Origin of the sequence: Streptomyces sp. NPDC001339, from assembly GCF_042895955.1 — a bacterium.
In the GTDB taxonomy this organism is placed as follows: domain Bacteria; phylum Actinomycetota; class Actinomycetes; order Streptomycetales; family Streptomycetaceae; genus Streptomyces.
Genome location: NZ_JBIAWT010000003.1, coordinates 619,110 through 676,091 on the forward strand (window position 1 = coordinate 619,110; position 56,982 = coordinate 676,091).

Consider the following 56,982-nt stretch of genomic DNA (forward strand, 5'->3'; position numbering starts at 1 on the left):
TTCCTGACCCAACTCGTGAACGGCATCTCACGAGCCGGCCAGTGAGTGTCATGGGCCGGCCGGTGAGTGTCATGGGCGGACCGGTGAGTGCCGTCACGCGAACACCGGCCCGTGCCCCCGCTCGGCGAACGCACCGCCGGCGCAACCGCCGTCACCACTGCGCGCCGCCGCAACCGCCGAGTGGCGCGTAACAGCCGCGGCTGACCGGTAGCCGTACCCCGGCTCCAGGGCCGCCCTCACCACTTGCCGGAAACCAGAAGGCACCACCTCATCCGGGAGACGTATGGCCGCCGCACCGCAACGCCGACGCCGATCCGCCCGTACCCGCCACTCCGCCAGGAGGCCCCGTACCCGCCACCCCGCCAGGAGGCCCCGGCCCCGCACCGTCCGGCGCCGTACACATCGGTCCGCCACCGGCCGCCTCGTCGCCGCAGCCATCATCCTGGTAACTGTCGTCGCGGTCTTCCAGGAATACCCCGTCACCAGCAGCGTGCTGGCCACCCTCGCCGTGGCCGCGGCCGTGCTCCTTCTCGTCATCCGCACCGGTCGCCTCCACCTGCCCGGGCTCCGCACCGCTGCCCAGGCGGACTTCACCCACAGCATCGCCGCCTACCAGCACATGACGGGCACCCAGTTCGAGCACGCCATCGCCGACCTCGCGCGCCGCGACCCCGCCGTCCGCGCTGCCACCGTCTCCGGCGGTGCCAACGACCGCGCCCTCGACGTCCTGCTCCATCTCATCGACGGCCGCCGCATCGCCATCCAGTGCAAGCGCTACGCGCCATCGAACCGGGTCGGGGCTCCGGTCATCTATGCCGTCAACGGCACCTATCGTGCCTACCACCGTTGCGACCAGGCTGTCATCGTCACCACCAGCACTTTCACCCCGGACGCGCAACGCGCCAACGCCGAACTCGACCACCCCCTCCGCCTGGTCGACGGCCGCGCCCTCGGCCGATGGATCGCCGGCGGCCGCCCACCCTGGAGACCGTGACACAGCGGTACGGCATGCCGTGGACTGGCTGCGTCGGGCGCCCCCCTGAGCGCTTCCTCGGCGGGCCGAAGGCGGCTGAGCGGAGGGTGCGGCGGGGCTGACGGGTGGATCGCGTGGTCCGTGCTCGGGGCCGGTCTTGTGGGCGGCGGTCATGATCCGGCCTCTTCCGGCTCCCATGCCAGCTGCTTCAGCGCCATACGGGCAGCCGGTGCCCGGCCCGGGATGCTTGCCCAGTAGGGGTGTGTGGTGATCCGTACGGATAGCCGTTGCAGCGTGCGCCGCAGAACCGTGGTCTGGGCGGGATTCTCGGTCAGCGCGAGCTGCTGGTACGCGGTGTACCAGTCGCGCTGGGCCTGCAGGAGGTCGTCGGGGAAGGCGTAAGGCATCACGCAGGTATTGCATCACGTGTTCGAATTATCGTGCAGCCACACGCAAGAGTGAATCTGACGTCCGCTGTAGCTGAGCACTTCACTTGACGAATGGCTCAGCTCCACCGGACTTCCGGCCGAGATCGCCAAGTACACGACGAAGAAGGCCAGGGACAGCGCCGGCGGGCCCTGTGCACGTGCGGTGCCGGATCGGGCCGGATCGGGCCGGGCCGGTGTGCGCGCCGGGGGTCACTTCACGAGGTCGGCGTAGAAGATGATGTTGGCCGAGCGGTGGCCGTCGACGATCTCGCCGCCGCAGGTGAGCAGGCGCAGTTCCGGGCGGTCGGTGTCGCCGTAGACCTTCTGGGTGGGGAAGGCGTCCTTCTCGACCTGTTGGCGTTCGCGGATCTTGAAGGTCGCGGTGGAGCCGTCCTCACGCAGCACCTTGATCACATCGCCGACCTTGATGTTCTTGACGTTCTTCATCAGGGCCGGGCCGTTCTTGGTGTCGTAGTGGGCGACGATGATCGAGGCGCCCTTCTCACCGGGGGTGGGGCTCTTGGTCCACCAGCCGGGCTGTTCGGCCTTGCTCACCGGCGGCACGCCGAGTTCTCCGCCGCTGTCCACCTCCAGCGGCACGAACGGGCCGGCGTCCACGTCCGCGGAGGGGATCTGCAGACGCTTGGGCTGGGAGGCCGTCATGGGCGGCGCGGTCTCCTTGGCCGGGGCGGTCGCCGCGTTCTTGATGTCGACGTCGGGGCCGGGAGTGTCGCCGCTGCCGCAGGCCGTCAGCCCGCCGGCGACAGCGAGGGCGAGCGCGGCACAGGTCGCGAGACGGCCGAGACGGGGCGTGCGGGTGGTGATCACGGCGACTCCAGGTGCGTGGCGGGTAGCGGTGGCAGGGAAGAGAGCAGGGGCGACGGGCCGGCCGGGGCACCGGTACGTACGCACGAGGGCCGGGGCCGGGGCCAGGGCGGGGGCGGGGGCCGAAGTGGGGCGGTCCGCTCCGGTGAGGGATGAGCGGACCGCCTCAACTCCTGGGTGTCACAAGGGGGATCAGGCGTTGTCGCCGGAGTCGCCGGCCCTGCGGCGGCGCAGCACGGTGAAGCCGAGACCCGCGGCGGCGGTGGCGGCACCACCGCCGGCGAGCAGCATGGTGTTGTCGCCGCTCGTCTCGACGCCTTCAGCGCCGGCCTTGACGCCGCCCTTGGGGGTGACCTTGCCCTGCCCCTTGGTGCCGTCGCCGGGCACGGCCTTGTGCTGGTCCTGCTTCTTGTTCTTGTTGTCCTTGCTGTCCTTGGAGTGGGACTTCTTGTCGCCGCCCTCTGTCCAGGAGGACATGGTGCCGTCGGGCTGCAGGACGAAGTGGGCGCCGTTGTGCTGGCCGTAGGCGGGCTTGCCGCCCTTGGTCTCCAGTGTGTCGTACTTGACGAGCTTGCCGGTGTCGGGGGCCTTGGCGTACATGTCGGCCTGGTAGTGGTTCTGGCCGAGCTTGTAGACCTTGGCGGTGAAGCCACCGGCCAGGCTCTGGCTGCGGATGAACTTGCGCTCCCCGCTGCCGTCCTTCTTGTCCTTGCTCTGCTTCTGGTCGTCTTCCTTCTTCTGGTTGCCCTTCTCCTGGCTGTCCTTCTGCTGGTTGTTCTTGTCCTGGTCGCTCTTCTGCTGGTCCTGGCCCTGGTTGCCGTCCTGCTTCTTGTCCTGCTCGGCGGTCGGGCTCGCCGAGTCGGAGGAGGGGGCCGGGCTGTCGGCGAACGCGGCGGCGGCCGGCAGCAGCAGCGCCGAGCCGGCGACGGCGGCGATCGCGGACGTACGGACGAGGTTGCGGCGGGTGGCCGTGCGGCGGGAGGAAGCCATGGAGAGTTCCTTTGCGAGTCCGAGTCGAACGTCGTCAACCGCTCCGTTCGGCGGCGACACCAGGGAAGTTATTCATCACACATCACGGCAATTCTTCGGCTTTGTAACAGCAAGCCGGAGACACGAGCACGGTGACGCAACTGCGGCCCCCTGCGGGACTTTGGTCCCGGAACTGGCACGAAACGCCTCGGCCGAAAGGCGGAGAGGCGCCTACCGGACATCCGCCCTTCGGCCTTGCGGCCGGCCTCTCGTCCTTTCGGTCACGTGCCGGCGGGCGACGGCGTACGACCGCCCATCGAGCCGCGGGCACCCTTCTATCGGGCACCCTTCTATGCTGAGGCCATGACGGCACCGAACACCTTCGTGCATCCACGGTGGGGTCTTCGGTTCCATTGGTGGGCCGTGGACCCGGCGGGTCGTGTCGGACTCTTCCACTCGGCCTTCGGACCTGTCCCCGCCGCGGCCGATGCCCACGTGGAGGTCATGGACGAGGCGACAGCACAGGCCAGGGAACGGCACCCCGAGTGGTTCGGTACACAGCACTGCGGTGACGGCGAATGCCCCGGGACGCACTGCCCTGTCGAGCTGAACCGGGGGCCCTACCTGTTCACATGGGACGAGGAGTACGACGACCGCTACACGCGCTACGGCGTGCCGAACGCACCGGTGCTCGTTTCCGACCTGCCGGGCTCCCTGGCAGCGGCCGCCCGGCTCGTACCGGCCGACTTCCTCTTCGCACGGGCCGGACGGATCGACCTGAGCCGTCCCGGGGGCAGGGAGCTGTTGTCAGGCAGAGCCGCGCCACAGGCTGCCGGTCCCACCCACGTGCCCGAGGGATCTGACGCGGCCCGGAGGGTGCGGCCGGGGGTGTCAGGTGTGGGCGAGATCGTCGGGTTCGTGGGCGGATGCGGTGGGGGAGGGGGAGGGGGAGTCGGCGGGGGCGGTGGCCGCTGCTCGTGCGGTCTCCTTGCCGTAGCGTGCGATCGCGGCTGTGGCGAGGGCCATGGGGACCGCGACCAGGGCCGCCACTCGGCCGATCGGCATCGTGGCCGTCAGCCAGCCCACCACGGGCGGTCCGACGATGCCGCCGGATTTGCTGCAGGCGGCGGAGAGCCCGCTGCCCAGGCCGCGGAAGGCGGTCGGATAGACCTGTGCGGTGTACGGGCCGAGCACCGCGACCACGCCGCTGGCACCGGTGAGCAGACCGATCAGCGCCGGTACGAGAAAGACGGCGCGGTGCAGGGGCACCACGGCGAGTGCGGCCAGTGACACGGCCGTGACCGCACCGTAGAGGGCCATCGTCTTCCGCGAGGACCAACGGCTGTAGAGCCACGCTCCGACAGCGGTGCCGGGCACCGACATGAGGGAGGCGGCGAACAGGAGTTGTGCGGGGGACGTCCCCAGGCCGGCCCGGCCGAGGACGGTCGGCAGGAAGGTGACGAAGCCCCAGTAGATGATGCCCCAGGCCAGGCCGAAGCCGCAGATGATCAGCGTCTGGCGGCGGTGGACCGTGCCGAACAGAGCACGTGCGCCACGCCCGCTCCGGGGCTCCGCGGGGGTGTCGGCCAGGCCGAACAGCAGCGTCATACGGTGCGCTTCGGCCGTGTTCCCGCGGGCGGCCAGGAAGCTGGGGGACTCCGGGATCCAGCGGTTGAGCGCCAACAGGGAAACAGACAACTTCCCCACACAGACGAGAGCGAGCGCATGTCCGCATCGCAGAACGTACTCAAAGACCTGGCGACGTCCGCCGATGAGACCGACCGCATGCTGACCGGTCTCTCCGACGACCAGTGGGCCCGGCCCACCCCCGCGCCCGGCTGGACCATCACCCATCAAGTCGCCCATATCTCCTTCATCTTCCGGCTCGCCGGTACGGCCGCCGCCGATCCGGCGGCCTTCCGGGCCATGACCGAACACGCCAAGGGCGACTTCGACGGCGCCGTCAACGCCGCCCTCGCCGACTACCTGCCCGCCCCGCCGCAGACCGTACTGGAGCGGTGGCGAGCCGAACGCGCGGCGGCGATCGAAGCGCTCGCCGCCGTCCCCGCGGGCCAGTTGGTGCCCTGGCTGGTCAACCCGCTTCCGCCCGCCGTGCTCGCCAGTGCCGGGATCATGGAGACCTTCGCCCACGGCCAGGACATCGCCGACGCCCTGGGCATCCGCCGGGAGCCCACCGAGTGGCTGCGCCACCTCGTCGGATTCGCCTACCTCACCCGGGACTTCGGCTACCAGTCGCGGGGCCTGACCCAGCCCGTCGAGCCGTTCCGCTGGGAACTCGACGCACCATCAGGCGAGTTGTGGACCCACGGCCCGCTCGACGCCACACAGAAGATCACCGGCCCCGCCCATGACCTCTGCCTGCTCGTCACCCGCCGCCGGCACCGCGACGACCTGGCCCTCACCGCCACCGGAAGGCAGGCCGACCACTGGCTGGACATCGCCCAGGCCTACCGCGGCCCCGCCGGACCGGGCCGCGCACCGGGCCAGTTCGCGCACCTGCGGGCGTGACCGTGGGGCAGGACGGGGCAACGCCCGCCAGGCTGAGGGCCTTGGCGGATCTGGCGACACCGATGGCGGTGCGTGTGGCGGCCACCCTGCGGGTGGCCGACCACATCGCCGCCGGGCGACGCAGCGCCGAGGAGATCGCCGACGCCGCCGGTGCGCACGCACAGGCGCTGGACCGCCTGCTGCGCCACCTGGTCACCGTCGGCCTGCTGACCCGCGACGCCGCCGGCACCTACACCATGACGGAAGCCGGCGAAGAACTGCGCGACGACCACCCGGCGGGCAAGCGGAAGTGGCTTGACATCAACGGCGCGGTCGGCAGGGGAGACCTCGGCTTCGTCGAGCTCGCCCACACCATACGGACCGGAGAACCGGCCTACCCGGTGCGCTACGGCACGTCGTTCTGGGCCGACCTCGGCGCCGATCCCGCGCTCTCGGCGTCCTTCGACACGCTGATGGGACACCACATCGAGCTCGACGCCTCCGCTGTCGCCGATGCCTACGACTGGGCCGCTCTCGGGCATGTCGTCGACGTCGGTGGTGGCAGCGGCGGCCTGCTCGGCATGGTGCTGACGGCACACCGGGGACTGCGGGGAACCCTCGTCGACCTGGCAGGCCCGGCAGCGGCAGCCCGTCGGATGCTGCGCGACAAGGGACTGTCCGACCGCGCGGAAGCCGTGACGGGCAGCTTCTTCGACCCGCTGCCGGGCGGAGCGGGCGGCTATGTACTGTCCGCGGTCCTCCACGACTGGAGTGACGAGCCCGCCGTCGCCATTCTGCGCAGATGCGCGGAGGCCGCCGGCGACACGGGTGTTGTCCTGGTCATCGAGGCGGTCGGGGCCGACGGCGAATCGCCGAGCACCGCGATGGACCTGCGCATGCTCACCTACTGCGGTGGCAGGGAGCGTGGGCTCACCGAGATGCGTGAACTCGCGGCGCGGGCGAGGCTCGCGGTGCGTTCGGTGTCTCCGTTCGGCTATATGTCGATCATCGAGCTGGCCCGGGCCTGACCGCCGCGGTGCCCTGCCCGCGACCGGCTCCGCGCAGCACCGCGACCGGGCACCGCACCCCAGGAGATGCCTGGTGACGGCCTGTGGAGCGACGATGCGAAGAGACCCACAGCGAATTCCCGAGGACTTCCAGAAAACCTCCCGAGAACTTCCCGAGTACTTCCGGAGAACGGAGAAATCATGACCGCCGCCTTCTCAGCCTCGATATCCGGGACACCCGACCAGGACAAGTCGGCCGTGGCCGACGTCCCCCAGCGCATGATGGCGGCCTGGGCCGCCCATGACGCGTCCGCCCTCGCAGGCCTGTTCACCGAGGACGGGACCATGGTCCTGCCCGGCGACATCTTCAAGAAGGGCCGTGGGGACATCGAGGAGTTCATGGCACAGGGCTATGCCGGGCCGTTCAAGGGCACTTCGGTGTTCGGCACGCCCCTCGACGTCAGGTTCCTCGGCGCCGGCACGGCAGTGCTGGTCACTCAGGGCGGTGTCCTCGCGCCCGGCGAGTCCACGGTCGCGCCCGAGCGGGAGATCCGGGCAACGTGGGTCCTCACGGAGCAGGCCGGCGGCTGGTACATCGCGGCCTACCACAACAGCCCGGTCCGTCCGGCCTGACGGCGGCTCTTCCGACCTGGCCACGCGTCAGGTACGGGGCCGGGCCGGGCAGGGCACGGCTGTCGGAGGGGAGCTGCGGAGCGCGTCGTCAGCCGGTGCGCTCCTGGCAGTCGACGCAGCAACGGGCGTACGGCAGGATCTCCAGGCGCTCGGTGGGGATCGGCCTGCCGCACGCCTGGCACGTTCCGTACGCGTCGGAGGCAAGCCGGGACTGCGCGGCCTCGATCTCGGCCAGTACCCGGCGTATCGCGTTCATCTGGACGGCGAGCTGGGTGTCGGTGCCGGTCGGTGCGCTGTCCTTGAGCGCGGCGAGCTGCGCGAGGCGCGAGGTGCGCTCGTGCTGCAGACGCTGATGGACCTCGTGTGCGAGGGGCCGGAGGTGGTGGGAGGCGGGGCGGAGCATGTCGGACGGCATGGGGGAGCAGGTTCCTTTCCGTACGCCCAGGGGGCGCGAGTCGGCCGCGATGCGGCTCTGCCGGCGCCACTGGCCGGCACATTGCGTCACTCGCTCCCACCATGGCCCCTCGCCGATGCGTCGGCCATGGGGGCTGACACCCATTTCCGGGCCGTCGATGCTGTAACTCTCCCGTGGGGGTGGGCCGGTGCCGCGGAGAGGATGGGGTGCGCCCCCGATCGACGTGCCGGTGGATGTCGAAGAGGCTGGGATTCCCCCTCTCGGACCGGACCCGCATCCGCACCCGCACCCGCGGTCGGATCCGGTTCCGGACCTGCCCGGCAACGCATCCCGTGCGGATGGGAGAGTGAAGCCAAGGAGGATTTGCGAACTGTGTCTTTGTTCTGGCGGATTTTCGGGCTCAATGCGGTGGTGCTCTGCGCGGCCACGGCGCTCCTGCTCTGGGCCCCGGTGACCGTTTCCGTACCCGTGGTCCTGACCGAGGCCGTCGTCCTGGTGGGCGGCCTGGTGGTCATGCTCATCGCCAACGCCGCACTGCTGCGCGTCGGCCTGGCCCCGCTGGACCGGCTGACCCAGCGGATGACCACGGTCGACCTGCTCCAACCGGGCCGGCGGCTGCCGGTCGGCGGCCACGGCGGCGTGGCAGAACTGCTGCGCACCTTCAACGAGATGCTCGGCCGGCTGGAGGCCGAGCGCGCGAGCAGCAGCGCCCGGGCGCTGTCCGCGCAGGAGTCGGAGCGCCGCCGGATCGCCCAGGAGCTGCACGACGAGGTGGGGCAGAGCATGACCGCGGTACTGCTGGAGCTGAAGCGGGCTGCGGACCGGGCCCCCGAGCCACTGCGCACGGATCTCCAGCAGGCGCAGGAGACCACCCGCGAGAGCCTGGGCGAGGTGCGCAGGCTCGCCCGCCGCCTGCGCCCCGGCGTCCTGGACGACCTGGGCCTCATCAGCGCCTTGACCTCACTGGCCAACGACTTCACCACCCACACCGACCTCACGGTCCGGCGCCGCTTCGACCCGGGTCTGCCGGCCCTGGAACCGGAGACGGAGCTGGTGCTCTACCGCGTCGCCCAGGAAGGGCTGACGAACGCGGCCCGGCACGCCGAGGCCCGGAGCGTTCGCCTGACGCTGCGCCATACCCCGGCGACGGTCGTGCTGGAGGTCTCGGACGACGGGCACGGTATCGGCCACGCTCACGAAGGCGCCGGGATCCGCGGTATGCGGGAGCGCGCCGTGCTCATCGGCGCCGCCCTGGACATCGGCCCGGGCCCGTCCGGCGGCGCCCGGATACGCCTGACCGTGCCGCGGGACGGAGACGCGGCATGACGACCCGTATTCTCCTCGCCGACGACCACGCCCTCGTACGGCGCGGGGTCCGGCTGATCCTCGACGCCGAACCGGGCCTGAAGGTCGTGGCCGAGGCCGGGGACGGCGCCGAGGCGCTCGAGCTGGCCCGTACCTGCGAGCCCGGGCTGGCGATCCTCGACGTGGCGATGCCGCGGATGACCGGCCTGCAGGCGGCCCGCGAACTCTCCGCCCGCCACCCCGGACTGCGCATCCTGATCCTGACCATGTACGACAACGAGCAGTACTTCTTCGAAGCGCTCAAGGCCGGCGCCTGCGGTTATGTACTGAAGTCGGTCGCCGACCGGGATCTGGTCGAGGCGTGCCGGGCCGCGATGCGCGGCGAGCCGTTCCTCTACCCGGGTGCGGTGACCGCGTTGATCCGGCACTACCTCGACCGCGTCCGGCACGGAGACGCGGTCTCCGACCGGCTGCTGACCTCCCGTGAGGAAGAGGTCCTCAAGCTGATCGCGGAGGGCCATTCGTCGAAGGCGATCGCGGAGATCCTGGTGATCAGTGTGAAGACGGTGGAGCGGCACCGGGCGAACCTGCTGCACAAGCTCGGGATGCGCGACCGGCTGGAGCTGACGCGTTACGCGATCCGGGTGGGCCTGATCGAACCGTGAGGTCGGGTGGCCACGGGGTCCGGGGCGGGCGGGGGCTGCCGCCGCGGGTCCTCCTGATTGTCCTGGCCCTCCTGTCCGTCAGTGCCCTCGCTGTCGCGGGCCTGTTGCCGACCGCGTCGGTCTCCGCCCCCGTCCACGCGTACGGAGCCGCCTGCACGGGCCGGGCCACCGCGCCGATCCCTCCCGGCTCGCACGCGGACCCGCACTCGGATTCGGACCCGCACTCGGATTCGGACCCGCACTCGGATTCGGACCCGCACTCGGATTCGGACCCGCACTCGGATTCGGACCCGCACTCGGATCCGGGCTCGCACTCGGATCCGGACTCGCACCACGCCACTGCCCACCCGCTCCGCGCCGCCGCCCAGCAGCTCAGGAACCTGCCTCTCCCGCCGCTCCTCCCGCCCGCGGACCTGTCCGGCCGACCGGGTGAGGTACGCCTGGACCCCGGGCTCCGCCCGCTCCCGCGCGTCCCGCCCACCGACAGCCTTGCGTATCCGGGGCGCTGTCTGGACCGTGCGCCGCCGTACTCCCTCAGGTAATCGACCGATCGACGCCGACCGTCACCGTCCGCCGCGGCCGCTTCGCGCGGCCCGCGTATACCTGTGGGAAACCCCTTGACCCGTGCTGCCAGAGTGCGGGCGCTGCTCGCGCTCGCCGTCCTCGCCCTGTCCGCCTACCTCGCGCTGACCCAGCCCCTACGGCTCGGTCTCGATCTGCGCGGCGGTACCCAGATCGTCCTCGAGACCCGGGATTCACCGACCACGAAGGCCGACCGGGACGCCACCGACCGTACGTTGGAGGTGCTGCGCCGCCGGGTGGACGCGCTGGGTGTCGCCGAGCCGGGCATCGCCCGCTCCGGGGAGCATCGCATCGTCGTGGAACTCCCTGGCCTGCAAGCCCCGGAGGAAGCCGCCAAGGTACTGGGCCGCACCGCCCAGCTGACCATCCACCCGGTTCTTCCCGGCCCGGCCGATGCCACCCACACGACCCTTCCCGATGCCTCGGGCACGCCGCTGCCCCTCGGTCCGCCCTCCCTCACCGGTGCCGAAGTGGCCCGTGCCGAGGCCCAGTTCGACGGGCAGGACGGTACCGGCTGGTTCGTCGCGCTCGACCTGCACGGCCGTGGCGAGCGGGCCTGGGCCGCGCTGACCGGCGAGGCGGCGTGTGCCCAGCCCGGTGATCCGGCTCGCCGGGCGGCCATTGTCCTCGACGGCAGGATCATCTCCTCACCCCAGGTCGATACGTCCGTGCCGTGCGGCACCGGCATCACCGGCGGTTCGACCCGTATCACCGGTGCCTTCAGCCACGAGGAGGCGCGCGAGCTGGCCCTGCTCGTCAACGGCGGCGCACTGCCCGTACCGGTGGAGACCGTCGAACAGCGCACCGTCGGCCCGGCCCTGGGGGCGGCCGCCATCACCGCCAGTGCCCAGGCGGCACTCGTCGGCCTCGCGCTGACGGCTGTCTTCATCACCGTCGTCTACCGCCTGCTCGGCGCGCTCGCCACCCTCGCCCTGGCCTGCTACGCCCTCATCTCCTACGCCGCCCTGCTCGCCCTCGGCGCCACCCTCACCCTCCCCGGCCTGGCCGGCTTCGTCCTCGCCATCGGTATGGCTGTCGACGCCAACGTCCTGGTCTTCGAACGCGCGCGTGAGGAGTACCACGCCCCACGCCCCACCGGCGGCCGCCCCCGGACCCTCCGTACCGCCCTGGCCGGCGGTTTCCGCCGTGCCTTCAGCGCTGTCGCGGACTCCAACGTCACCACCCTCCTCGCCGCCGCCCTGCTGTTCTTCTTCGCCTCGGGCCCGGTACGCGGTTTCGGCGTCACCCTGGCCGTCGGCGTCCTGGCATCGATGATCAGCGCGCTCCTCATCACCAGAGTCCTCGCCGAATTCGCCTTCTCCCGGAAGGCCGTCCAGCGCCGCCCCCGCCTCACCGGCCTGGCCGGCGCGGGCCGTGTCCGTACCTGGCTGATGGGCCGCCGCCCGGATCTGATGCGCCACCGACGGCGCTGGCTGGCGCTCTCCGCCGCGGCCCTGGTCCTCGCCGTGTCCGGTATCGCCGTACGCGGCCTCGACTACGGCATCGAATTCACCGGCGGCCGTCTCATCGAGTACACCACCCGCACCCCCGTCGACCCCGACCGCGTACGTACCGCCCTGCGGGACGTCGGCCTGCCCGGCACCCAGGTAAACACCTCCGGCACAAGCGAACTGACCCTCCGCACGCCCCAGCTCTCCCCGGCCCGGGCCGCCACCGTGACCACGCTCGTCGAACGCCTCGGCCACGGGGCGGAGAAGCAACGCGACGAGCACATCGGCCCGACTCTCGGCGCCGAACTCCGCCGCGGCGCCCTGATCGCCCTCGCCGTGGCCCTCGCCGCCCAACTGGCCTATCTTTCCCTCCGCTTCCGCTGGACCTTCGCCTTTGCCGCGGTCGCCGCCCTGGCCCACGATGTCCTCGTCCTCACGGGCGTCTTCGCCTGGCTCGGGAAACCCATCGACGGCATCTTCCTCGCCGCGCTCCTCACCGTGATCGGCTACTCCGTCAACGACTGCGTCGTCGTCTTCGACCGCGTCCGCGAACTGCGGACCACTGCCGGCCGCCGCACCGCTTTCCCGGCGATCGCCAACACCGCCCTGCTCCAGACCGTCCCCCGCACCCTCAACACCGGACTCGGCGCCGCCTTCATCCTGACCGCGCTGGCCGCCCTGGGCGGTGACACCCTCACCGACTTCGCCCTGGCCCTCCTCGTCGGCATCACCGTCGGCACGTACTCCTCCCTGTTCACCGCGACCCCGCTGGCCCTCGCATGCGAGGGCCGCGGCTGACCGATGAGCCGGCCCCTCCGCAGAGGGGCCGACATGTGCGCCCGCGTCCGGTTCCGTCCCGGATCCGAACCCGATCACCTCCCGGCGGGTCGGCTGCCCACGGACGGCCGGGAGCCGGGCGAGGCCGGCGCCGGCACGGCCCGGCGCTCTCCGGTGGCGGCGGCGTGGGAGGTGGCGGTGCCGGAGAGCCGGTCCGGGCCCCGGTGGACGCATTCGACGAGGTAGTCGCCGGTGTCCGGGTCGAGGGTGACGCCGTGGGTCTCGCTGTGGAAGCCGGGAAAGCGCCGGTCGAAGGATTCCAGGGCGGTCAGATAGCGCAGCAGCGGACCGTCGGGGGCGCCGGTGTTCTCGCCGGGCATCAGGACGGGGATGCCGGGCGGGGTGACGGTGACCATGGCGGCGGCCACCCGGTCGGCCGCGTCGGCCAGCCGAACCCGTTCGGTGCCGCCGCGGATGAGGCGCTGGTAGCAGTGCTGGGGCGGGGTCACCGGTTCGGGCAGGTCCTGGAAGGCGGTGTCGAGCAGCTCGACGAGACGGGCCTCGCGCAGGTGGTCGTGCATCTCCTGGCACAGCCCACGCAGGGTCCGGCCGGTATAGCGCTGGGGATGGGCGGCGACCAGATCGGGCAGCAGCTGCTCCAGCGGCGCGTCCTGGTCGTAGAGCGCCTTGAAGTCCATCAGGGCGTCCATGAGGGTTCCCCACTTGCCCTTGGTGATCCCCATGGAGAACAGGATGAGTGTGGTGTAGCTGTCGGTCTTCTCCACCACGATGTTCCTGGTGGCCAGATAGGCGGTGAGGACGCGTGCGGGGATCCCCCAGTCGGCCATCCGCCCGCTCGCGTCGATGCCGGGGCAGGTGAGGGTGACCTTGATGGGGTCCAGCAGGCAGTAGCCCTCGGCCAGGCCGGTGAAGCCGTGCCAGTCGGCTCCCGGCTCCAGCTGCCAGCAGGACGGTTCGGTGCGCAGCAGCTCGGCCGGGGCGTCGGCGAAGGGCAGCCGCTCGCCGGAGGCGGGGTCGATCACGGTCTCCGGCTGCCAGACGCCGAAGAACCAGCCGGGCCGGTCGCCGGCGTCCGCGACGCGCCGCCCGATGCGTACGACGGTCTGGCGGAAGCGGATCGCCTCGGCCACCGCCTCGTCGATCAGCCAGCGTCCCTGGGGCCCGTCCATCATCCCGGCGGCCACGTCCAGGGAGGCGATCATCGGGTACAGCGGTGAGGTGGTGCCGTGCATCATGAATGCCTCGTTGAACCGGTCGTGCTCCACCGGTGCCCGGGGCGCGGGCTTGACGTGCACCATGGCGCTCTGCGACAGCGCGGCCAGCAGCTTGTGGGTCGACTGGGTGGAGAAGACGGTCGGGCGGTCGGGGCCGGGGAAGGTGTCGGGGCCCACCGCCATGCCGTAGCGCCCGGCATAGAGGGGGTGGAAGCGGGCGTACGCGAACCAGGCCTCGTCGAAGTGCAGCCGCGGTGTGCTGGGGGCGAGGGCCCGGGCGACCTGGAGGGCGTCGTAACACAGGCCGTCATAGGTGGAGTTGGTGAGGACCGCGTACTGCGCCTCGGGAGAGACGGCGCCCTGGGCGAGCGGGTGACGGTCGATCCTGGCGGCGACCGACTGCGCCTGGATCTCGGAGGGCGGCAGGGGGCCCGCCAGTCCGTAGCCGTTGCGGGTGGGAACCAGATAGACCGGCCGCGCTCCGGAGAGGACCAGACCGTGCAGGACCGACTTGTGGCAGTTGCGGTCCACCAGTGCGATCTCGTCATGGGTGACGCTGAAGTGACCGACCATACGGTCGCAGGTCGAGTCGCCGTGGAGGACGAAGTAGGTGCGGTCGGCGCCGAAGATACGGGCCGCATTGCGCTCCGCCGCGCCGACGGGGCCGGTGTGCTCGAACAGCGAGCCGAGCTCCTCGACCGAGATGGACAGGTCGCTGCGGAGCAGCCGTTCCCCGAAGTAGTCGTGGAAGGCCCGGCCGACGGGGGACTTGAGGAAGGCGACACCACCGGAGTGGGCAGGGGTGTGCCAGGAGTACTCGTGCGCGTCGTCGAAGCGGCGCAGTGCCGCGAAGAACGGCGGCAGCAGCTCTTCCTGGTAGCCACGGGCGGCACTGGCGATCCGTCCGGCGATGAAGCCCGCGGTGTCCTCCAGCGGCCAGATGTAGCCGACGACGGACTCCGCCACCCACAGCGGCAGGTGTTCGAGGTCCTCGCCGGCCGTGACCAGGAAGACCGGGAGGTTCTGGAAGCGCCGGCCGACCTGGCGCAGCACCTGGGCGCCGCCGGGTTCGCCGACGGCCTTGCCGCCCTCCGGGAGACCCCAGTCCACCACCGCGGCGGCCAGGCCCGCCTCGGTACGCAGTACCGCCTGCGCGTCCTCGCACGTGGGCGCCCAGCGCACCTCGAAACCGAGGGTCTCCAACTCCTTGCCGATTCTGCGCAGTTGCTCGGACCCGGCCCCTCCGCTCTCCGGGAACTCCGGTACCGCGAACAGAACTGTCCCGTCTGCCATGGTGCCCCTCCGGGGGTATCGGCGGATGGCCTGCTCGTACGCACAATGCGCGGCCTCCCGAAGTGAACGGCGAAGACCACCGGCCGCGCACCAGGGCCGGGCCGAAACCACCCCGACGAGCGAAATCGTGACGCCACGGGCCGTGACGCCATGGGCATCGTCGTACCTCGTCGACACCATGGCCGCTGTGGTCCGCGTGATCGCGGCGAGCGGGTGTCATCGCTGATGGCCCGTCAATCAACAGGGCCCTGCGCACACTTCACAGTGTGCCCGGCGAAATTATCCCACGTACTGACCCGTCCGGCAGCGGTATGGCGAAGGTCTGCCCGTCTCAGTGACAACCTTGCGGAGTGGCAACTCCCATGTGCACATGCCGATACCCTCCCGCAGGTAGTCAGTAGTCATACGATCTTCTATTCCCTGGTTGAGGATGCGCATGGTCCGGAAGAGAGCGCTGCCCAGGCTGCCTTCTACAGCGGTATACGCGTGGCTCATACCCGTGGTGGCATCCGCGGTGGTGGTAGGTCTGGTTTCCCCTTCCGGTCCCGCCGCGGCCGTCTGGATCGGGGGGACGGCCGTGGTCGCCGTTGTCGTCACGGCAAGGGTGGCCGCGCGGGGGAGCCGGCGGGCCGTGGCGTCGCAGGAGGCCGCCGCGGCGCAGACGAGCACGGTGGCGCGACAGCAGGACGCGACCGCGCGGCTGGCCGACAAGCTGGTACCGGACATGCTGACGCGGCTGCGCCTGGACAGCGCTCCCGAGGAGGTCCTCAACTGGCTGACGGCGCGGTGGGCGGACTCCTACCGGGGTCTGCCTCCGGAGTTCCAGGCGGCCCACTGGTCGGTCCTGCGGACAGTGATCGATGCCGTGGACGCGGAGGAGGCGCTGAGGGATTCCGCTCAGCGGTCTCTGGTGAACCTGTCCCGGCGCGTGCAGGCGATCGTGCATCAACAGGCCCAGGAACTCCGGGAGATGGAAGACCGCCACGGTCAGTTCCCCGCAGTGTTCGGTGACTTGCTGCGGATCGACCACAACACCGCGCTCATCGGCAGACTCGCCGACTCCATCGCCGTCCTCGGTGGTGCCCGGCCCGGCCGCCAGTGGAACCGGCCGGTGCCGCTGTACAGCGTGCTGCGTGGCGCGATGTCCCGGATCGTCGGCTACGAGCGGGTCGACCTGAGTGCCGCCATGGATGTCGCCGTCGTCGGCCCCGGGGTCGAACCGCTCATCCACGCGGTGGCGGAGCTGCTGGACAACGCCACCCGCTATTCGCCGCCGCACACCCGCGTCCATCTGACCGCGGCGGAGGTGCAGTCGGGTATCGCGGTGGAGATCGAAGACGGCGGTGTGGGGATGAGCGAGCCGGCCCGCCGGCGCGCCGAACGGATGCTGGAGCAGGCGCAGCACGGTATCGACCTGGGTGACCTGGGCGAGTCCCCTCGGCTCGGGCTGGCGGTGGTGGGCCGGCTCGCCCAGGCCTACGGCTTCCAGGTGTCGCTCCGCAAGTCGGCCTACGGCGGCGTGCGGGCCGTGCTCGTCGTCCCCCAGCAGTTGATCACCACCGCGGCGGAGGCGTCCGGTGTGGCGCACGGAATCGGCACCTTCTCGGGCCCCCGGGTGGCCGCCGAATCGCGGCCGGTCATCCCCCGCCAGGCCTCGGCGCCGCAGGCCGCACCGTACGACGCCGACGACCGGCCGGTGGGGCGCACGGCGAACGGTCTGCCGCAGCGACGCCGCAGGATCCGCGCGGCCAACGCCGACGACGCCCCCGTCGGCCGCCCACGCCACGGGGAGCCCGGAGCGCAACGCACTCCGGGGGAATGGCTGGTCGCGTTCAAGGACGGTCTGACCGGCGGCGGCAACGGCGAGGGCGACGATGCCGCCGCGTCGAGAGGAGAACAGTGATTCAGCAGCGGGCCAGCATGGACTGGATGCTCAAGGATCTGGCGGAGAGCGTGCCGCAGACCCGCCATGTCGTGGTGTTGTCCGCGGACGGACTGCGTATGGGCCAGCACGGAGGGGACACCGACACGGCCGACCGGCTGGCCGCGGCCTGTTCGGGACTGCAGAGCCTCGCGGCCGCGGTCGGGTCCGAACTCCCGCATCAGGCAGGCGGAATGAGGGTGGTGGTCATCGAAATGGAAGGCGGATTCTTCTATCTGATGGCGGCCGGTTCGGGGGCGTACCTCGCGGTACTCGCGGATGACGGCGTGGACGCCGGCTTGATGGGACAGAGCATGCGGGACCTCATCATCCGGCTCGGGGACCACATCACGAGTCCGCCCCGCAGCGACGGGCAGGAGAGGTGAACGACGCGGACCAGGAGGGAACGGAGGACGGCCCGGAGCGTCTCTACGTCATCACGGGTGGTCGCTCCTCCGCCTCCAACACCCTTGACCTGGTCACGCTGATCGTGGCCAGGAACGGCCCCACCGCCGGGATGCCGCCCGAACACGCGGCGATCCTGCAGTTATGCCAATCGCCTCTCTCGGTGGCGGAGATATCCGCTTACACCGGTCTGCCGGTGAGCGTGGTCAGCGTACTGATCAGCGATCTCCTGGACGAGCAGCGGGTGCTCACCCGCGCACCGGTGCCGGCCGCCGAGCTCCCCGACCGCGCACTTATCGAGGCAGTGATCGATGGACTTCAAAGACTGTGAGCCCGCCCTCATGGAGCCGCTCAGCGAGGAACGGCTGCCGCATACGGCTTCCGCCGCGGTCAAGATCGTGGTGGTGGGCGGCTTCGGGGTCGGCAAGACCACCCTGGTCGGCTCGGTGAGTGAGATCCGCCCGCTCACCACCGAGGAGACGATGACGCAGGCCGGGGTCGGCGTCGACGACCGCGCGTGGGTGGAGCGCAAGACGGCGACCACGGTCGCGATGGACTTCGGCCGGATCAGCATCAGCGACGAGCTGGTCCTGTACCTGTTCGGCACCCCCGGCCAGCAGCGGTTCTGGTTCCTGTGGAACGGGCTGTTCGAAGGCGCTCTGGGCGCCGTGGTGCTGGTGGACACCCGTCGCCTGGAGGTCAGTTTCGATGTGATGGGCCGTCTCGAGGAACGTGGTGTCCCCTTCGTCGTCGCGGTCAACGCCTTCCCGGGGGCGCCGGTGTACGCGCTGCAGGAACTGCGTACCGCTCTCGACCTTCCCAAGGCGGTGCCCCTGCTGTCCTGCGACGCCCGGCGCCGTGATTCCAGCCGTGACGTCCTGATGACCCTCATGCACTATCTGCACTCGCTCGTTGTTACGGAGACCTCATGAACATGCCTTCCCCGCCACCGCAGTGCCCGGCCCACGGCCTGGGCCCCGACAGCCTGCAGCGCCTCCACGGCCCGGACGCCCAGCGCGACCCCATGGCCCTGTACGAGAAACTGCGCGCGGAACACGGCGCGGTGGCCCCCGTGCTCGTGCACGGAGATCTGCCGGCCTGGCTGGTCCTCGGCCACAACGAGAACCTGGAGGTGGCCCGTAACCCCGGACGCTTCGCCCGCGACCCCCGCACGTGGCGTGCCGCGCAGGAGGGGACGGTCATCCCCGCCGACCATCCGCTGGGACCGATGGTGACCTGGTGGCCTGTGATCAACTTCAACGACGGGCCGGTCTTCGAGCGACTGCGCGGCGCGGTGCTGGACTCCCTGCAGCGCTTCGACCGGCGCGGGGTACGCCGCTACGTCACGCGCTTCGCCCACCAGCTGATCGACGACTTCGTGGCGCACGGTCGAGCCGATCTCGTAGCGGAATTCTCCAGTCAGTTGCCGATGCTGGTGGCGACCCAGCTTGTCGGGGCACCGGAGGAGCACGGTCCCAAGCTCGTCCAGGCGGTCCGTGACATGCTGCAGGGCACGGAGAGCGCGCTCGCCAGCGACGAGTACGTCACCACCACGCTGTACCAGCTCGTGGAGAACAAGAAGGCCGCTCGTGGCCATGACCTGACGTCCTGGCTGCTCGACCACCATGCCGACCTGACGGACGTCGAGGTCCTGGCGCATATCCGGGTCGTCCTGGTCGCGGCCTATGAGACCACTGCCAACCTGATCGCGAACACGCTGCGGATGGTGCTCACCGACGACCGGTTCCGCGCGAGTCTCTCGGGTGGCCGTATGACGCTGCCCGACGCACTGGAACAGGTCCTGTGGGATCAGCCGCCCCTCAACACGATCCTCGGCCGCTGGGCGACGGCCGACACGGTGCTGGGCGGTCAGCAGATCAAGGGCGGCGACATGCTGCTGCTCGGCCTGGCCGCGGGCAATGTCGACCCGGAGATCCGGCCGGACCTGGCCCAGCCGGTCCACGGCAACCGCTCGCATCTGGCGTTCAGTGCCGGGCCGCACGAGTGCCCGGGCCAGGACATCGGCCGTGCCATCGCCGACACCGGCATCGAGGCGCTGCTGTCCCGTCTGCCGGATATCGAGCTGTCCGTCGACGACTCCGCGCTCAAGCGCCGGGGCACCCTGATGTCCCAGCACCTCGAGGAACTCCCGGTGACCTTCACCCCCCAGCGCCCCGGCGGCGGCACTCCCGCCGGGCATCCCGGGCCCGGTCCGGAGCAGCCCCCCGTCACGTCGCACTCTCCGGACGGTGTTCCAGCGGCATCCCGTTCCCAGTCACCTGCCGGTCTCCGGAATCTGTGGCCGTGGCTGGGCCGCCTGTTCCGCCGTCGCTGACCGCTCGGCAGGCGCCCGCGCCGCGCCCAGGACGCCGACCGTGAGGAAGAATCCTGGCACGTGCGGCGCGGGTTCTCGATCCGAGCCTCGTCACATGCGGCGCTGGAACCGCAGCAGGCGCACCTCGATGGCGACAGCCGCGTCGACCAGGCGTCCGGACACCCCGTCAGACCGTGAAAACACCACCGTGTTCGAGGGCCCGTTCGGGCGGGTTGGTGTAGCGAGGCGTTTGGTGGTGATAGTCGAAGTTTGCTCGGACGTAGCGGAGATAGTCATCGGTGGTGCGCAGCGCATCGGCGCGGGCTTGCCCGGTGATCCGGGCGGCGTCCAGCTCGGCCGGCAGCCGCTGTTGGGCCGCGCACATGCGGTGGATGCAGGCGGTGAGCATGTCGTTGACGATGCGCATCGCTTGCCGGCGCGGGTGCTGATGGTGATGTTCGAGGAGCAGGACCGCGTTGTAGAGGTAGCCGACGGCCTCATCGCTGGGAAGAGAGTAGATGTCGTTGTAGAGCCCCATATGCTCCTCAGCGGCATCGCGTAGGTCGCGCACGGCGGGCAGGTGCCGAACCTCCGGCGCAAGGTCAAGGCCGGACGCGATCTCACTGATGTCCATGAACATGTACAGCCCCACCCCCTCCCGCCGGTGCGCCCGATACTCCTCCAGTTGCGGCAGCTGCCCGGTGCTCGATCCAACGGCCTCCCGGTAGTAGGTGCACCACCAGGCCCGGACGTCGGCACGGAACGCTTGGCACCACCCGGCCGAACGACCGGCCGACAGCCGCTGCCACAGGTCGGCGAAAGCTTCCACCAGTGGACCGGAAGGCTGACCGGATATGTGACCTGGCCCGTCGAACACAGCGTCCAGCGCGGTGATGACGTCCCGGCAACGGTGCGGGTCGGGGGCGTGGATGTCGAATTGGTCGTCGACGATGAAGGCCCACGCCAGGTACTGAGTCAGCAGGGACAACACTTCCGGCGCGGCCTGCGGACACCACCGCGCGTACATCGAAGCGGGGCGGGTCCGCTCAACCCGGTGTCGGTCCGCTGGTGTAGGCAGTAACCCGTTCGACTCCAGCCATGCCCACATCGCCGCCTCGGCCTCACCGGCAGCTGGGTTGAGACCTTGGTCTCGGAAAGGCATGTAGAACGTGGGCAGCTCAAGCATGTCCTGGGTCCTCCTCACCTCGCCAAGGCGTGACGTGGGCACGCTAGGAGTCGAGACGGTCGGCGGATAGCCATCGTCGAATTCTTGGCCGGAATACGTGTTCTCGACAGCGGCCGCCGCGCCGTGTAGGAGGGGGGCGCTGGAGACGCCGGCCTGCAAGAACGGCTTCGTCAGTGACCTGCGCGCCGAGAAGCCGACCGGCGTCCAGCCCTGAGCGTGCTCTCACCTCCTCGCAGCGATACTGGGGGCATGGAGCTGCGTGGGGAGAAGGTCGTGCTGCGGCCGGTGGTAGCCGGTGACGGGGAGGTCCTTGACAGGATCGTGCGAGAACCGGAGGTCGCGGCGTGGTGGTCGCCCCCGGATGGCTTCGATGGCATGCTCGCCGTCGTCCTCGGGGGCGAGGTCATCGGAGCGGTCCAGTTCGAGGAGGAGACCGACCCCGAGTTCCGCCGCGCCGGCATCGACATCTTCCTGACGGCACGCCGGCACGGGAAGGGACTCGGCACTGACGCCGTACGCACCCTGGCCCGGTGGCTGGTGCAGGAACGTGGTCATCACCGGCTGACCATCGATCCCGCCGCGGCCAACACCGCCGCGATCCGCAGCTATCGCAAGGTCGGGTTCCGGCCCGTAGGCATCATGCGGGCCTACTGCCGCGATCAGCGGACGGGTACCTGGCAGGACGGACTGCTCATGGACCTGCTCGGCGAGGAACTGGCCTGACCTGCCGGGTACACCGGGCGGGACGTGACGCAGGCCGCACGTCTTCCTCGGGGCGAAGGAGACAGCGGGCCCGCGCGGCGCGGTTATTCGGCGGCGTCGGGCTGGGTGCCGGTCTGGGACGTGGTGGCGGGCTCGGGCGGGGTGGGGGCGGTGTAGAAGACCGAGGCGCCCTGCTTGGTGCGCTGCGCCTGGTTCCTGGCGACGAGGTTTTCGATCGTGGTGCGCACGACGGTGGTCTTGACGCGGCGGTCGGGGTGCGCCTTGCCGAGGGCGACGGCGATGTCTGCCGCGGACCGCGGTTCGCTGTGTTCGGCCAGGCTACGGCGGATCAGTTCGATCAGGGTGGGCTGAGCCGTCTTCGTGCCTGCTGTGGCCGCGGGAGGCTTCTTGGCGGACCGCTTCCCTGCGGCCGGGCGGTCCTGTGCTCCCGTGGTCGTCCTCGCCCGCGTCCCCTTGCGTGTGCCGGTCTCGGCAGCCGGCCTCTTCCGGGGAGCGGGCACAGTGGCGCTGACGCCCGTGTCCGCAGACTCAGCGGTGGAGGCCGCAGCCGCCAGCGCCTGCTGCATGTTCACCAGGACGGTGTGGTCGTGTCGGAGCATGGCCAACTGCTCCTGCAGCGCGGTGATTTCCGCGCTGATGCGCTCCTGTTCCTTGATATTGCGTTCGAGGTCGCCGGTCACCTGGGTGATGTACTGCGATGTCAGTTCGGTGGCGGGGACTGTGGTGTCGGGCATGACATTGACCTTTCCTCGGTTCGTGGCCGTGGCGAGGGGCTTGTGGCGGCCGTGGAGTGCCGTGCCACCGTGCCCTGGGCGGATGCTGCGGCGTGGCAGCTTGCCGCACCTGCTCAGGCCTTGGCGTAGAGATAGTACGGACAAGCGGAGCCGACTGCTCCTCGCGGAGAAGGATGTCCTCGGCTCCACCGCACCACCGAGGGGTCGACAGGGTGCTCTCCGGGGCGCGCGCTCCCACTTCACCGGAGAGGAGGGCCTCCTGGACCGGGGCGACAGCCGTGGGGCGTCTGGGGCCCGCGCCTGCCGGCCCGCCTGCCGGCCCACTTACTGCACGCCGTCGCCGAACTGGTCACCCGCCCCGAGGCATGCACCGCACCACTTTCCGGGTAGGACGCCTGGGCAGCCTCTGCCCTCCGCTGCGGCACCGCAGCCGACCGCCTCATCCCCTTGCGTCCGCCATCTCAACTCCCTGCGTCCGCCGCGTCATCCCCCTGCGTCCGCCGCCTCATCTCCCTGCGTCCGCCGAATCCCCACGAGAGGAAGCCCGTTGGTAGCCACGTCCCCGCACCGACCGCACCACCCCCGTCTGCGTCTTGCAGTCATGGCGGTGTCCACCGCCCTGCTCGGCGCCGCCGCGACCGCGCCGGCACCCGCCGTCACCCCTGCGTCGGCCCCCGCGTCCGTGTCCGTCTCCCAGCCGCCGTCGGCCGTACTCGGTGATCCGTACGTGGAGACCAGCCTCATCTTCGGCACCGCCCATCCCGACGGTTCCCCTCCTGTCACCGACCGGCAGTTCCGGGGATTCGTGGATGCCTTCGTCACGCCCCGCTTTCCGGAGGGGCTGACCGTCCAGCAGGGGCAAGGCCAGTACCGGGACGCGCACGGGACCATCGAGCGTGAGCGCTCCTACGAGCTGATCCTGTTGTATCCCGTGAGCCGGAAAGGGCCCAGCGGCCGCAAGATCGAGGAAATCCGCTCTGCCTACACACAGCGCTTCGGCCAGGAATCCGTGGCCCGCGTCGACCATCGCACCAGCGTCGACTTCTGACCTCCCACCGGACCTTTGACCTCCCACCGGACCTCTGATCTCCCGCCGCACGACGGATCTCCCGCCGCACGAACGGATCTCCCGCTTGACCACGAGCTCTTCCCTGGTTGACCACGAGCTCTTCCCCGGCCCGGGCCGGGGAAGTTCACCGTCCCGGGGTGTCGCCGTCGCCGTGGTCGCTCTCCCCGCGGCGCGTTCCGGCCGCGCGGCGGAGCCGCAGCAGACGGGGGTGCCGGGGGCGGCCGTGTTCGGTGACCGCTTCGCCGACCATGGCCGTCACGGCGTCCCGCAGTCCGTGCAGGGCGTGCCGTGGGGGACCGGCGCCCGGGTCCTCGCGCAGCTCGGTGAGCAGCGACCAGCACAGCGCCAGCATCACCAGCGCGAAGGGCAGCGCCACCAGGATCGTCGCCGTCTGCAGTGAAGTGAGCCCGCCCGCGATCAGCAGTACGGCCGCGACCGCGGCCATCAGCACACCCCACACGACGACCAGCCAGGTGCGGGGGTGCAGCGCGCCCCGGCTGGTCAGCGAGCCCATGACGAGGGAGGCCGAGTCGGCGCTCGTCACGAAGTACGTCATCACCAGCGCCATCGCCACCCACGAGGTGAGCGTGCCCAGCGGCAGGCTGTCCAGCAGCGCGAAGAGCGACGCCTCCGGACCCTTGGCGACCGTCCCCGCGAGGTTCGCCTGCCCGGTGGCGTCCCTGCGGATCGCGCTGCCGCCCATGACGGCGAACCAGACCATGGTGGCGCCGCTGGGGACCAGCAGCACACCGATGAGGAACTCGCGGATGGTCCGGCCGTGCGAGATGCGGGCGAGGAACGTGCCGACGAACGGTGCCCAGGACAGCCACCATGCCCAGTAGAAGATCGTCCACTTGCCCAGCCACACGGGGTCGGTGAAGGCGCCGGTCTGGGAGGCCATCGGCAGCAGCTGGCTGAGGTAGCGGCCCAGGCCGGCCGGGATCGTCTCCAGCAGGTACACGGTCGGGCCGGCCACGAAGACGAACAGCATCAGCACCGCCGCCAGCAGGATGTTGATCGTGCTCAGCCACTTCACGCCCCGGTGCAGCCCGGAGAAGGCCGAGGCCACGAAGGCCGCCGACAGGGAGATGATGATGATCATCTCCAGCGTCCGGGACTGCGGCGTCTCCGCCGTGAGTTCGAGGCCCCGGGCGACCTGGAGCGTGCCGAGGCCGAGGCTGGTGGCAGTGCCGAAGACGGTCGCGAAGACCGCCAGCAGATCGATCGCCTTGCCCGGCCCGCCGTTGGCCCGCCGCTCGCCGATGAGCGGTACGAAGGCCGAGCTCAGCCGGTTGCCGCGAGCCTTGCGGAAGCCCGCGTACGCCAGGGCGAGCCCGGCGATGCCGTAGATGGCCCATGGGGTGAGGGTCCAGTGGAAGAAGGAGTACTCCAGGGCTGTACGGGCCGCGCCCGCGGTCTGCGGCCGCACCCCCGAACCGGGCGGCGGCGACACGTAATGCTGCAGCGGTTCGCCCACGCCGTAGAACATCAGGCCGATGCCCATTCCGGCGCTGAACATCATGGCGATCCACGCGATATTGGTGAATTCCGGTTCCGCGTCGTCCCGGCCGAGGCGGATCATTCCGAAACGGCTGAACGCGAGTACCACGCACAGCACCAGGAAGAAATCGGCGGCCACGACGAAAAGCCAGCTGAAATTGCTCAGCACCCAGTGCAGAGCGGTGTCCGACACACCGGCGAAGTTGTCCTTCCCGAGGGACGCCCACCCCACGACCAGCAGTACCACCACCACCACACCGATGGTCACGATCGTCGGGTCCGGGGGCTCCTCATGCGGCTTCTGTCCGGGGGCGGTCGGGTACGTGGGCTCCGTGCTCATGGCGCCCCACTATGGTGCGATATCACGGGATTTCGGGGCTGGCGCGCCGACGGGACGATCACCGGCAGGTCGCACACCGGCGCTCGCCTCACCCCCGGCGCGCAGAAGTGATCGGGTCTCAGGCACACTTCATGTGCAGATGCAGATATTCCACCTTTCATGAGGCTTGTACATGATTACGCTCACCAAGGAAGACGGCCCGGCGGACCTGGACGGGGTGACCCATATGTCCATCGGGGTCTCCTGGGATCCCACCGCGGGCAGCAAGGGCGGCCTGATAGGCAAGCTCAAGCGGAAGACCGGCACCGACCTGGATCTGATCGCGATCGCGCTGCAGGGGGAGGACCCGGTCCGCCTCGCGGGTCTCGACTCCCTGGACCCGATGGGCAACGGCTCGCTGCTGCACAGCGGTGACAACCAGACGGGGCACGGCGACGGCGACGACGAGACGGTGACCGTCGAGTTCGCCAAGATCCCGCCGAACATCACCTCCCTCGTCTTCGTCGCCGCCGCCTACAAGAAGGGCAGCTCCTTCCAGGACGCGCGCAACATCAGCTTCAAGGTGTACGACGCGACGGGCGGCAGCAGCCAGCAGGTCGCCGACATCTGGCCGTCCCTGCTCACCAACGACAACGGCTGCGCCGTGGCGAAGGCGATCCGGGTCGGCGCGGGCTGGAAGCTGCAGGTCATCAACGAGACCGGGAAGATCAAGCAGGGCGACGAACACGCCCTGATGCGCTTCGCCATCAGCAAGTAGGGCAGCACCCTCGCTCCCGTACGAGCTCTCTGCTGTGCGAGCTCTCCCGTACGAGCTCCCCCGTACGAGCAGGGCGGACCGGCGCGGCGAAGTCGGGCGTGCTCGCCGGGCCCGCCGCCGTCGGCCCTGCGCGGGCGCGAGCGGGGATCCGGCCGGCAAGGGGCGGATCAGGACAACATTTCGCGGTGCCGATCGCTCCGGAAAGTTGAATATCGAAGTCCTGCCTGCGGCGAGACCGGAGAACATGACGAAGGTCCGGATTTCGGGGGAGGCATAGGCTTTACGTATATGCATTCGATCGCCTAACTTGGCCTTGCTGCGCAGCTCAACTGCCCACGATGAAATGGGGAGCGGTATGGGTTCGTTAGACAGCGCAACCGTCTCGGCCAATCTCGTCTCGCACGTCCACGACACTCTCCACACGAGTTCCTTCTTCTCGGCCTTCCGCAAAGGTGAGGCCGAAATCGACGTCGTCCGGGATGTGTTCGCCCAGTACTACCTGTGGCGCAATCAGTTCCACCGCTGGTTCGGCGTGTGCATCGTCAAGAGTCCCGCGTTCGGTACCGCTTTCGACACCTCCTTCGTCCTGTCGGAGCTGACCGAGCACATCGACGAGGAGATCAACGGTGACCACCACGGAATGGCGGTCACGTTCCTGCGCGCACTGGGCGTCGCGGAACCGCAGTTGCTCACCCCGTTGCCGGTGACCTCGGCGTACTCCGACTCCTTCCTGCACCGGTATCTCGGTCCCCAGCGGACCGGGGAGGAGACGCTGGCGGCCCTCGCCGGCCGTGAGATCGTCGCGCCGGAAAGGAATCGCCTGACCATCGAGGCTCTGCCCGGGCACTACGGCGTAAACGAGGGCCTGGAGTTCTTCGGCTTGCACGAAGAACTGGAAGTCGAGCACTTCGCATCGCTGTGGGAAGCCCTGGTCAAGGGTTATCAGGCGAACGAGAGCACCCTGATCGATGCCGCCCGGCAGGAGATCCAGGAGCACATCACCTTCTGGGACGACGTCTACGCCGCAGTGACCGAGTCCAGGAGCCGCGCCTCCTCCTGATTCCCGTGACGTGGCCCTGGTGCACGCCTGATGGCACATCAGGACCGCGCTGCCCTGTCCGCAGACTTCCGCAGACTTCCGGGGAGTGGATGGTGGACGTCTTCGACGCGATCCGCGCACACCGCTCGCACCCGCACCTCGTCCAACCTGCCCCTGCCCCTGCCCCTGCCCCTGGTCCGGGTGAGGTGGGCCGTATGCTCGCCGCTGCCGAGCCCGCGAGCGGCCCGCACGTCAGGCAGGGGGCATGAGGTGGCGGATGCTCGCGGTGGTGACGCTGGCGCAGGTGACCGCGTCCTTCGCCACCCAAGGGCTCGGGGCACTCTCGGGCGCGGTCCACGACGCGTTCGCGCTGTCCGGCGCCGAGGTCGGCCTGATGGTCACCGCGGTCGGTCTGGCTCCTGTCTTCTCCCTGTTCGTGGTGGGGCATCTGGTGGACCGCCATGGGGAGCGATGGGTGGTGGCCATCGGATCGCTCGTGATGACGGCCGGACTGGCCGCCACGTCCATGGCGCCGGGCTACGCGGTGGTGCTGGCCTCGTTGTTCTTCGCGGGCGTCGGGTACAGCACCGTGCAGCCCGGCGGCGGCAAGTCGGTCACCTCCTGGTTCCCCGCCGGCCGGCGCGGTGTGGCGATGGGGGTGCGCCAGGCGGGCCTGCCCATCGGCGGAGCCGCGGCCGCGGCCGTCCTCCCGGGAGCCGCGCATGCGCTCGGCTGGCAGGCCGCGTTCGCCGTGGCCGCCGCTGTCGCGCTGGCCGGGGGAGTGGTGTTCACCCTGGCCTACCGCCCGCCACCCGACACCGCCCGGCGAACGCGGCCAGAGCCGGGGGACCACGTCCGGCAAACGCGGCGAGAACCGAGGCACCGCGTCCGGCGAAAGCAGCCAGAACCGCGGGACCACGTCCGGCGAACGCGGCGTGAGCAGCCGGACGACGCCCGGCTGCTGCCCGGCCTGGCCCGCACACTGCGGCGGCCATGGCTCCGTCCGGTCCTGTGGTCCGGAGTACCCCTGGTCGGCGCCCAGTTCTGCCTCACCGCCCACCTGATGCTCTTCACCCGCGACCACTTCCACCGCCCCCTGTCCCAGGGCGCCGTCCTGCTGGCACTGCTGCAGGCAGGCGGGGTGACGGGCCGGGTGCTGCTCGCCTACCTCAGCGACCACACCCGCGGTTCGCGGCTGTCGGCCGTGCGCATCAGCATGCTGTGCTCGGCCCTCTTCCTGGCGCTGCTGCCCGTGCTGCCCGCCCGGACGCCGTTCGGCGTGCTGGCAGCCGTCACCGCCGCGCTCGGCTTCTTCGTCATCGGCTGGTACGGCCCCTGGGTCGCGCACATCGCCGACGCGGCCCCGGACGACAGCGTGGGCCGGGCGATGGGCGCGGCGATGGGCGCCAATCAGGTAGCGATCGTCGCCGCCCCGCCGCTCCTCGGGCTCCTGCACGACAGCAGCGGCAGCTACCTGATCACGTGGTGGCTCCCGGCCGCGACCCTCACCGCCTGCGCGCTGCGGACCGCCCAGCCGGACGCCTGCCCCGTCGCGACTACCCGTCCGTGACGCACCCCACACTGCCACACACTGTCACCCGCGCCCCAAAAATATGAATCTGAAATGCGTCTTTGCTAGTGTCCGGGCTGTGCGGCTGACAAAGTTCACCGACCTGGCGCTGCGTTCCGTGATGCGCCTGGCGGTTTCCCGGGACACCGATGAGGCGCTGACCACGCGGATGGTGGCGGAGGCCATGGGGGTGCCGTACACCCACGCGGCGAAGGCGATCACGCGCTTGCAGCACCTGGGCGTGGTGGAGGCCCGTCGGGGCCGCGGTGGTGGGCTGGTGCTGACCGATCTCGGGCGTCGCGCCTCCGTGGGCTGGCTGGTGCGGGAGCTCGAAGGTGACGGCGAGGTCGTTGCCTGTGAGGGCGACCCGCCATGCCCGCTCCGGGCGGCCTGCCGGCTGCGACAGGCGCTGCGCGAGGCCCAGAACGCGTTCTACGCCACGCTCGACCCGCTGACCGTGGCCGACCTGGTGGCCTCGCCCACCGGTCCCGTCCTGGTCTCCCTGACGGGCCGCGCGGCCCCGTAGCCGGAGCGAGTCGCGGTGGGCGGGGCGTGATTCCCACTCCTCCAAACACGAAGATCATTAACCAATTCAGCAATCTCATTAGCAATCTCAGGAGGCGCTGTGCTGTCCGAACAGTCCACACCCGTCGTCCGGGCCACCCTCCCGGTGGTCGGTGCCGCCATGGGGGACATCACCGAGGCGTTCTACCGCAGGCTGTTCGACGCCCACCCCGAGCTGCTGCGGGACCTGTTCAACCGGGGAAACCAGGCCGGCGGACAGCAACAGCGCGCGCTGGCGGGATCCATCGCGGCGTTCGCCGGCATGCTCCTGGACGGCCCCGGGGCGAGCCCCGAGGCGATGCTCGCCCGGATCGCGCACAAGCACGCGTCCCTGGGTATCACCTCCGACCAGTACAAGATCGTCCACCGTCACCTCTTCGCGGCGATCGCCGAAGTGCTCGGCGACGCCGTCACCCCCCGCGTAGCCGCCGCCTGGGACGAGGTCTACTGGCTGATGGCCAACGCGCTGATGGCCCACGAGGCCCGCCTCTACCAGGAGGCCGGCGTCGCGGAGGGCGACGTCTGGCACCGCATGGAGATCGTCGAACGGCGTCAGGAGACCCCGCAGGCGGTCTCCTTCCTGCTCCGGCGCGCCGACGGCCGGCCCGCCGAGCCGTTCCGTCCGGGCCAATACGTGAGCGTCCGGACCGAACTGCCCGATGGCGCACGGCAGATCCGGCAGTACAGCCTGTCCGCCGCCCCGGGAAGCGACACCTGGCGGATCACCGTCAAACGGGTCCGGGGCGACGGGCAGCCTGACGGCGAGGTCTCCTCCTGGCTCCACGCACACGCCCGCGTGGGAGGTACCGTCACCGTGTCCGCCCCGTTCGGCGACCTGGTACTGCCGGACGGCGACGGCCCGTTGCTGCTGGCAACCGCCGGCATCGGCGTCACGCCCACGCTGGCCATGCTCGGCCACCTCGCCGCCACCGGCTCCGGCCGACCGGTGACCGTGGTCCACGCCGACCGCTCACCCGCCGACCACGCACACCGCGACGAACTGCTCACCCTGGTGCAGGCCCTGCCCGACGCCCGCCTCCACCTCTGGTACGAGCAGCCCGATGACTCCGCACCCGGGGCATCGACCGGCCGGGCCGACCTCAGCGGCCTGGAACTTCCCCTCACCCTCACCGCCTTCCTCTGCGGCCCGCTGCCCTTCATGCGCTCCGTCCGCGGCGACCTGCTGCGCCGCGGCATACCCGCACAGAAGATCCACTACGAAGTGTTCGGCCCCGATCTCTGGCGCGCACAGCAGTAACAGCGGTACGCGCAGCGGCAACAGCAGCAGGGGCACAGCGGAAGCAACAGCAGCAGGGGCCGCTCGATGTCATTGCCCTTGAGCGGACGTCGAGCTGTCACCCCAGGTCCGGACGTTGTCCTGCCAGTCCTGCCAGTCCAGCTGCGGTTCAGGGTCCCGATGGATTGCGCATGGTCCTGCGTCTGTCGGCAGCTTGCCGTGAAGCCGTCTGGCTCCGAATTCGATTGCCCGTTTGCGGCCGGCGGCGCATGCTGCTGGGATGCGCTTCTCCATCAACATCCCCAACTTCGGTGATTTCGCCGATCCTTGTACGGTTGCGACCGTGGCGGCTGCCGCCGAAGAGGCCGGCTGGGACGGGCTCTTCGTCTGGGACCACGTGCTGCACCGGCAGCACCAGGGGCGTCCCTTCGGAGACCCCTGGATGCTGCTGACCGCGGCCGCGCTGGCGACCTCCCGGCTCCGACTGGGCACCCTTCTGACGCCGGTTCCCCGCTACCGTCCGCAGCAACTCGCCCGCCAAGTGGCCACCCTGGACCACCTCAGCGGTGGCCGGGTGATTTTCGCCGCCGGCCTGGGTGGTCCGATCGAGGACGAATATCGCAGCTTCGGCGACGCCGCAGAGCCGCACCTCCTCGCCGAGCGGCTGGACGAGGGACTGGAGCTGTTGGGGCGCTTCTGGTCCGGTGAGCCGGTGAATCACCATGGCCGGCACTACGAGGTTCGGGACGTGACGCTACTGCCTGCCACTGTGCAGCGGCCCGGGCCGCCGGTGTGGATCGGCGGGTTCTGGCCGCGTCGTCCGCCCATGCGGCGGGCAGCGCGGTGGGACGGCGCGGTGCCGCTGTTCGAGACGGCCCGGCATGGCCATGTGCCGGATGTGGCGGAGGTGCGGGATCTTGTCGGCTATGTACGCAAACACCGTACGGTCGGCGCCGAGCGCCCCTTCGAGTTCGTGCTCGGCGGTGCCACGTCCCCGGACATGGCCAAGGCCAAGGACGTGATCGGTCCGCTGCACGATGCCGGCGCCACGTGGTGGGACGAGCGACAGCTCCAAACCGGCCCAGACCTGGACCGACTGCCCCCGGTATTGCGCCGCATCGAGGCGGGGCCACCGGTGGTCTGAGCGGGGCCACCGGTGGTCTCAATCGCCGTTCACGGGTGTGCCGGGTCGTCGCTGGGATTCTTCGGTCGCTTCCTGGGCCGGTTGACAGCGAGCCGCAGCCAACACCGAAGGAGGCCCCCGGCCTCCCTCATCGCCGTAGTGCAGTTTCTCGGCGAGGTGGGTGAAGGCCATCGGCCCGAAGTGTTTGCGGGTGAACTGCCCGGTGCGGTTCCTGTCCACCATGGCCTTGCGCCAGTTCTGGGTGGCGAAGGCGCTGTCGAACTCCCGGCCTTCCTCGTCGAAGGCAGTGATGTACTCGCCTCGGTGCTCTGGTGTCGCTGGGCGTGCGTGAGGGCGTCCGGAACGGTTGCGAACGTGTGGGTGTTAGCTTCTTTTCCGTGGTGGAGTACCAGGACGAGACCAGGGCGGCCTACGACGGGGTCGTCGAGTTGTATGCGTCGATGTTCGCTGATCGACTGGAGACGCAGCCGTTCGCCCGGGCCATGATCGGCACCTTCGCCGAGCTGGTGCGGGGGACGGGGAACCCGCGGGCGGCCGACGTCGGGTGCGGGCCCGGACATCTGACGGCCATGTTGCACGACCTGGGGCTGGACGCCTTCGGGCTCGACCTCTCCCCGGCCATGGTCGACCACGCCCGGCGGGCCCATCCGGCGCTGCGGTTCGACGAGGCGCGGATGGAGGCCCTGCCGGTCGAGGACGGCGCGCTCGGCGGCGTGCTGGCCCACTACTCGATGATCCACACCCCTCCTGGGGAACTCCCCGCGCTGCTCGCCGAGCAGGTGCGTGTCCTGGCACCAGGGGGCCTGCTCCTGGTCTCGTTCTTCGCGACCGACGCGCCCGAGCCGGTTCGCTTCGACCACAAGGTGACGCCCGCGTATAGCTGGCCGGTGGACCGGTTCGCCGAGCTGCTGGCCGGGGCCGGGCTCGTCCCGTTCGCGCGGCTGATCCACGATCCGGCGTCTGAGCGGGGCTTCCTCGATGCCCACGTGCTGGCGCGCCTCCACTAGAGAGTGCCCGTGGTCTTTGGGCGGGTTGATGTAGATCATCTTGTGGGTGAAGGTCGTTTGAAGCGGCATGATCTGACCGATCGATCGGGCGGGCGGCAGCAGGCACGGCAAACACCGTTGCCCTATTAGGGTGCGAGGATGAGCTCACAGGCCTACCTCTCCGAACTGTTCTCACTGGACGGGCTGGTCGCCGTGGTGACCGGCGGCAGTTCCGGCATCGGCCGGGCCATCGCCCGGGCTCTGGGACGCGCGGGGGCGAGCGTTGTGGTCGTGGCGCGCAGGGAGGCGGAGCTTGCCGCCACGGCCGGTGAGCTGACCGCTCACGGCTGCCGGGCGGCCTGGGTGAGTGCCGACCTGAGTACCCGTGAGGGGGTGCGCGGGGCGGCGAAGGATGCGACCCAGGTATTCGGGGAGCCTGACATCCTCGTCAACTCGGCCGGAATCAACCTGCGGCCGCCCATGGACGAACTGGGCGAAGAGGTGTGGGACACCACCATGGCGGTGAACCTGGAGGCTCCGTACCTGCTGGGACGGCGATTCGGGCCCGGCATGGCCGAACGGGGCTTCGGGCGGATCATCCACATCTCCTCCCAGCAGGCGCACCGGGCGTTCGTCCAGAGCGGCGCCTACGGCGTTTCCAAGGGGGCGTTGGAATCGCTGGCCCGCTCCCAGGCCGAGGCCTGGTCGCCGCACGGTGTCACGTGCAACACCCTGGTGCCGGGTTTCGTGATGACGCCGCTCAATGCCCGTCTGTCCTCCGATCCCGAGAAGGTGGCTGCCCTGGCCTCGCGCACGATGGTCGGACGCAACGGCCTGGCCGAGGACTTCGCGGGAGCCGCGGTGTTCCTGGCAAGCCGCGCCGCTGCCTATGTCACCGGTCAGTCGCTCTTCGTCGACGGCGGTTTCTCCGTCCACTGATCCCGGCCGGAACCTTCAGATCCCACCAGGGCCACCAGATTCCTCCGGCCCGTTCAGGCCTCGGTGAACTCACCCGAGCGGGCCGCATCCCGGCTGGCTATGACCCACGGGGCGTGCTGGGGGAGGAGGGGTTGAGCGGGCTGTGTCTTCCCGGATCGAAGGCGTTGTTCTGGCCCAGGCGATGGCGCCTGGCATCGTTGGTCTTGTGAGGGGTTCGGACTCCGGGGCCTCGTAGGGCTGCAAGCGGTGGGCACCCTGATGTGCGTCTCGGTATCGCCCATGAGTACGTTCGCCAAGCGTTACTGTCACCCCGCATGTTCGACATCGCCAGGCTGGAAGCAAGGCTACTGGTCGAGGAGTTGGCAGTGCGGATAGAGCGTGACGGAGCGGGTGTGGCGGCGGTTGCGGCAGTGCGCATGTGCGTCGTGAATCGGATCGGATGGTAGGTCCGTTCCGTGTCGAGGGGTGGCCGGACGGCCACGTGCGAAGGGTAATGCTTCGCCGATGAGTTCCTGGAGTGCCTCGGCGCGCTCCCAGCCTGACTCCGAACGTGAAAGAAGCCTCGGGAAGCTCCTTCCTGAGGGCCGGACAGGTGGGGGCGGCTTTCGATGCGGGTGTCGCAGTTGCGGCACGGCAGGCCGCGGGCGAGTCCGGTGAAGTGATTGTGGTCGATGTAGATGCCCCAGGCGGCTCATCGCCTGCACGGAGCCCGGCGAGGCGGGCGAGCCCGTTGTGCGGGGGAATGCTGCAACGCCGGTGGATGCCTGGCCGGAGCAACTCCCCAGCAGGCAGCACGAAGCGCACCTTGTTCGCGGGCGTCTGCTCAACGGCCCTTGCTGCCGTGGACAGCACCATCTGTAATCGGCCGCGCCCGGATCTTGAGACGCCTCTTTACGTGTCAATCCAGCTCCATAAGATGATCCATATTAGTCATCTTGAGGAGGCAAAATGACAAGCCAGTTGGAGTATGCGGAGCTTCAGTACGGCTGGGAGAAGGCCTACCAGGACCAGGACGCTGGGCCGCTGTGGCAGGAGGACCCGATTCCGGTGATCCCGCAGGCGGTCGAGGTGCTCAAGGAGCGCAATGTGCGCACGGTCGTCGACCTCGGGTGCGGTGACGGGCGCAACCTCGCGGCGCTCGCGGAGGCAGGCTTCACGGCGCTCGGGGTGGACATCGCGCCGACCGGGCTCGCGCACGCCCGCCGTGTGATCAAGCAGCGCTCGTTCCTGCTCCGGGCTGACGCCACGGACCTTCCGCTGATTGATGGTTCCGTGGACGCGGTGACCTGCTTCGACGTCTTCGGTCAAATCCAGGACCCGAGCCATCTCATCAGGGAGGCCCGCCGCATCGTTGCGCCCGGCGGTCTGTTCGTCACCAACGCCTTCACGCTCAAGGACGAGACCTACGGTGAGGGCGAGGAGATAGCGCGGCACACCTTCGCGTACAAGGACACGCTCTTCCGCTTCTATGAAGAGGGCGAGATGCGGGAGCTGTTCTCCGAGTGGACCATTCACGAGATCCGCCGTATCTCCTGGGATGACCCGCCGCATGGCGACTTCCGTCCCTCCCCCCACACGCACGACAACTGGGTTGTGTACGCCTCTCCTCAGGGCTGAGAAAGGCGCTGGGCTGCGTGAGTGCCCGGCCGGCGCGGGGTTCACCTGCCGGCCGGGCACTCAGGTGTGCCCGGAACTGCTCCCTGGATGTCGCGGCTGCCATAGCCGCATATAAGGCCGAACCTGCATAAACATCTTCCAAGGCGACACCGCACTGCCGTGTCTTAGACCAGCGTCGGGAGCCACCGCAGCAGTGCGGTTGTCGCCGCCGCGGAGACCACCACGACCAGGAACGGGGCGCGCCGCCACACGGCCACTGCCGCGACTGCAATCCCGGCAGCCCGGGCGTCCAGCGCGATCTGCTGCTGGTCGATGAGGGTTTGGGTGGCGATCAAGGCTGCCAGCAGGGCGATCGGTACGGCACCGGCCGTCCGGGCGATGGCAGGGTGGCGCAGCACGTTCTCGGGGACCAGAAGTCCGGCCAGCTTGAGTGCGAAGCACGCCGCGGTAGCGGCGAGGATCCAGGACCAGCTCATGACGCCCCCTCCGTCTTCGGTTCACGTCGGCCACCGTCGGTGGCAGGCTCGGCCGGCCGGGACACCGGCGTGGGAAGCAGCAGCACGCTGAGTGCCGTGAGCCCGGCGAGTACCACCGGCAGACCGGCACCGAGCAGCGGGGCGGAGCATACCGCCACCGCGCAGGCCAGGACGAAGACCAACTGGTTGGCACGTTCCCGCAACCGGGGCGCGACCAGCGCGAGGAACGCGGCGGACGACGCAGCGTCGAGTCCCAGGGCCTTCGGGTCCGTGAGGAGGGAGCCGGCCAGCGAGCCGATCAGGGTCGCGGCATTCCAGCAGAGGAACACCACGATGCCGGTGGCCCAGTACGCGAGGCGTCCGGCTGCCGGACCGTTCTTGCCGATGGCCATCGCCGCACTTTCGTCGCTCAGCAGATGGGCAGCCGGTAGCAGTTGCCTGCCGCGCAGCCCGAGAGCGGGCCGCAGGCTGACGCCGTAGAAGAGGTTGCGCACGCCCAGTAGAGCGGCCGTTGCGCTGGCCGCTGCGGCGCCGCCGCCCGCTGCCAGGGCGCCTACAAGAGCGAGCTGGGACGAGCCGCCGTACAACAGTGCGGAGAGGAACTGGGTCTGGCCGACCGTGAGGCCGCTGGAGACCGCCAGCGCTCCGTAGGACAGACCGTATGCCCCGACCGCGAGGCCGACGCCCAGCGCGTCCCGCAGGAGCCCTGACCTCTCTTCCGCCGTCATGTGGTGCTGTGTTTTCTCGGTCAAGTTGTCGCCTCTCCGCGACTCGTCGGGATGGGTGGCTCAGATCCTGAGACAGCCCTTTCATGTGTCAACAATGCTACGTAGGCTGACGCTATCTTGTCATCTAAAACCTTCTAGATGACAAGCCGGGAGGGGCGGCGGAGAGCCGTCGGCAGAGGCAACGTGTGAGGGGTCATGCAGCACTATCTGGACCGCTTCGAGACCTTGCTCGGGCTCACTCCGGTGAAGCCGATCACGCTTGACGTGCAGGGGCGGCAGCGCACGATCCAGCTCAAGCTCGAAGGCCACAACATCACTGGGTCGATCAAAGCCCGTACCGCGTACGGCTTGGTACGGGGTCTGGTCGACGAGGGCAAGGTGCGGCCCGGCGTGGAGCTGATCGAGTCCACGTCCGGGAACCTCGGCCTTGCGCTCGCGAGCATGGCTCGCTATCTGGGAGTCGGTTTTACGGCGGTGCTCGACCCGATGAGCACTGTGGAGTGCCGCAGTCGCCTTGAGGATCTCGGGGCGGGCATCGTCATGGTCGACGAGGCCGACGAGGCGGGCGGGTACTTGCTGTCACGGCTCGCGAAGGTGCGCGAGATACTGGCTTCCGACGACAAGTATGTGTGGGTCAACCAGTACGGAAGCCAGCAGAACCCGGAGATCCATCGTCGGATGACCGGCCCCGAGATTCTGGATCAGATGCCTACCCCGCCTGACGCGCTCTTCGCGGCCGTCTCCACCGGCGGGACGTTCGCCGGTGTAAGCCGTTACTTCAAGGAGAACGGTCTCAGCACGCGCATGGTGGCTGTCGATGTCACGGGCTCCGTCGCCTATGGCGGCAGGCCCGGCCGGCGGTATCTCTCCGGCATCGGCGCCAGCCGGCCCTCCTCATTCCTCGAGGACTGGCTGATCGACCACTACATGTACGTTGGCACCGCGGAGGCGGCGTACTACTGCAGGAGAGTCCTCAAGGACGCAGGCATCCACCTGGGGGCATCCTCCGGAGCGGTCGTCGCCGCCTGCGTGCGCTACCTGGAGGAGAACCCCGATATCAGCGACGTGCTGTGCATATGTGCGGACGGCGGCGAGAAGTACGAAAGCACCGTCTACAACGACGCATGGCTGGAGAGAATCGGTGCAGATACCGCCGCAGAAGACGACCGCCGCGGGCCGGATGCGGCGACGAAGGCCCCGGTAGCCGGATAGCCGGGCCCGGATCTCCCGCGAGTGGGCGATACGAAGGATAGGCAGGACAGTGGAGATGAGCAGCGTAATCGAGCGCTATCGGGCACTCGAGGAGTACATCGCGGGTGACCGGCGGGTCGCGGTGGCGGACCTGGTGGACGTGCCGGCTGCCGATCTGCGGCAGGCCGATGAGCACGATGTCGCCGTTCTGCTGCTCCTGGGCGAGTTGTGCGCACGCATGGCCGACGGGACGACCGCCGCCCCCACGCTGCTGGAGACCGCTGAACGGTACGTCAACACCTCCTTCTTCTATACCGGCCGGATCCTGCCGCGGACCAGGGAACTGATCGAACTCCTCGGCCGCGCCGTGCGCGAGCGCTCCCTCGACCTGCTCACGGAGGTGGCAGACCACCTGAGCCAGGGGTGGGCGGGGTACGCCGATTCCGTGTTTCCGACGGCGTTCATGCGGCTGGCCGACGCGTCAGGGCTCAAGGCGAAGCCGGAGTTGTTCTCCCGGGTCTCCTTCGTGTTGTGGAATGAGGGGCTCAAGGCCGCTGCCGCGAACGCCCCCGAGCGGGCACTGCCGCTCTTCCGGGATTCCCTCGAGCGCTACCGCAGGTATCGCTATTACGCCGATGCGTCCTGGCTCCACACGGATCTCGTCATCACCCAACTGCTCGCGGGAAACAAGGGAGAGGCGTCGGCTGTACTCGAAGCCCAGCGGGACTACGTGGAGGAAGTGCTCGCGGCGCATCCGCCGACCGCCTCTGATGCGGGACGGCGCTTCGCCTTCCACTTGGGAGACGTGCAGAGCGGCACATACAGCACTTTCGTCGAATCGTCCGCGCTGCGTCCGACCGAGCTGACCGAACGCGACCGCGAACTGCTCATGCGCTACGTCCACACCAGCGAATTCCTCATCTCCGCCTGCCGGTACGGCGCACGGCGCGACTTCGATGCGGCACTCGATGTCTTCTCCTTCGGCTGGGCCACATACCAGCAGTCGCCCTATCCGAGAATGTTCCAGCACCTGGCCGACCGTTACCTGCAAAGCTCCGAGAGCTGGAACGTCCATCTCACGGCATACGAACGCTGGCACCGGATGCTGTGCAGCTACCGGGTCCGGGTGAAGCCGCATGTCCTGATCGACACGGCGGCGACGCTTCATGACCGGCTCGGCTACGCCGGTCTGGAAGCTTGCGCCTCCCTCATCCTGCTGGACACCGCCGTTCTTCACGCCCGGCTGCACGGCAGGAGCGACGCGGTGGACTGGATCACACGCTACCTGCGGGACCTGCGACCGACCGTGCCGGAAACCCTGGGCGCAGTCGTCGACTACCTGCAAGCACCGCAGAGCACGGAGCGCCGTCGGCTGCTCAGCCGGTACATCGGACTCCGTGCCGACCACCTCGCACCCGAATTCCTCTCCCTCGACCTCGGCGATGAGCAACTTCCCGAACCGAACCGGCTCGAGGTGACGCTTTACGGCCCACTGCTCTCAGTGGAAGGAATTACCGTCCACGAAATCACGCCAAAGCCACTCATTGACATTCTCCGAGTGCTGGGCCGAGAATTCACACAGAGCCGTGCAGAGGGGTTGGATGTTCCTCTCCTGTCGGCAGCCGAGCTCTCGCAACGCACGAATCGGACTTCCGCAGCCCTGGCCCAGACAGTGCGCAGATTTCGCGGTGCTTGCCAGGAAAGGTTCCACGAGACCACGAACTGGGACATCATCCAGGATGCCATCATCCAAGGCCGTCCCGGTTATCGGCTGAACCCGCAGAATATTTACCGGTTCGTCGAATACTCGACCGAATCCAGCTGAGTCGGGATCCTCTTCCGGGTTCCCGATAAGTGGCATATTTGCGCACTCCGAACTCCTGCGAAAATCTCCAAGAAAAAACTACCGAGGTACATCCATGCCTGCAGCAGTACACATTCTTGTTGAGCCCGAACAGGTCGACATCGAATACAAATTCGTAGTGGCGTTGAAGGCCAAGCTCGACCAGGGAGTCGCGGCGAACGCGGCCTCCCACCTGAGTCTCGGCCTGGTCGCAAAGGCCGCGGCCGAGCGTCCGGAGCTACTGCCCCACATGTCCTTCCTGAACTTCCCAGACGCCGATGGCGGGGCACACGCGCCGGTGTCGGGCCTGTCCCTGGTCGTACTTGAGGGCCGCCCGGCCTGGCTGCGTCGACTGCGGCACGAGTCCTCGTCCGCCGGGCTGCTGTGCACCGACTTCACAGCCCAGATGACCGGCGGCAGTTACACCGACCAGCTCGAGCGGATGAGCAGGACCGCCGAGGCCGAACTCGACTTCTACGGCGTCGCCGTCTTCGGACCGTGCACCGAGGTCGACCCACTGACCAAGAAATTCTCACTGCTGCGCTGACACACCATCCACAGCACACCCAGATCCACCGCGGCACCATCCGCGCCTTGCCACCCGGCCCTACGAGAGAGGCACCACATGAGCACCGCCCCACCCTCCCAGGACCAGAACCTCGTCATCGTTCCCGCAGCCGCGGTGAAGGCGGCACTTGAGTCATTGGGCAAGCGCTCCAAGGAGGTGGTCGAGGAGGTCTACGTCCAAGCGGCTGAGGGCAAGCTGGTCAACCCGGACAGCTTGTTCCTGCGCCCCGACCAGGAGCGCCGAGAGCGCATCATCGCGCTGCCCGCGTATGTCGCTGGCCAGTCCCCCGCCATGGGTCTGAAGTGGATCTCGAGCTTCCCCGAAAACCTGGCACTCGGCCTCCCCAGGGCCTCAGCCCTGATCGCTCTGAACGATCTGCGCACCGGATTCCCCACGGCCGTACTCGAAGGAGCCCAGATCAGCGGCCACCGCACGGCCCTGTCCGCGGCCGTCGGCGCAGACGCGCTGCGCACAGGCGACCGTGCTATAGGCAAGCTGGCCGTGATCGGTACCGGATACATCTCCCGCACCACGCTGAGCGTCCTCGCCGGGCTGGGCTGGACCTGCCAGGAGCTCGTGGTCCACGACCTCGACGAGGAGCGGGCCCGCTCCTTCGGGGCCGGTATCGGCGAGTACGCCGCGGGCCTCACCTCCACCGTGACGACGACGGATACCGTGCGCGAGGCGGTGACCGGGGCAGATGTCGTGCTTTTCGCCACCACCGCGGTCGTCCCGCACGTCGGCGAACCGGGCTGGTTCAAACCCGGCGCCGTCATTCTGCACATGTCGTTGCGCGACCTGCTGCCCGAGGCCATGGCGGAGGCAGTACACGTCGTCGACGACGTAGCACACTCCCTTCGAGAGAAGACCTCCCTGGCCCTCGCCGTCGAGCAGGGCACGGTGGACCGCCGCGACATCACCCCCATTGGCGACTATCTGCGCGGCGCAGCCGAACCCGACCGCGAAAGGACCGCCATCTACGCGCCGTTCGGCCTCGGCTCCCTGGACATCGCCTTGGCCGGCTTGGTCCTCGAGCGATGTCACGGAACGGACAGCGTCGTGACCGTCCGCGGCTTCTCTGCCGTCTCCTGACCACGCCTCCACTCCGGTACCTGTAGTCGCCGTGCTGCTCGGAGAGGGCGCACCGCCCGCGCCACGAGACCTCGACGCCTGCACGTGGCAGCCGCCCTCGTCGCGCTCCCAGCCTGACTCCGAACGTGAAAGAAGCCTCGGGAAGCTCCTTCCTGCGGGCCGGACAGGTGGGGGCGGCTTTCGATGTGGGTGTCGCAGTTGCGGCACGGCAGGCCGCGGGCGAGTCCGGTGAAGTGATTGTGGTCGATGTAGATGCCCCAGGCGTTGCGGCATCCCCCCCGCACAACGGGCCGTAGAGGTCGACGAGCCGGCGCCGTAGCCGCCCGGTAACCATGGCTGGGGCGATAGGGGTGGGCCACTGCCCGAAGTCGATGCGTGCCGGGCAGCGTTCGCGGCGCGGGATGTCGGCAGGGCCGACGTCGGCGCCGTCGAGGAGGCTGACCTCGTAGAGCCGGTCGCGCGTACCTGTAGGCCGGCCAGGAGCATCTGGTGCCCGACGATGCCGTGGCGAAGGTCGGGGAAGTAGTTACTCGTGCTGCCACGGGGGGGGGCTCCGGTGATCACCCGGCAGCGGAAAAGCTGGAGGTGAAGGCACCCTTGGCCCGGCCGGCGGTGGGCACCGTTCCGTCGCTGATCTGCGTGATCAGCGGGACCCCGGGCGCGTGGACCACCCTCAGCCAGGCCCGCGGCTCCACCGCCCGGTCGTACAGGCGGTGCAGGCCATCCTCGCCCGGCGTCGGCCACCACACCCGGTCCGGCACAAACTGCTCCCGGCGCACACCAGGAGCCCCCCGCGCAGCCAGCCACACTCACCGAACCCGCGCGGGAGTTCGACGTGTCATGCCATCCACGGTAAGGAAGTACTCGGCCCCCTGGGCCCGATCCCCGAAATCGCCCCTGACGGACAGGGGCGTGCGGAGAAAGCGGCGGGGAATGGCCGGTGCGGTGCGCCTACAGCCCGATTGTGGTGCCGGGCTCGGCCAGCCAGCCAGCCAGCCAGCCAGCCAGCTGGCTGGCTGTGGCGGCAGGTGGCCAGTACCTGTGGCCCGCGGCTGCTGGAGGGGCTGGGTGTCGGGTCGATGGGCAGGACCTCGGGTAGGGCCTCGGGTGTCACGGGGCTGGCGGTGGGGTTGGCGGTGGGGTTGGCAGCGGGGTTGTGAGTGAGGTGGCGTGGGTGCGTAGTGCGCGTACGGTTTCGGTGATTGCTGGGCGGCGGGCTGTTGTGGGGCGCCAGACTGCGTACAACCGTCGTACCGGTACGGGCTCGAGCGGCAGCATTACCACGTTGTCCGGCAGGGGGCCACGGCCCAGCCGGGGTACGAGGGCGATGCCGAGTCCGGCGGCGACCAGGGCCAGCTGCGTCTGGTACTCCGCCACCTGGTAGGCGAGGTCGGGCTCGTGGCCGGAGGCACGCAGCGTCCGGATCAGCCAGTCGTGGCACACCGAGCCAGGGGGTTGGCAGATCCAGCGTTCGCCTGCCAGGTCCGCGCGGTCCAGCGCGCCGCCCGGCCTCTGCGCGGCACGCGCGGTCAGGGGGTGGCCGGCTGTCACGGCGATCTCCGAGGGGTCGTCGCCGATCGGTGTCCGTTCGATGCCGTCGGGGGCGGGCAGCGGTGCGATGTCCCAGTCGTGGGTGACGGCCAGGTCGATCACGCCGCGTGCGACCAGGTCCACCGACTGGTGCGGGTCCACTTCGACGAGCCGGGTGTCGAGGTCTTGGTGCCGTGCGGCGAGCTCGGCGAGGACCGGCGGCAGCAGACCGCGGGCGGCCGAGGCGAAGGCGGCTACCAGCAGCCGCCCCGAGGGCCGCCCGCGCCGCTCCTCCAATGTCGTCTCGGCCTGCTCCACGAGGGCGAGCAACTGCTCTGCCGTACCGGCCAGTTGCCGTGCCGCGTCGGTGAGGACCACGCCGCGGCCGTGCCGCTCGAGCAGCGTCGTACGGGTCTCCCGCTCCAGCTTGGCGATCTGCTGCGATACCGCGGACGGCGTGTATCCGAGCGCCGTGGCGGCGGCTCCCACCGAGCCGTGCACCGCCACCGCGTGCAGTGCCCGCAGCCGGGCCAGATCCAGCATCGGACTCCCTCGACCTCCCTCGACGACACGAGAACAATTCAGTGTTGCTGCATCCAATCATGAAGTGATCTGTGCTGGTCTTCACAGTCGGTTCCCGGGATGCTCGGCGTATGCGTCCTGTGCACATAGCTCTCGCCGTTGCCGTCGCCGCCGTCTGGGGCGTCAACTTCGTCGTCATCGAGGTCGGCCTCGGCCACTTCCCTCCACTGCTCTTCTCCGCCCTGCGCTTCCTGGTCGCCGCGCTGCCAGCTGTCTTCTTCGTCGGCCGCCCCTGCGTTCCCTGGCGGTGGATCCTCACCGTCGGGCTGGCGCTCGGCGTCGGCAAGTTCGGCCTGCTGTTCATCGGTATGCACGAAGGGATGCCGGCGGGCCTGTCCTCGCTCGTCCTTCAGGTGCAGTCGGTGTTCACGGCCGCGATCGCGAGCGCCGTACTGCGTGAACGCCCCGGGCGTACGCGCGTGCTGGGCATGGTCGTCGCCCTGGCCGGCATCGCCCTGGCCGCGGTCGACGAGGGCGCTTCCGGGCCACTGCTCGGCTTCGTGCTGGTCGTGGCGGCCGCCGTCTTCTGGGGGGTGGCCAACGTGGCCACCCGCAAGGCCTCCCCGCCGCGGGCCCTGAACTTCATGGTGTGGTCGTGTGTGGTGCCGGTGCTGCCGCTGACGGTTCTCTCGCTGCTCTTCGAGGGCCCCGCCGCCGACATGGCCGCGCTGCGCGCCCTGGACTTCAGCGGAGCCGGAGCGCTCCTGTATGTGGCCTGGGGTTCGACCGTCTTCGGCTTCGTGGTCTGGAGCCGCCTGCTGCGTACGTACCATGCCTCGGCGGTCGCTCCGTACTCCCTCCTGGTGCCCGTCTTCGGGATGTCCTCGGCGGCGTTGCTGCTCGGCGAAGACATCAGCGCCCTGCGCTGGTGCGCGGCGGCCCTCCTGGTCGGCGGGGTGGCCGTCACGCTGCTGAGCGGGGCCCGGCGCCCCGGGCCGACGACCCGGCCGGAGGGTGAGGACCAGGGGCCGGGCGTCGTCTGCGACACCAGGGTGGCGGCGGGAGCTGAGCCGAGCCGCGGCGCACGCGGATGAGGAAGGCCTCGTCCCGGGCCCGATCCGATCCGATCCGGTCCGTCGGCAGCGCAGACCTGCTGAGGCCGGCGCATTCGCACCGTCGCCGCGGCGTAAGTCTGCTGAGCTTGTTCTTCACCTTCCGGCGTTGATGAGTGCTGGTTGGCCCACCGGTTGTCGTACCCCCTCGCTACGGTCGTCGCGTGTATCGAGGAGGGAGAGCTGGAGTGGCATTCAGGATTGACTTGACGCTCGACTGCGCGGACCCGACGAGGCTCGCAGAGTTCTGGAAGCTGGCGCTGGGGTATGTGGATGAGCCGCCGCCGGCTCCGTTCGCCACGAGAGAGGAGTGGCTTCAGCAGTTCGACCTCTCCAAGGACGATGCGGAGGACGGCGCCTGGCTCTGCGACCCGGCCGGGGTGGGGCCCAGACTGTTCCTTCAGCAGGTGCGGGAGCCGAAAGTGGTGAAGAACCGGCTCCACATGGACGTCCGGGTTGCCGACCAGGACACCGCCGCTGAGAGATGGGCCACGATCGCCGAAGCAGTCCGGAGACTGACCGGGGCCGGAGCCACAGTGCTGGAGGAAGTCCCGGATCACCATGTCGTGATGGCCGATCCCGAGGGGCACGAGTTCTGCGTCTGCTGAGTCAGCCCTTCCCTATCAGGCATGATCGGGCATGCCGAACGACGCCTCGAACTTGATCACCTTCGCGGGCTCAACCAGGGCCGGATCGACACCGGGCGGCTACAGACTCTGCCGGCTGACTTGCCCCTGCCCCGGTTCCTCGACGGTCGGCTGGTGCCGGCGGTGGATGCTTCCCCGTGGCTGCGCTCGGACGCGTCGTGCTCGGCGGAGAGACTGTTCTGCCACGTCTACGGCCGGGCGAAGAGCGCGCCTCGCAGCTCATCCCGGGCTGGCCGTACTCTCTGGCCGTACTCTTTCGTCGCCGCCCTGTTTCTAGAGCTGGACGGGGACCTGTCGTGGCGACGGTCCATCTCCGAGCAGAACGCTTCCCCGAGCAGAGCGCATCCGGGATCATGAAGCATGCGCCCGGATGACTGGCAACTCACCGACGACGTCGACGACTTCCTCGCCCGAGCCGGAGACTTCCTGTACTCCCGGCCCGCCCTGCACAACATGCCATTGACAGCCATCGAAAAACTGCGAACACGCGGGGCGGATGCGCACAGTGCCGAACCCAGCGTCTTCGGCCGGCTGGAGTCACGAGGCAAGGTCCGCGCCGTCTTTCATCGCACTCCGCGCGGACACCTGTGGGTCACCCCCCTCTCCTCCGAGCAGACCGGCACCCTCGCTGCTCACCTGGCCGACCTCGGCCACTCCCCTTCCGGTGTCCTCGCGGACCACGTCACCGCCACCGCTTTCGCGGATGCATGGCAACGGCACACGGACGCGGCGCCCGCCCCCTTCTGGCGGACTCATCTTTACCGTCTCGGCACGCTCACCCCACCGCAACCGCACCCAGAGGGCCGGGGACGCGTCACAGGTGACAAGGACCACGAGCAAGTCGTGCGCTGGTGCCGTGAGTTCTGTGTCGATGTCGGGGAGCACTTCTCCATCGACTTGATCGACGCCGGCTCCTGGGCGGACTCGCGCTTCGGCGACAGACACTTCACACTCTGGGAGACCCCGGACGGCACTCCCGTCTCCATGGCGGCCACGACCTCGATCGTCGGCGGCATGATCCGAGTGGACCCCGTCTACACCCCAGCTCACCTCCGGGGCCGCGGTTACGCGGGCGCCGTGACAGTCGAGGTGAGCCGTGCCGCGCTGGCCGCAGGCGCGACGGACGTCGTCCTGTTCACGGACCCGGCCAACCCCATCAGCAACACCCTCTACCAGCGCATCGGATACGTCCACGTCGCCGACTTCACCGGGTACAAGTTCTCCTACAGCGCACCAGAAGCCAGTAGTGCACCAGAAGCCAGTGAGGAACATGACCGACGCACAACGCACCTGCCACCAGGAAGCTGATTCGTCGACTGTGTCCCACCGGTCGTAGCAGGGAGGAAGAAAAACACCCTCACAGCTCACCGCGCGCTGCGCCTGCGGGCTTGAGAACGTGGTCGGGCAAGCCCTGGGCGATGCGGGCATGGACATCGGCGGCATCGCGCGTTTCGTGTTCCCCGACATCGGCCGGCCCCTCGTGCGCGCAACGGCCTGCCTCGATGCGTTCGGGATCGGGGGGGAACGCGCACCTGGGCATGGGGGAGCGGCGTCGGGCATGCCGGAGCGGGTGAACAGTTCGGCGGCCTCAACCACCTCGCCGAGACCGGTGGACTTGCCGCCGTATCACCGGGGACCCCGGGAGCGTCCCGGCCCGGTGGGCATCTGGGCCTTCGGAAAAGAATCCTGGCCCGGTGTCATACAACCGGCACCCGCCATCCGTATGGGAAGTGTCCGGCCGGACACAGAACAGGCAGCACAGACCTGACCTCACCACGAACGGGAGAACGAGATGGCCAAGACCCGCGTCCGGATCGTCGGCGCACTGTCGGTGCTGATGCTCACCGGCTCGCTCTTCAGTGCCGGTACGGCCCTCGCGGCCGACACCGACGCCAAGCCGAAGGGCGCCGCCGACTGCGCGCCCAACGAGATCTGCTTCTGGGTGGACAACGACATGCCGGGCGCGCCCACCTGGCGTTGGTCGCCGGGGAGCGGCACCCTGAACCTGCCGCCCGAGCTGCACGACAACGTCGGCTCGTTCCAGGCCAACGTGGCCGGCTGCTTCATCGACACCGACCCGGCCGAGAAGCGCGCCGTCGTTGCCGGTGACTACTCCAACGCTTACAAGGCGGACGGCAAGTTCGGCAGCCGCATCGACCAGGTGGCGCCGGGCTGCTGACCGGGGAAGTGGGCCCTCGCTGACGTGTCCTGGGCACCCGGGTGCCCAGGACGTGCGCGGCGCGCGCCGGGCGGAGACCTCCGCGTCAGCAGGGCCTCTCCGGTGCGCTATTCGCGGTCACATGGCAGGTGGCGGGCTTCCCGTGCTGAGTGACGTGTCCGCGGTGACTACCGGACGCCGTCCAGCAGCATGCGTCAGGAGACGACTCCGATCCTGGCTGCCCGGCCCTCACCCCAGCCTCCTGTCCAGCGCCCCCCAGTGCTCACGCTGACCGCCGCCGTGTGGATCAGCTGAAGGGCTTCACCCCCTTTCCGGTGGTGGCCTCGGTGAACCTGAACGAATCACCCTGAGCGACTGTGACGTGAGCGTGATGGGGCGCCGGGAACGGTGCGAAGAGGGGTGGCCATCAGAAGTGGTCGCTTTCGTCGTACTCGGAAAGATCAGCGATGCTCGGGGCGGTGGCGCCGAGGGCGGACCAGACGGAGGTGCCGGGCTGCAGCGAGTGAGCGGGAATTTACTGTGTATGGGTGTTCAGGCGGGCCTGGTGCGGCCCGGTGGACCGGGCCAGATGGTCCCGCAGGCGGGCGTGGCGGAACTGGTACACCCCACCGGCCTGGCGGAGCACGCCGCGTCGGTGGGCGTCGGCGAGGAACCTCATCAGCCGCCACGGCTGATGACCGTGCAGGGCCAGCCACATCCGGCTGAACAACGACGAGCCCCATGCCCGGGACAACATGCTCTGCTGTCCCACCGAGAGCCCGAACAGGAGCCCCAGCGCGACTCCGAACGCAAGGTCGTGCATGGGCGGAAGCAGAAGGCCGCCCGATACGGTGCCCCCGAGGAGGTAAGCCAGTACGCCCACACGCCCATAGGCGATCCCGCCCGCCACGGCGCCCGCGGCCGCGCCTGCGATGCCGTACGTGGGCGAGAAGGAGAGACCGAGGACCAGTGGCGTAGAGAACCCGGCCGCGAGGTCGTCCGCGAAGAAGGAGGCCCCGTACGCGAACCCCAGGGAGATTGCGTACGACAGCCCAAAGACGAGTGTCGCGGTACGGTCCTGCCGCAGTGCGGCAGAGGGGCTGGACACCCGGGTGGCGTCGGCCGGCGTGTTCAGCCATACGTGCAGTCCGAACGCGAGCCCGAAGGCGAGCTCACCCACGATCGTCGCGCCGCCCTGGAAGCCGAATCCGAGGCTCAGTACCAGTCCGGTCGCGAGGCCGGTGGTGAACCGGCGCAAGAAGGGCATCGCGGTCCCTCGGAACCGCAGCTCGACATGTGCCGGCCCTCGCTGCCGTCCCAGGCCGTAGGCGATGGCGATGGTGATCCCGTATGCGATGCCATAGGCGAGCCCGGCGGCGGGGCCGGCCGCGAGGTGCCCCACGAGCCCGCAGACGAGCCCGGCCAGGCATCCGGCCCACAGTCCCCGCGTCAGCCGGGGAACGCCCTGCGGTATCTGCCACCAGGCCAGGTCATGGGTGTCGAGCCGGATCAGGTGGCGGGCGAGCCACCCCAGCCAGGCCTGGGCTTGTTCCGGCGTGCAGCGGATCCGGGCCGGGCCCGGCGAGGAGTCGGAAGAGGCCGGTTGGCAGGCGTAGGCGGCGGGGACGAACGCGTCGAGCAGATGCTCTTCCAGGGCGGCCGGGTCGGCGAACCTGCCGTCGAGGAGGTCAAGGGGATCGGCACTGGTGTCGCTGTAGGCAGTGCGGGCCAACGAGGTCATCAGGGGGGTGGAGAGCACCGTCATCGCAGTGCGCGCGGCGGGTCGGTCCGGGTTCTCCCGCAGGTACTCAAGCACCGGTTCCCACTTGGTTGTCGGCGCGCCCGTGCCCTGACGGGGCATCTGGCGAGCAGTGCGGGGCAGATATGCCTCCAGTTCTTCCAGACTCAGCCCCTGCAACTCGACCACCGCCGCGGCGGTGAACACGCCAGCCGCCTCCACGGTGTCCCGGTACTCGTCCGTGCGGCAGGTCAGCACCACGGGGGTGTCGCGGTCGAGGGCGGCGTTGAGGCGTCGCATCGCGTCGGCACGCAGCGGTTCGGATATCTCGTCGAGTCCGTCGAGTACGGGTAGCAGGCGTCCCGCGCGCACCAGTTCCCAGGCCCATGTGGAGCCGGACGGGGCGGGGGCGCCGAGGGCAGGGTAGTCGGCGGCGAGTCGTTCGGACATCCACGTATGCAGGCTCCGCTGTCCCGGATGCCAGGAGAGCAGCGGGAAAATCACCGGAACCGGGTCCTGCGGCTGCCGGCTTCTGAGCAGGTCCAGCGTGAGGCGCAGCGTCAGCACCGTCTTGCCCGCGCCGGGCTTGCCGAGCACCACCAACCGTCCCGACGGAATCCGCCTGAAGACGTCGGCCACCTGCTCCAGCTGGCCGTCGGTGTTCACCGCGGCTGCGGTGGCGGAGTGCCCGCTGGGGCTGGCCCAGTGGTCGGCGACCGCCTCCTGCGTGGCGGTCCAGCGGACGGTGAGCGGGAACGGATCGTGCAGTCGGCGCAGTCTCTCCTCCTCGCGCCACTGGCCTCGTACGGACATCGCCAGGTCCTCCGCTGCCTGGTCCAACTGCTGTGTGAGGCCCGGGGTGGGCCGTTGGGCACGGGGCGTGAGGCTGAGGAGCAGGCTGATGAGAGCGACGAAGAAGCCCAGGACACTGGTCCACTTGACGACCTCGTCGAGATTCTTGATCAGTACGAAGACCAGAGCCGTGCCCGCCAGGGCGGCACTCCACACGGTCTTCGTCCATCCTGGGGTCCACCGCGGCACAGACACCCCCACTTCACGCCATCGTCACCATCTGCCTGTCGTCGAACATCCGGGCTGGCACAGCGCATCGGCAGGCACAGCGCGTCGAGCCCGATTGCTCGTCGCCGGTGCCCGCCGGACGCAGAGCCGGCCTTTGCCCGCATCCGATCCGCGTCCATGACCACCATGAAGGCCGTAGGGTGAGCCTGTGGCAGCAGGACGCCGGGGCGAGAGGCGTTCACGGAACTGTCACGCTTTCCGGTGAAGTTCTCCGGTCTCAGCCACTGGTGTGCCGGTGTTGCCCTGTCTGCTCCCCAAGCGCGGACGGCCGCAGCTTGCACCGGCGGTCACCCTCCCGGAGGAAGATGAGCATCGTCAGCGTCTCCACGAGCGGTCTCCACGAGCGGTCTCCACGAGCGCGTGTGGCAGGTCCAGTGCGGCAGGGTAGGAAGCCAACGAGGCTCCCTGGCTGACGAGTTGAGAGGTGAGATCTCTCGCTCAACAGCCCGGGAGCCTCGCCCGTTACGGCAGCCCACCCATCACCCGATCAGTGGCCGAACGGAAAGACTCACTGTCTCGACGACGGCCGAACCCTGGTTCACCCCGCCGACACCAGTCGATGCGGTTGCCACAGTCGCGGCAGCGGGCCGGCTGAGCGGTGCACCGTGGTCGAGATCGGTCGGGGCTGTCGGCCGCGACAGACGGCATGGAGCGGGATCCTCGGGCGGGGCCCGGACTCCGGTGGTTTGCCGGGGCGCCGTCACGGCGGCCGGCAGACGGCAGGCGGCGGCCGGTGGACGGGATCAGGCCGAGCGGCGTCGGCGGCGCAGGTGGAGGACCGCCGCGCCCGACACCGCCAGGGCTGCCGCGCCGGAGGCGGCCGGGAGCCAGGGGAAGGAAGAGGCGGTGGAGGCTTGGTCCTCGGCGAGGGCGTAGCCGCCCGCGAGACCCTTGCGGTCGTAGGCCGAGCCGGGAAGCTTGTCGCCGTAACGCTTGGCGACGAGTTGCTGGTACGCCGCGAGTGAGACGCGGGGCTTGCCTTGGAGGGCTGTCCGGGCCTCCTTGTTGAGCGGCTCGACGGAGCCGCTGCCGGTCAGCCGGTACCAGCCGTGGATCTGCGGCTCCATGAAGGTCTGCGCCTGGCCCGTGCCGCGTTCGGCGGCGCTGATGTCCGCGTCGCCGTCGCGGATGCCGGCCAGTTGCCAGGCACGGCCGCCTTGTTCCGGAGCGAGCAGGACGGCGGCCTGACGGCCGTTGGCGGCCGAGACGCGGGAGGCGAGGTAGGACAGTCGCAGGGCCGAGCCGGCGGTGGGCCTGGCCTTGCCGGTGACGAACTCGGGGGAGAGCTCGTAGAGGGGAACCGGCTTCTTGAGGTCGAAGCCGGTTGCGGCGGCAGGTGCCTGCGCGAGGCTGCGCGGGGCGCCGGCCGTGCCGCCGTCCGCGCCGTCGGCCGGGGTGCGACCCTCGACAGCCGTCAGGAAGCGGGCGACGGTGTCGTAGACCTCGCCGGAGCGCAGCACCTGCTGAGCGGCGGCGTAGTCGGTCGCCGCAGGGGCGGTGGGTCCGTCGGCGGCTTGTGCGGAACCGATTCCGCAGAGGGCGGCGACGGCAGTGGCCGCAAACAGGGCGGCGGCGCGTCTGGTCGTACGGTGCATGATGGGTCGTCTCCTCTAGCCCTGCATGCCGATGCGTGTGTGGGTCCACCGGAATGAGTTGTTTCCGGAGTAGGCGGAGTAGTTCCACCAGGTGTAGGTCTTTGTGGTGGGCCAGGGGTCGCCGACCGCGATCATGTTGCTGGTGCTGTCATAGCCGTAGATGACGTTCATGTGGCCGCCGCCGGAGTTCCAGCCGATACGGACGGCGAACGGGCGCCCGTTCGCGATCTCGGACCGGGTCTCGCCGAAGGAAGCGTTGCGGTACAGGTCGGTGCCGCTGCTGCGGAAGCCCATGTTGCGGAGGCCATTGGCCATGTCGCCGAGGGTGGCGGGGCGGTTGTTGCAGTCCAGTCGGTTGCCCTGGGCGGCCAGGCGGCAGAAGTCGTACTGGTTGTAGCGGGTGTAGCCCCAGTAGTTGGCTATGGTCAGGCCGGTGGCGTCCCAGCACCATTGGGTCTTGACCTGCTTCTGCATGCCGATGTCGAGGGCCTTTCGGCCGGTGGGCTGGGTGGAGGCGCAGACCGGCAGCTTCCCGGTGTCCTCCCGGATGAACGCGTCGGCCATGTAGTACGTGCCGGACCAGATCCAGCGGGAGTTGTTCTCGACGACGTCGCCGGTGGTACGGCAGGACATCGGGATGCGGTCACCGACCCGCGACTTTCCGGTGACGCCGGCCGAAAGGGACGGCTGGGACCGCTGGTTGACCGTGCTGTAATTGCCTCGCCCGCTGGTGACCGTGCCGGTGACGGTGGCCTGGGCCTGGGGGGAGATGCCCAGCAGGAGTCCGCCGGACAGGACGGCGACCATCGTGGACAGGAGTGCCTTGCGGCGCCATGGCGCAGCAGGGGTGCCGGGGGTGGCGGGGGTACGCGTTGGTATGTGCGTTGCTATGCGCGTTGATGTGCGTGTTGATCTATGGAATCCGTGCATGGGGGTCCTTCTGAGGGTTCCTGCTTTTGCTGATCGGTGGGGCGGATGGGCCGAGGCCGGCGGATCAGTACTGGATGGTGTGGCGGTAGAGGATGTTGCGGGCCTTCGATCCGCTGTCCAGGCCGTACGCGGGCCGATCGGTGAGGAAGTACTCACGGAAGGTGGACTGGCGCTCGCGGGACATCATGCTGTTGCTCTTCGTCCAGCCGCCGTCGACCTGGGACCACAGGTCGACCAGCGCGGTGGCGACCCGGGCCTCGCAGGCGTCGCCCCAGTCCATGCCGCGTGTGGTGCGGTCGTTGCCGAGGTTCATGGAGCTGCCGTTGCCCCACGTCATGACGGTGTCCTTGAAGGTGTGGAACGCCACGGCGTCGGCGAAGCCCTCGGTCCAGCCACAGGTGGTGGAGGAGTTGCGGTTGACGTAGTGCGGCGAACAGTTGGTGACGTACGGCCACCAACCGTTGTAGAGCTTGCCCATGAGGGAGTGCCCGGCCTCGTGGATGGTGGTGTGGCCGGAGTCGGGGTCGCTGTCCGCGAGGTGGACCTTGTCGTCGCGGTTCGTCCAGTACGTACCGTCCCGGGAGCCCGGATACCACTGGACGGTGATCGGGGTGCAGCGGCCGTCCCTCTGGTTGCTCGTCCAGCAGGTGCTGGTCGAACCCCGTTCCCACCAGAGCTTGTTGAGGGTGTCGAAGGCGTGCCAGGCGCGGCTCTGGCCGCTGTTGGCGTAGACGGTGCCCAGGCTCTTGCTGCCCGAGACGTTGCTCAGGGCGTTCGAGGTGGTCGAGTAGCGGCGGTTGTATCCGTCGACGACCGACCACATGGTGCCGGCCTGGGTCTGGAACTCCGCCCAGACCCGGGAGGTGACGGATGTGGTCGGCGTGTAGCAGAGCTTGAACGCGCCGTCTCCGTTGCCGGTCAGACCCGTGGCGAGCTTCTGCGTACCGCCGCCTGCGGCCGCCCTGCCCCAGAGGGTGACGTTGGCGTTGCTGACCGGCAGGTCCCGGTCGGCCTTGCGGTTCCAACTGCCGCCCTCGGAGGACTGGAAGCGGTTGCGCAGAGTGCCGTTGACACAGACCGGGGCGTAGCGCCTGCCGGGGGCGGCGGCCTGTGGGGGTGTGCTCGGTGCGGCCGGGGCGGCGGCGCCTGGGCGTGCCGGGCGGTCGTGCGTGGTGGGGCCGCCGACCGGGGTCGCGTCGGCCTTGGTGACGGACATGCCCTTGGTGGTGGAGCCCTTGGCCTTGCCGATGGTCAGTTCCACCGAGGCGTGACCGGCGCGGCGCGGGTCGGGGCGGTCGATGTCACTGATGTCCGCCTGGATCTGGGCGGGGCCCGCGGCGACGGCCTTGACCTTGAGCTTGATGGTGCGGGTGCCGGGGGTGAGGGTCAGCGTCCGGCTGGTGCGCTGGCCGAAGGGGTCCGTCGTGGGCGCGGCGAGGGCCGGGTTCCGGTCGGCGACCCGGAGGGCGGGCGGCAGTTGGAGGGAGAGGCCGGCGCGCTTGACGTCGGTCTGCGCCGTGACGGCCACGGTGAGGGTGGTCCGCTCGCCGATGGCGGGAAGGCGGTCGAGGGAGGCGGTGACGCCGAGACAGCTCAGCGGCGCTTCGGAGTTGTTGTCCGCGGGGCGGACAGTGCAGGTGTCTGCAGGGGCAGGGGTGACCGCGTAGGCGGGCGGTACGGCGGCGGTGGCGATACAGGCGCCTATGCCGCCCGCCGCGACCAGTGCAGCGGGTTTCGGCAACCGTATTCGGAACATGGGCATGCCTTTCTGCGGCGTGCACGACGGGTCCGGTGCACGCCGATTCGAACCGAGGGGGATGGGCGTTGCCGCGATCATCAAGCACTCGTGAACTGCATGCAGTGCCTTGAGCAGCAACTCACCGGGACTTTATGTCACATGGATTTCGAATGTCACTTTCGCAATGCAACAACGCGGCATTGAAAGGCGAGTAGACGCGGTGTCACATGCGGTTTTGCGGTAAACCCGCAATAAAGGACGTGGTAAACCCGCAGCAAATGACGCGGTAAACCCGCAATAAATGAGGGACGTTGGGGAGCTCCCTCCCTCCTTCCCTCTCCCCCCCCCACAATGAACGCGTACTTTCCGCTCACTTCACCGGGACTACTGCTCGGCCGTCATGTAGCGTCATGTAGCGCGTCCACAGCTCGATCGGCAGTGAACTGCCCACCGCGCCCTCGGGTGTTCCGCCGATGCCGTCCAGCGGGAGCAGCTCCTGCGTCTTGGGGTCGATACGGGCGAGCGAGACGGCGGTCGACAGGGAGCCGCGGTAACCGACGTACCAAGCGGACTTGTTGTCCTGCGCGGTGCCGGTCTTGCCGGCCGTGCCGGGCCCGGCGGCCCGCGCCGGCTGCGCCGTGCCCTTGCGGACCGCCTCGCGCAGCGCGTCGTCCACGGCCCCTGCCACGTGCGGCGGCAGGGCCTGCTCGGTCTCCGGCCGCTCCACGGGCACGTCGGCGCCGTTGCGCCGGATTCCGGCGACCGAGTACGGCTCGGTGTGCCGGCCCTTGGCGGCGAACGTGGCGTAGGCGTCGGCCATGCGGATGGCGCTGGGCGTGGAGGTGCCGAGCGAGAACGACGGCAGTTTTTCTCCGAGGCTGCTCTCCAACAGGCCCGCCTGCACGCCCACCTTGCCGACCTGGTCCAGCCCCACGTCCATGCCCAGCTGCATCATGGGGGTGTTGACCGACCGTGTGACCGCGTCCTTGAGTGAGATCTTTCCCCAGGACTCGTCGCGGTCGTTGACCGCCCTGACGATCTTCCCCGACCGGTCCCAGTAGGGGCCCTCCGGGGTGTGCAGCGAGACCTTGTTGTCGCCGTCGTAGAGCGTCGCCGGGGTCACGGGTGTGCGGGACGTGCCGCGCTCGCGCTGCACCCCGTCGCGCAAGGCCGCCGCGTAGACGAAGGGGGTGAAGGCGCTGCCCGCCGGTACGACGGACGAATTGGCGTCGTTGAAGCCCTGCTGGAGGTAGCCCGGCCCGCCGGACAGGGCGACGATGCGCCCGTCGGTGGCCACCGACGCGGCCCCGATGCGCACATCGCGGTCGGCCGCGCGCCGGTCCGGAGCCAGACCGTCTCGCGCCTGCTCGACCGCCCGGGTGAGCGCTGCCATCCGCTTCTTCTCGAAGGTGGTGCGGACCTGGTAGCCGCCGAGCGCGAATTCCCGCTCGGAGATGTGGGAGTGGGCCAGCAGATAGGCGCGGGCCGTCTCGACGAGGTAGCCGGTCTGGCCGGTCAACCCGGTGACCTTGGGCGGGGCGATCGGCTCGGGGAAGTGCGTGTACTGCGCGCGCTCCTGCTGGGAGAGCTTGCCGATGGCCACCATCCGGTCCAGGACCCAACTCCAGCGCTGCACCGCCCGCTTGTGGTTCTCGGCGCCGGCCGCCGGGTCGTAGAGCGCGGCCCCCTTGAGCAGGGATGCCAGGAAGGCGCCCTCGCTCACGTTCAGCTGCGAGACGTCCTTGCCGTAGTAGGCGTGGGCGGCTCGCTGGATGCCGTAGGTACCGCGCCCGTACCAGCTGGTGTTGAGGTACTGCTCAAGGATCTCGTCCTTGCTCATCTCGTTGTCGAGCTTGATCGCGATGATCATCTCGGTGAGCTTGCGTGTGAAGGTCTGTTCCTGGTTGAGGTAGGCGTTCTTCACGTACTGCTGGGTGATGGTCGAGCCGCCCTGGGTGTCGCCCCCGGTGACCATCCTGGAGACCGCGCGGACCATGCCGCTGGGGGAGACCCCGCTGTCGGAGTAGAACGTCTCGTTCTCCGCGGCCAGCGTCGCCCAGCAGACCTTTTCGGGCACCTGGTCCAGCGGCGTGTCCTGCCGGTCGACCTCGCCGGTGCGGGCCATCTCACTGCCGTCGGACCAGTAGTAGACGTTGGCCTGCTGGGTGACGAAGGCGTTGAGGTCGGCAGGTATCCCGGTGCGTACGTACATGATGGTCAACAGGCCGGTCACGAGGGTGACGGCGGAGCCGAGCAGCCCCAGCGTCTGGCGCCACGACGGTACCCAGCGCCTGAATCCGGTCCGGCCCGGGCGGGGATAGGCGGGGCGGAATCGTGAACCGACGGGTGGGACTTCCCGCGTCCGGGGCTGGAGTTCGTACAGGCGGGGGCGAATGATCACTGGACCGTCCGGCAACAGGGCAGGGGCCCGGCCGTTGTGGAGAGGCGGCCGGGCCGGTACGGGGGTGTGTCAGCTGGCGGCGGAGGCGCAGGTGGTGGGGGTCGCGTGCGCCGGGTCGAGGGCGTTGGCCACCTCGTGGAAGGCGACGCGGTCGATCGTGCCGATCGCGGCGTGCTCGGAGACGTCGAGCTTGCACAGGTCCTGGACGACGACGTTGCGGACGTTCGGGCCCGAGAGCTGCTGCGATGTGTAGGGCGTGGCGATCTCGTCGTACTTGGTAGAGATGACGGTGTACGTCACTCCGGGCACGGTGTCCGGCTTGGAGTTCAGCTTCTTCAGGAACTCCGAACCCACCAGCTGGTCCTCCACCCCGGGCAGGGTGAGGGAGAGGACCTTGTGCGCGCCGGGGACGGCGTCCACGAGGCGGGTCATCCCCATGACGGTGGTGCCGTGGTTGTCGGGGGCGATGCCCACGAGTTTGCCGACCTTGGCGGCGCCGTCCAGGAAGTCAAGGTAGTAGCG

At 69.4% G+C, this 56,982-nt stretch carries 52 protein-coding genes and 1 pseudogene (2 of these 53 running past the window's edge); 33 read left to right on the forward strand and 20 right to left on the reverse strand.

The window, feature by feature from the left end; genetic code table 11:
* Nucleotides 1-45, forward strand: partial view of a hypothetical protein gene (locus ACFY12_RS11795; protein WP_390715607.1) — the 3' end only. The gene continues 165 nt to the left of window position 1, outside the view; the window shows 45 of its 210 coding nt (coding positions 166-210); its start codon lies off the left edge, out of view; the stop codon is at nt 43-45.
* 238 nt (nt 46-283) lie between these two features.
* Nucleotides 284-994, forward strand: a complete 711-nt coding sequence (locus ACFY12_RS11800; protein ID WP_390715608.1) for a restriction endonuclease — start codon at nt 284-286, stop codon at nt 992-994.
* Nucleotides 995-1,143: 149 nt separating this feature from the next.
* Here the strand turns inward: ACFY12_RS11800 and ACFY12_RS11805 are convergent, their stop codons facing one another.
* The 4 genes from ACFY12_RS11805 to ACFY12_RS11820 all read right to left on the reverse strand — a co-directional run bounded on the left by ACFY12_RS11805 (nt 1,144) and on the right by ACFY12_RS11820 (nt 4,902).
* A complete protein-coding gene (locus tag ACFY12_RS11805; RefSeq protein ID WP_390715712.1) occupies nt 1,144-1,380 on the reverse strand; it encodes a hypothetical protein in 237 nt (78 codons plus the stop codon).
* 231 nt (nt 1,381-1,611) lie between these two features.
* The gene (locus ACFY12_RS11810) at nt 1,612-2,229 is read right to left on the reverse strand and encodes a class F sortase (protein WP_390715609.1); all 618 of its coding nucleotides are present in this window, start codon (nt 2,227-2,229) and stop codon (nt 1,612-1,614) included.
* A 189-nt stretch (nt 2,230-2,418) separates the two neighbouring features.
* Nucleotides 2,419-3,216 carry a hypothetical protein gene (locus tag ACFY12_RS11815; RefSeq protein ID WP_390715610.1) on the reverse strand — a complete coding sequence of 266 codons (798 nt, stop codon included), beginning with the start codon at nt 3,214-3,216 and terminating at the stop codon, nt 2,419-2,421.
* A gap of 870 nt (nt 3,217-4,086) precedes the next feature.
* Entirely contained in the window at nt 4,087-4,902 is an 816-nt protein-coding gene (locus tag ACFY12_RS11820) for a hypothetical protein (protein ID WP_390715611.1), read from the reverse strand.
* Between the two features lie 18 nt (nt 4,903-4,920).
* On the opposite strand from ACFY12_RS11820, the gene ACFY12_RS11825 reads away from it, so the two are divergent.
* The 3 genes from ACFY12_RS11825 to ACFY12_RS11835 all read left to right on the forward strand — a co-directional run bounded on the left by ACFY12_RS11825 (nt 4,921) and on the right by ACFY12_RS11835 (nt 7,343).
* Nucleotides 4,921-5,724: a TIGR03084 family metal-binding protein gene (locus ACFY12_RS11825; protein ID WP_390715612.1), complete on the forward strand. Its 804-nt coding sequence runs from the start codon at nt 4,921-4,923 to the stop codon at nt 5,722-5,724.
* Between the two features lie 41 nt (nt 5,725-5,765).
* On the forward strand, nt 5,766-6,731 hold the full coding sequence (locus tag ACFY12_RS11830; protein WP_390715613.1) for a methyltransferase: 966 nt from the start codon (nt 5,766-5,768) through the stop codon (nt 6,729-6,731).
* 180 nt (nt 6,732-6,911) lie between these two features.
* Nucleotides 6,912-7,343, forward strand: a complete 432-nt coding sequence (locus ACFY12_RS11835) for an SgcJ/EcaC family oxidoreductase (protein ID WP_390715614.1) — start codon at nt 6,912-6,914, stop codon at nt 7,341-7,343.
* 88 nt (nt 7,344-7,431) lie between these two features.
* Here the strand turns inward: ACFY12_RS11835 and ACFY12_RS11840 are convergent, their stop codons facing one another.
* Nucleotides 7,432-7,758, reverse strand: coding sequence for a TraR/DksA family transcriptional regulator (locus tag ACFY12_RS11840; protein ID WP_390715615.1), 327 nt, complete (start codon nt 7,756-7,758; stop codon nt 7,432-7,434).
* Nucleotides 7,759-8,130: 372 nt separating this feature from the next.
* On the opposite strand from ACFY12_RS11840, the gene ACFY12_RS11845 reads away from it, so the two are divergent.
* From ACFY12_RS11845 to secD, 3 genes are all read left to right on the forward strand, one after another.
* On the forward strand, nt 8,131-9,084 hold the full coding sequence (locus tag ACFY12_RS11845) for a HAMP domain-containing sensor histidine kinase (RefSeq protein ID WP_390715616.1): 954 nt from the start codon (nt 8,131-8,133) through the stop codon (nt 9,082-9,084).
* Nucleotides 9,081-9,728 (forward strand): response regulator, encoded by a 648-nt coding sequence (locus tag ACFY12_RS11850; protein ID WP_390715617.1) that lies wholly within the window; start codon nt 9,081-9,083, stop codon nt 9,726-9,728. The genes ACFY12_RS11845 and ACFY12_RS11850 overlap by 4 nt, the downstream gene beginning before the upstream one ends.
* 617 nt (nt 9,729-10,345) lie before the next feature.
* Nucleotides 10,346-12,559, forward strand: coding sequence for a protein translocase subunit SecD (secD, locus tag ACFY12_RS11855; protein WP_390715618.1), 2,214 nt, complete (start codon nt 10,346-10,348; stop codon nt 12,557-12,559).
* Between the two features lie 74 nt (nt 12,560-12,633).
* On the opposite strand, the gene ACFY12_RS11860 is transcribed toward secD, so the two are convergent.
* Entirely contained in the window at nt 12,634-15,066 is a 2,433-nt protein-coding gene (locus ACFY12_RS11860) for an Orn/Lys/Arg decarboxylase N-terminal domain-containing protein (RefSeq protein ID WP_390715619.1), read from the reverse strand.
* 436 nt (nt 15,067-15,502) lie between these two features.
* On the opposite strand from ACFY12_RS11860, the gene ACFY12_RS11865 reads away from it, so the two are divergent.
* Genes ACFY12_RS11865 through ACFY12_RS11885 form a run of 5 tightly spaced genes read left to right on the forward strand, consistent with a single transcriptional unit; the run spans nt 15,503 to nt 19,727 of the window.
* Nucleotides 15,503-16,969, forward strand: a complete 1,467-nt coding sequence (locus tag ACFY12_RS11865; RefSeq protein ID WP_390715620.1) for a sensor histidine kinase — start codon at nt 15,503-15,505, stop codon at nt 16,967-16,969.
* Nucleotides 16,970-16,986: 17 nt separating this feature from the next.
* Entirely contained in the window at nt 16,987-17,373 is a 387-nt protein-coding gene (locus tag ACFY12_RS11870; protein ID WP_390715713.1) for a roadblock/LC7 domain-containing protein, read from the forward strand.
* Nucleotides 17,370-17,723, forward strand: coding sequence for a DUF742 domain-containing protein (locus ACFY12_RS11875; protein WP_390715621.1), 354 nt, complete (start codon nt 17,370-17,372; stop codon nt 17,721-17,723). The genes ACFY12_RS11870 and ACFY12_RS11875 overlap by 4 nt, the downstream gene beginning before the upstream one ends.
* Nucleotides 17,704-18,324 (forward strand): ATP/GTP-binding protein, encoded by a 621-nt coding sequence (locus ACFY12_RS11880; RefSeq protein ID WP_390715622.1) that lies wholly within the window; start codon nt 17,704-17,706, stop codon nt 18,322-18,324. The genes ACFY12_RS11875 and ACFY12_RS11880 overlap by 20 nt, the downstream gene beginning before the upstream one ends.
* A complete protein-coding gene (locus tag ACFY12_RS11885) occupies nt 18,321-19,727 on the forward strand; it encodes a cytochrome P450 (protein WP_390715623.1) in 1,407 nt (468 codons plus the stop codon). Before ACFY12_RS11880 ends, ACFY12_RS11885 begins: the two co-directional genes overlap by 4 nt.
* Nucleotides 19,728-19,893: 166 nt before the next feature.
* Here the strand turns inward: ACFY12_RS11885 and ACFY12_RS11890 are convergent, their stop codons facing one another.
* Nucleotides 19,894-20,892 (reverse strand): terpene synthase family protein, encoded by a 999-nt coding sequence (locus ACFY12_RS11890; protein WP_390715624.1) that lies wholly within the window; start codon nt 20,890-20,892, stop codon nt 19,894-19,896.
* 249 nt (nt 20,893-21,141) lie between these two features.
* Between ACFY12_RS11890 and aac(6') the strand changes: the two genes are divergently transcribed.
* Nucleotides 21,142-21,615, forward strand: a complete 474-nt coding sequence (gene aac(6'), locus ACFY12_RS11895; RefSeq protein ID WP_390715625.1) for an aminoglycoside 6'-N-acetyltransferase — start codon at nt 21,142-21,144, stop codon at nt 21,613-21,615.
* An 83-nt stretch (nt 21,616-21,698) separates the two neighbouring features.
* On the opposite strand, the gene ACFY12_RS11900 is transcribed toward aac(6'), so the two are convergent.
* Nucleotides 21,699-22,349 (reverse strand): hypothetical protein, encoded by a 651-nt coding sequence (locus ACFY12_RS11900; RefSeq protein ID WP_390715626.1) that lies wholly within the window; start codon nt 22,347-22,349, stop codon nt 21,699-21,701.
* Nucleotides 22,350-22,950: 601 nt separating this feature from the next.
* On the opposite strand from ACFY12_RS11900, the gene ACFY12_RS11905 reads away from it, so the two are divergent.
* Nucleotides 22,951-23,397, forward strand: a complete 447-nt coding sequence (locus tag ACFY12_RS11905; RefSeq protein ID WP_390715627.1) for a DUF3574 domain-containing protein — start codon at nt 22,951-22,953, stop codon at nt 23,395-23,397.
* A gap of 145 nt (nt 23,398-23,542) precedes the next feature.
* Here the strand turns inward: ACFY12_RS11905 and ACFY12_RS11910 are convergent, their stop codons facing one another.
* On the reverse strand, nt 23,543-25,258 hold the full coding sequence (locus ACFY12_RS11910; RefSeq protein ID WP_390715628.1) for a BCCT family transporter: 1,716 nt from the start codon (nt 25,256-25,258) through the stop codon (nt 23,543-23,545).
* A 172-nt stretch (nt 25,259-25,430) separates the two neighbouring features.
* Here ACFY12_RS11910 and ACFY12_RS11915 point away from each other — a divergent pair, with 172 nt between their 5' ends.
* The 9 genes from ACFY12_RS11915 (at nt 25,431) to ACFY12_RS11955 (ending at nt 35,111) form a co-directional block, all read left to right on the forward strand.
* The gene (locus ACFY12_RS11915) at nt 25,431-26,015 is read left to right on the forward strand and encodes a TerD family protein (protein WP_390715629.1); all 585 of its coding nucleotides are present in this window, start codon (nt 25,431-25,433) and stop codon (nt 26,013-26,015) included.
* A gap of 355 nt (nt 26,016-26,370) precedes the next feature.
* Complete coding sequence (locus tag ACFY12_RS11920) at nt 26,371-27,075, forward strand: iron-containing redox enzyme family protein (RefSeq protein ID WP_390715630.1); 705 nt, start codon at nt 26,371-26,373, stop codon at nt 27,073-27,075.
* A gap of 244 nt (nt 27,076-27,319) precedes the next feature.
* The gene (locus tag ACFY12_RS11925) at nt 27,320-28,624 is read left to right on the forward strand and encodes an MFS transporter (protein ID WP_390715631.1); all 1,305 of its coding nucleotides are present in this window, start codon (nt 27,320-27,322) and stop codon (nt 28,622-28,624) included.
* 79 nt (nt 28,625-28,703) lie between these two features.
* Nucleotides 28,704-29,150, forward strand: a complete 447-nt coding sequence (gene nsrR / locus ACFY12_RS11930) for a nitric oxide-sensing transcriptional repressor NsrR (RefSeq protein ID WP_390715632.1) — start codon at nt 28,704-28,706, stop codon at nt 29,148-29,150.
* A gap of 99 nt (nt 29,151-29,249) precedes the next feature.
* Nucleotides 29,250-30,446: a globin domain-containing protein gene (locus ACFY12_RS11935; protein ID WP_390715633.1), complete on the forward strand. Its 1,197-nt coding sequence runs from the start codon at nt 29,250-29,252 to the stop codon at nt 30,444-30,446.
* A 259-nt stretch (nt 30,447-30,705) separates the two neighbouring features.
* On the forward strand, nt 30,706-31,569 hold the full coding sequence (locus tag ACFY12_RS11940) for an LLM class flavin-dependent oxidoreductase (RefSeq protein ID WP_390715634.1): 864 nt from the start codon (nt 30,706-30,708) through the stop codon (nt 31,567-31,569).
* Nucleotides 31,570-31,946: 377 nt separating this feature from the next.
* Nucleotides 31,947-32,576, forward strand: coding sequence for a class I SAM-dependent methyltransferase (locus tag ACFY12_RS11945; protein ID WP_390715635.1), 630 nt, complete (start codon nt 31,947-31,949; stop codon nt 32,574-32,576).
* 138 nt (nt 32,577-32,714) lie between these two features.
* Complete coding sequence (locus tag ACFY12_RS11950; RefSeq protein WP_390715636.1) at nt 32,715-33,494, forward strand: SDR family NAD(P)-dependent oxidoreductase; 780 nt, start codon at nt 32,715-32,717, stop codon at nt 33,492-33,494.
* A gap of 948 nt (nt 33,495-34,442) precedes the next feature.
* Complete coding sequence (locus ACFY12_RS11955; protein WP_390715637.1) at nt 34,443-35,111, forward strand: class I SAM-dependent methyltransferase; 669 nt, start codon at nt 34,443-34,445, stop codon at nt 35,109-35,111.
* 164 nt (nt 35,112-35,275) lie between these two features.
* Here the strand turns inward: ACFY12_RS11955 and ACFY12_RS11960 are convergent, their stop codons facing one another.
* Nucleotides 35,276-35,587, reverse strand: coding sequence for an AzlD domain-containing protein (locus ACFY12_RS11960; protein WP_390715638.1), 312 nt, complete (start codon nt 35,585-35,587; stop codon nt 35,276-35,278).
* Nucleotides 35,584-36,339: an AzlC family ABC transporter permease gene (locus ACFY12_RS11965; protein WP_390715639.1), complete on the reverse strand. Its 756-nt coding sequence runs from the start codon at nt 36,337-36,339 to the stop codon at nt 35,584-35,586. The genes ACFY12_RS11960 and ACFY12_RS11965 overlap by 4 nt, the downstream gene beginning before the upstream one ends.
* Before the next feature lie 171 nt (nt 36,340-36,510).
* Between ACFY12_RS11965 and ACFY12_RS11970 the strand changes: the two genes are divergently transcribed.
* From ACFY12_RS11970 to ACFY12_RS11985, 4 genes are all read left to right on the forward strand, one after another.
* Nucleotides 36,511-37,527 carry a pyridoxal-phosphate dependent enzyme gene (locus tag ACFY12_RS11970; RefSeq protein WP_390715640.1) on the forward strand — a complete coding sequence of 339 codons (1,017 nt, stop codon included), beginning with the start codon at nt 36,511-36,513 and terminating at the stop codon, nt 37,525-37,527.
* Nucleotides 37,528-37,582: 55 nt separating this feature from the next.
* The gene (locus ACFY12_RS11975; protein WP_390715641.1) at nt 37,583-39,331 is read left to right on the forward strand and encodes a hypothetical protein; all 1,749 of its coding nucleotides are present in this window, start codon (nt 37,583-37,585) and stop codon (nt 39,329-39,331) included.
* A 94-nt stretch (nt 39,332-39,425) separates the two neighbouring features.
* Nucleotides 39,426-39,896, forward strand: a complete 471-nt coding sequence (locus ACFY12_RS11980; RefSeq protein ID WP_390715642.1) for a DUF2000 domain-containing protein — start codon at nt 39,426-39,428, stop codon at nt 39,894-39,896.
* A gap of 78 nt (nt 39,897-39,974) precedes the next feature.
* The gene (locus ACFY12_RS11985) at nt 39,975-41,009 is read left to right on the forward strand and encodes a 2,3-diaminopropionate biosynthesis protein SbnB (RefSeq protein ID WP_390715643.1); all 1,035 of its coding nucleotides are present in this window, start codon (nt 39,975-39,977) and stop codon (nt 41,007-41,009) included.
* A 560-nt stretch (nt 41,010-41,569) separates the two neighbouring features.
* Here ACFY12_RS11985 and ACFY12_RS11990 read toward each other — a convergent pair.
* Nucleotides 41,570-41,788, reverse strand: a complete 219-nt coding sequence (locus ACFY12_RS11990; protein WP_390715644.1) for a hypothetical protein — start codon at nt 41,786-41,788, stop codon at nt 41,570-41,572.
* A gap of 331 nt (nt 41,789-42,119) precedes the next feature.
* The gene (locus ACFY12_RS11995; protein ID WP_390715645.1) at nt 42,120-43,082 is read right to left on the reverse strand and encodes a LysR family transcriptional regulator; all 963 of its coding nucleotides are present in this window, start codon (nt 43,080-43,082) and stop codon (nt 42,120-42,122) included.
* A gap of 110 nt (nt 43,083-43,192) precedes the next feature.
* Here ACFY12_RS11995 and ACFY12_RS12000 point away from each other — a divergent pair, with 110 nt between their 5' ends.
* The 5 genes from ACFY12_RS12000 (at nt 43,193) to ACFY12_RS12020 (ending at nt 46,999) form a co-directional block, all read left to right on the forward strand.
* Complete coding sequence (locus ACFY12_RS12000) at nt 43,193-44,155, forward strand: EamA family transporter (protein ID WP_390715646.1); 963 nt, start codon at nt 43,193-43,195, stop codon at nt 44,153-44,155.
* Nucleotides 44,156-44,361: 206 nt separating this feature from the next.
* Nucleotides 44,362-44,781: a VOC family protein gene (locus tag ACFY12_RS12005; protein ID WP_390715647.1), complete on the forward strand. Its 420-nt coding sequence runs from the start codon at nt 44,362-44,364 to the stop codon at nt 44,779-44,781.
* Nucleotides 44,782-44,802: 21 nt separating this feature from the next.
* Complete coding sequence (locus ACFY12_RS12010) at nt 44,803-45,177, forward strand: transposase (protein WP_390715648.1); 375 nt, start codon at nt 44,803-44,805, stop codon at nt 45,175-45,177.
* Between the two features lie 3 nt (nt 45,178-45,180).
* On the forward strand, nt 45,181-46,128 hold the full coding sequence (locus tag ACFY12_RS12015; protein WP_390715649.1) for a GNAT family N-acetyltransferase: 948 nt from the start codon (nt 45,181-45,183) through the stop codon (nt 46,126-46,128).
* Between the two features lie 484 nt (nt 46,129-46,612).
* Nucleotides 46,613-46,999 (forward strand): hypothetical protein, encoded by a 387-nt coding sequence (locus tag ACFY12_RS12020; protein ID WP_390715650.1) that lies wholly within the window; start codon nt 46,613-46,615, stop codon nt 46,997-46,999.
* A 286-nt stretch (nt 47,000-47,285) separates the two neighbouring features.
* Here ACFY12_RS12020 and ACFY12_RS12025 read toward each other — a convergent pair.
* The 7 genes and pseudogenes from ACFY12_RS12025 to ACFY12_RS12055 form a co-directional block, all read right to left on the reverse strand.
* Nucleotides 47,286-47,372, reverse strand: a pseudogene (locus ACFY12_RS12025) (ATP-binding protein); the annotation flags it as partial.
* A gap of 141 nt (nt 47,373-47,513) precedes the next feature.
* A complete protein-coding gene (locus tag ACFY12_RS12030) occupies nt 47,514-49,724 on the reverse strand; it encodes an NACHT domain-containing protein (RefSeq protein WP_390715651.1) in 2,211 nt (736 codons plus the stop codon).
* Between the two features lie 815 nt (nt 49,725-50,539).
* Nucleotides 50,540-51,391 (reverse strand): hypothetical protein, encoded by an 852-nt coding sequence (locus ACFY12_RS12035; protein WP_390715652.1) that lies wholly within the window; start codon nt 51,389-51,391, stop codon nt 50,540-50,542.
* Between the two features lie 15 nt (nt 51,392-51,406).
* Complete coding sequence (locus ACFY12_RS12040; protein ID WP_390715653.1) at nt 51,407-52,198, reverse strand: papain-like cysteine protease family protein; 792 nt, start codon at nt 52,196-52,198, stop codon at nt 51,407-51,409.
* Nucleotides 52,199-52,385: 187 nt separating this feature from the next.
* Nucleotides 52,386-54,062, reverse strand: coding sequence for a mycolysin (locus tag ACFY12_RS12045; RefSeq protein WP_390715654.1), 1,677 nt, complete (start codon nt 54,060-54,062; stop codon nt 52,386-52,388).
* Between the two features lie 367 nt (nt 54,063-54,429).
* A complete protein-coding gene (locus ACFY12_RS12050) occupies nt 54,430-56,292 on the reverse strand; it encodes a transglycosylase domain-containing protein (protein ID WP_390715655.1) in 1,863 nt (620 codons plus the stop codon).
* A 237-nt stretch (nt 56,293-56,529) separates the two neighbouring features.
* Nucleotides 56,530-56,982 carry the 3' portion of an esterase/lipase family protein gene (locus ACFY12_RS12055; protein WP_390715656.1) on the reverse strand. The gene runs 444 nt beyond the window's last position, so 453 of the gene's 897 nt are visible here — the last part of the coding sequence; its start codon lies beyond the right edge, outside the window — the gene reads right to left on this strand; it ends in the stop codon at nt 56,530-56,532.

Bases quoted from the DNA above. Each gene is read 5' to 3' on its own strand.
- ACFY12_RS11800 (WP_390715608.1), top strand. From the start codon at position 284: ATGGCCGCCGCACCGCAACGCCGACGCCGATCCGCCCGTACCCGCCAC.
- ACFY12_RS11805 (WP_390715712.1), bottom strand. From the start codon at position 1,380: ATGCCTTACGCCTTCCCCGACGACCTCCTGCAGGCCCAGCGCGACTGG.
- ACFY12_RS11815 (WP_390715610.1), bottom strand. From the start codon at position 3,216: ATGGCTTCCTCCCGCCGCACGGCCACCCGCCGCAACCTCGTCCGTACG.
- ACFY12_RS11825 (WP_390715612.1), top strand. From the start codon at position 4,921: ATGTCCGCATCGCAGAACGTACTCAAAGACCTGGCGACGTCCGCCGAT.
- ACFY12_RS11835 (WP_390715614.1), top strand. From the start codon at position 6,912: ATGACCGCCGCCTTCTCAGCCTCGATATCCGGGACACCCGACCAGGAC.
- ACFY12_RS11840 (WP_390715615.1), bottom strand. From the start codon at position 7,758: ATGCCGTCCGACATGCTCCGCCCCGCCTCCCACCACCTCCGGCCCCTC.
- ACFY12_RS11850 (WP_390715617.1), top strand. From the start codon at position 9,081: ATGACGACCCGTATTCTCCTCGCCGACGACCACGCCCTCGTACGGCGC.
- ACFY12_RS11860 (WP_390715619.1), bottom strand. From the start codon at position 15,066: ATGGCAGACGGGACAGTTCTGTTCGCGGTACCGGAGTTCCCGGAGAGC.
- ACFY12_RS11865 (WP_390715620.1), top strand. From the start codon at position 15,503: ATGGTCCGGAAGAGAGCGCTGCCCAGGCTGCCTTCTACAGCGGTATAC.
- ACFY12_RS11870 (WP_390715713.1), top strand. From the start codon at position 16,987: ATGGACTGGATGCTCAAGGATCTGGCGGAGAGCGTGCCGCAGACCCGC.
- ACFY12_RS11880 (WP_390715622.1), top strand. From the start codon at position 17,704: ATGGACTTCAAAGACTGTGAGCCCGCCCTCATGGAGCCGCTCAGCGAG.
- ACFY12_RS11885 (WP_390715623.1), top strand. From the start codon at position 18,321: ATGAACATGCCTTCCCCGCCACCGCAGTGCCCGGCCCACGGCCTGGGC.
- ACFY12_RS11890 (WP_390715624.1), bottom strand. From the start codon at position 20,892: ATGCTTGAGCTGCCCACGTTCTACATGCCTTTCCGAGACCAAGGTCTC.
- ACFY12_RS11900 (WP_390715626.1), bottom strand. From the start codon at position 22,349: ATGCCCGACACCACAGTCCCCGCCACCGAACTGACATCGCAGTACATC.
- ACFY12_RS11905 (WP_390715627.1), top strand. From the start codon at position 22,951: ATGGCGGTGTCCACCGCCCTGCTCGGCGCCGCCGCGACCGCGCCGGCA.
- ACFY12_RS11910 (WP_390715628.1), bottom strand. From the start codon at position 25,258: ATGAGCACGGAGCCCACGTACCCGACCGCCCCCGGACAGAAGCCGCAT.
- ACFY12_RS11915 (WP_390715629.1), top strand. From the start codon at position 25,431: ATGATTACGCTCACCAAGGAAGACGGCCCGGCGGACCTGGACGGGGTG.
- ACFY12_RS11920 (WP_390715630.1), top strand. From the start codon at position 26,371: ATGGGTTCGTTAGACAGCGCAACCGTCTCGGCCAATCTCGTCTCGCAC.
- ACFY12_RS11925 (WP_390715631.1), top strand. From the start codon at position 27,320: ATGAGGTGGCGGATGCTCGCGGTGGTGACGCTGGCGCAGGTGACCGCG.
- ACFY12_RS11940 (WP_390715634.1), top strand. From the start codon at position 30,706: ATGCGCTTCTCCATCAACATCCCCAACTTCGGTGATTTCGCCGATCCT.
- ACFY12_RS11950 (WP_390715636.1), top strand. From the start codon at position 32,715: ATGAGCTCACAGGCCTACCTCTCCGAACTGTTCTCACTGGACGGGCTG.
- ACFY12_RS11955 (WP_390715637.1), top strand. From the start codon at position 34,443: ATGACAAGCCAGTTGGAGTATGCGGAGCTTCAGTACGGCTGGGAGAAG.
- ACFY12_RS11960 (WP_390715638.1), bottom strand. From the start codon at position 35,587: ATGAGCTGGTCCTGGATCCTCGCCGCTACCGCGGCGTGCTTCGCACTC.
- ACFY12_RS11970 (WP_390715640.1), top strand. From the start codon at position 36,511: ATGCAGCACTATCTGGACCGCTTCGAGACCTTGCTCGGGCTCACTCCG.
- ACFY12_RS11975 (WP_390715641.1), top strand. From the start codon at position 37,583: ATGAGCAGCGTAATCGAGCGCTATCGGGCACTCGAGGAGTACATCGCG.
- ACFY12_RS11980 (WP_390715642.1), top strand. From the start codon at position 39,426: ATGCCTGCAGCAGTACACATTCTTGTTGAGCCCGAACAGGTCGACATC.
- ACFY12_RS11985 (WP_390715643.1), top strand. From the start codon at position 39,975: ATGAGCACCGCCCCACCCTCCCAGGACCAGAACCTCGTCATCGTTCCC.
- ACFY12_RS11995 (WP_390715645.1), bottom strand. From the start codon at position 43,082: ATGCTGGATCTGGCCCGGCTGCGGGCACTGCACGCGGTGGCGGTGCAC.
- ACFY12_RS12000 (WP_390715646.1), top strand. From the start codon at position 43,193: ATGCGTCCTGTGCACATAGCTCTCGCCGTTGCCGTCGCCGCCGTCTGG.
- ACFY12_RS12010 (WP_390715648.1), top strand. From the start codon at position 44,803: ATGATCGGGCATGCCGAACGACGCCTCGAACTTGATCACCTTCGCGGG.
- ACFY12_RS12015 (WP_390715649.1), top strand. From the start codon at position 45,181: ATGCGCCCGGATGACTGGCAACTCACCGACGACGTCGACGACTTCCTC.
- ACFY12_RS12020 (WP_390715650.1), top strand. From the start codon at position 46,613: ATGGCCAAGACCCGCGTCCGGATCGTCGGCGCACTGTCGGTGCTGATG.
- ACFY12_RS12035 (WP_390715652.1), bottom strand. From the start codon at position 51,391: ATGCACCGTACGACCAGACGCGCCGCCGCCCTGTTTGCGGCCACTGCC.
- ACFY12_RS12040 (WP_390715653.1), bottom strand. From the start codon at position 52,198: ATGGTCGCCGTCCTGTCCGGCGGACTCCTGCTGGGCATCTCCCCCCAG.